A 54,707-nucleotide genomic window follows, 5' to 3' on the forward strand; every position below is an offset into this window, starting at 1 on the left:
GTTTGGCGGGCAGACCCCAACGACATCATCGCCGCAAGAAATCGAGGGTTCCAAATGTTGGATTCAATCCACTAGGTTTTCCTCCCGCGCGAGCCAGGGCGTGAAATCGCTCGCTTCACTGGCCCAGATGTTGCGGAGGTCCACGCGGGTTAGTCGTCCTAGGGCGTCGCCGTTCATTCTGCGGCCTCCATTTCCTTTGCGTCGGTCGGGGTGAGGGCCTCGTGGAGGAGGGCTTCGAGGAGGCGGGCGCGGGTGGTGTCGGCGGTGGTGAGGGCGGCCTCCAGTCGGTCGCAGAGGGCCATGAGGGCATCGACCTTCGCCACAATGCGGTGTTGTTCGGCGAGGGGTGGGAGGGGGATCAGCATGTTCTTCAATGCCGAGCCGCTGACGTTTGCCTGCCCTGTCTGCTTCTTGATGTGCGGGACAATCTGAGTTTCACGAAAATCAGGCGCGTTCATCGCGAGATTGACGTAGATTGGTGACGTATGGTCAGCGCTCAAGCGAATCCGGATCAGGTAGGATGCGAATGTCAGGCAGTCGTCATCCCCCCGATAGAGACCTGTCTTGCCTACAAGTTCGGCGCTGTTCGTCCGGTTATATAGCAGGTCTAGGTTCTTCAGATATAGACTTGGCAACTCGTCCGAAGTCTCAGGGATGCGTTTCTCGTTGGTGCGAACGACTGCGCCGTCCTGAATGTTGCCCATCGTGAGAACGGGTATTCCCGCTTCGGACGGCGCAGCCTTCGCAGATGTTCCGTATTGCGTAAACAGGGCCAGTTCGCCGACCCGAACCCATTGCCATGTTGATGGGATCTGAAATGGCGCATCGTCCTCTTCCACGGGGTTCAGAAGTTTCTCGCGCCTCAGTTCCTTCTTCTTCACCATGTCGTCCCGCTTGGCGCTGATCGCCGATAGGGAAGCCGATACGGGTTCGTCGCTTGGGTCCTGCTCCACCAATTTGCCGCGGACGGCGAGATTGAGGATGGTTTGGCGGAGGGATTTGATCTGGTCGGGGCGAGTTGTGAGGGTGGGGAGCGTGGCGAGGGCGAAGCGGGCGTTGGCCGGGAAATCGGGTGGATCAGTGTCGGGCGCGGTCAGGCGGGCGAGGCTGGCGGCGGTCAGCCGGTCGCGGATGGCCTCGGCAGCCCCGCGCGCCGCCTCCAGTCGGTCCAGCAGCGCCATCAGCTCCTCCACCTTCGCCACGATCCGCCGCTGCTCGGCGAGGGGCGGGAGGGGGAAGTGCAGGTTGGCCAAAACCTCTTTCTTGAGGTTGTTGATGCCGATGCCCCGACTGCCGGCAGAGATGCTTTCCCGGTAAAGGTCGCTGCTCAGAAATACGCCGACAAAGCCGACCAATGAGGGATCAAACAGTCTGACCGCACCGCAAAATCCGCCGAAAGCCTCGTCAAGATCATCAGGAACCATTGCTGCTTTTCCCACGAGGTTCTTCGAACCACTGGAAAGCGCGATCATGTAGTCGCCGCGACGGAGATACTGATCTGGGCTGACCCGGTCTGACTTCACATAGACCGGGTCATCATGGGTAAGCGTGGAGCCAATATTGTTTGCGCGGAGGATTGGCACGAAGCCCGCCGATGCCGTTTCCGACACATCGGCCTTCGAATAAGTCACGCCTCGCACAAGATGGTGCAATTCGCCAAACGGCACCCAAATCCACTTGTCAGGAAGTTCGTGCGGATCTTCTGCCGAGAGGTCAGCTTCCTTTCGGGACTTCCTGATCTCCCCCGCCTTTACCAGCCGCGCCTTTTCCGCAGCGATCCGCTTCAGTAGCTCCGACGCGGGTTCGTCGCTCGCGTCCTGCGGCACCAGCTTCCCGCGCACGGCAAGGTCCAGCACGAAGCGGCGCAGGCGGGGAACGGCATCGGGCGCGTCCGCCACATTTTCGTAAAGGGCAAGCAACCGTTCCGGGTTCATCGGGCCAGCGCCTCGGACAGGATCGCCTTCACCTGGTCGCGGAGGGCCGCCACCTCGGCCTCGGCGTTGGTCAGATCCTCCAGCAGGGTCTCAGGGTCGCCGTGATCCTCGGCCACCGTGTGCGGGTTCTTGATGTCGAGGTTAAAGGCCGCACCATAGATGCCATCGCCTGTTGATCGCGCCTGCCGAGACGCGGCGCCGGCCTTCGCGGCCTCCGCCCGAAGTTTTGCGGCCTCCGCTCTCAGCCTCTTTGCTGCGGCGCGGTCATCTGAGGATGCCCCGTTCACATCCAGCCGCCGCGCCTCGGCGTCTGCATCGCTGGCCCTCGAGCGAAGCCCAGCCTCCCTGCGCGCCTGTTTCTCGGCTTCGTCCCAATGCGGCTGCGCTTGCGTCCGGGCAGTATCGATGATCTCGCGGATCGGCACCTTCCAGGCGCGCTCGGTCTCCACCCGCCCCTCGCGCTGCGGTCCGCCCCACCAGGCGGCGCAACCCTCCAGATGCTCCAGCCGGATGGGCCGGGTCATGGAATAGGCCTTCTGCCCCTCGGGTACCTGATGCTCCCAGAACCAGATGTCCTGCGTTGGCGCGCCCTTCTCGAAGAACAGCAGGTTCGTGCCGATCGAGGCGTAGGGGCGGAAGACCGAGTTCGGCAGGCGCACGATGGTGTGGAGGTTGCACTCCTCCATCAGGTGTTCCTTGAGCCGGGTCTTGACGCCCTCGCCGAAGAGCGAGCCGTCGGGCAGGACCACGGCCGCGCGGCCGCCGGGTTTCAGCAGGCGGATGATCAGGGCAAGGAAGAGGTCGGCGGTCTCGCGGGTGCGGAAATGCTGGGGGAAGTTCGACTCGATCCCGTCCTCCTCGCGCCCGCCGAAGGGCGGGTTGGTGAGGATGACGTCCACCCGCTCGTCCTTGCCCCAGGAGATGTAGGGGCGGGCGAGCGTGTTGTCGTGGCGCAGGAAGGACGGGTCCTCGATCCCGTGCAGCAGCATGTTGGTGACGGCGAGCATGTGGGGGAGTTGCTTTTTCTCCACCGCGCGGAGGCTGGCCTGGAGCGTGGCCTCGTCCTCGGGGCGTTTGACGTAATGCTCGCGCATGTGGCGGATGGCGCAGGTGAGAAAGCCCCCGGTGCCGCAGGCGGGATCGAAGAGGGTTTCGCCGGGCTTGGGGTCAGTCATCTGGACCATGAAGGACGTGACGGCGCGGGGCGTGTAGTATTCGCCCGCGTTGCCGGCGGATTGCAGGTCGTTCAGGATCTGTTCGTAGATGTCGCCGAAGTGCTGGCGCTCGGTCAGGTTGTTGAAGTCGATGCCGTTGATCTTATTCACCACCTGCCGCATCAGCTGGCCGGATTTCATGTAGTTGTAGGCGTCCTCAAAGACGTCACGGACGGTGCGAACGCGGGGACCGGTGACGGGCAGGTCCTTCAGCGTCGGGAAGAGGTCGCCGTTGATGAAGGTCAGCAGGTCTTCGCCGGTGATGCCCTCGGGGTCGGCGGCCCAGGCGCGCCATTGCAGGCGGGCGGGGATGGGCGAGCGGTAGTCGTCCTTGAGGAGTTCGAGTTCCTGGTCCTAGTCGTCGATGATCTTGAGGAAGAACATCCAGCAGAGCTGGCTGATGCGCTGCGCATCGCCATCGACGCCGGTGTCCTGGCGCATGATGTCCTGGATGGATTTGACGAGATTGCGGACGGTCATGGGTCAGGCGGTATCCTTGTAGAGTTCGGATTGCAGGTCGTGGACGGCCTGTTCGAAGCCGGGTTTGCCCCCGAAGGCACGGATCAGTTCGATGGGCGTGCCGATGGTGGAGAAGGGGGCGATGCGGAGGACATTTGCGTCGTCGAGGTTCAGCACGCCCTCGTCGGCGTATTTGGCGAGCAGGGCGTCGAGGACGGCGCGGGCCTGATCACCGTATTTCGTGAAGGCATCGCGCTTCTTGACGTTCTCGGCGCGCTCGCGACGGGTCAGTGGCTTGGCGTCGAAGGCGACGTGGCAGATCAGGTCGAAGGGATCGAGATCGCGGCCCAGTTCCTCGACAATGGGATCGAGCGGCAGGCCCTCTGCCTCCAGTTCTTCGAGGATGGCCTGCTTACGCTCGGCCGCGTTCCAGCGTTTCAGAAACTCGTCGAGGCTGGCGAAGCGTTTGCGCAGGGCGCGCTTGGTGAAGTCGCGCAGGGATTCCGTGACGAGCTTGCCGTTCTCGTCGAGGTATTCCACACGCTCGGCGACGATCGTGGCACCGACGCCATCGACATAGACCTTCTTCTGCGGCCCACCGGTTGGCGGCAGCGGCAGGCCGGGCTGGTCGACGATGGTCTCGTCCTCGCCGGGGTCTTCGGGCAGGGGCGCGCCATCCTCGTCCGTAGGCGGCGCATCGGGCGGGTCGATGTTCTGGCCGTCTTTCGGCTCGTAGATCTGCACAGGCTCGCCGTCGAAGTCCGGGTCGGCGAAGTGGCTGGTCGCACCGCGAAAGTCGATGAGCGTGAAGTAGTATTTTTGCGTATCCTCATGCACGCGGGTGCCGCGGCCGACGATTTGCTTGAACTCTGTCATCGAGCCGACCTCGCGATCGAGCACGATCAGGCGGCAGGTCTGGGCGTCCACACCGGTCGAGAGCAGCCGCGAGGTGGTGACGATGACGGGCCATTTGGATTCCGGGTCGATGAAATTGCCCAGCTGTGCTTGGCCCTCAGCGTCGCTGCCGGTGATGCGCATGACATAGCGAGGGTTTTCGGCAACGAGATCGGCATTCTCGTTGATCAGAGCCTGCCGCATGCGCGCCGCGTGCTCCTGGTCGACACAGAACACGATGGTCTTCTGGTAGCGGTCGCCGCTCTCTTTCAGGAATTGCGTGACCTTCTGCGCGACAAGCTTTGTCCGGTCGTCGATGACCAGCGTCCGGTCGAAATCCTTGGTGTTGTAGATGCGATCCTCGACCTCCTCGCCGTCGCGGTCGACCTGACCCTTTTCGGGGCGGTATCCTTCCACGTCCCGGTCGATATGGACCTTCACCACCTTGTAGGGCGCGAGGAAGCCGTCGCGGATGCCCTGCTTGAGGGAATAGGAGAACACCGGATCGCCGAAATAGGCGATGTTGGAGACATATTTCGTCTCCCTTGGCGTCGCGGTCAGGCCGATCTGGGTGGCCGACGAGAAGTATTCGAGGATCTCGCGCCAGGCCGAGTCCTCGGCGGCGCTGCCCCGGTGGCATTCATCGATCACGATGAGGTCGAAGAAGCCGGGCGAGAACTCGCGGAACAGCTTCTGCCGTTCCTCCGGCCCGGTGATCGCTTGGTAGAGACCGAGATAGACCTCGTATGCGGTGTCGATGCGGCGCTTCTTGTCCAGCGCGACGGTCAGATCCTCGGTGCTGCCGTCCTGACGTTCGATGGTCTTGGCGTTGGTCGAGAGCTTGGCCATCGTTCCGCCAAAGGGACGGAAATCGTTGACCATGGTCTGGTCGATCAGGACGTTGCGGTCGGCGAGGAACAGGATGCGTTTCTTGCGGCCGGCCTTCCAGAGACGCCAGATTATCTGGAACGCCGTGTAGGTCTTTCCGGTGCCCGTCGCCATGACGAGCAGCACACGATCCTGCCCCTTCGCTATGGCCTCGATCGCGGCATTGACCGCGTTGACCTGATAGTAGCGAGGCGTCTTGCCGCTGCCGTCGTCGTAGTAATCCTGAAGGACGATCTGCTCCGCATCGCCGTCGAGACCCTTCCATGCACGAAACCGCGCCCAAAGGTCAGCCGGCGCCGGAAAGGCATCGAGCGACAACGTCGTTTCGCGTGGCGTGCTGGCGCCGGTTCGATCGTGAAATACGAACCCGTCGCCGTTCGAGGAAAAGACGAACGGGATGTTCAGCTTCTCCGCGTAGTCGAGCGCCTGCTGGATGCCGTCGCCGACGCTGTGGGTGTTGTCCTTCGCCTCGATCAGGGCGATGGGGATGTTCGGCTTGTAATAGAGGATGTAGTCAGCCCGTTTCCCCTGACCGCGCGTGACCAGCTTGCCCCGCACGATGATCCGGCCCTTGGTGAAGCTCACTTCCTCCCTGATTTGCAACATCTCGTCCCAGCCGGCATTGCGAAGGGCCGGCGTGATGAACTTGGTGCAGATGTCGCGTTCCGAGAGGCTGCGTTTCTCCATTCCGATCAGGCGCCTCCCGCGTTCGCCCAGGGGTCGATAACCTCGACCCCGCAGCCTTCGAAATCGGCAACGTTCCGGGTCGCCATGGCGGCACCATGCGCGCGAGCGGTCGCAGCGATCTGGCAGTCGGGGAAGCTGATGGGCCGGCCCGCGTTGCGGCGGTCCAGATAGATAGCCGCAAAGGCCACTGCAGCGGCGCTGTCGAAGGGCAGAACACGGCCCGCGAAATCCTCCTCGATCATCGCGTCGATCTCGGCGATCAGGCGGTCGCGTCGCTTGCCGTCGGGCAGGATCGCCGCGCCGCGACGCAACTCGGCCTCGCCTACGGCACTCAGATGCAGCGCCATGCTATCCTGGCCGCCGAACCATGCCAGCACCTCGGGGGCGGGGTTCGGACGCATCAGTTCCGAAATGACGTTGGTGTCGATCAGGATCATTGCCGCGACCTCAGTCGAACCGCGGCGGCTCGGGCATCGGCTCACGCGGTGGCAGGTCCAGGTCCACCCCGCCGAGTGCTGCGAACCTGCGATGGATGGCCTCGCCAAGGTTCGCAGGCCCGGCTGGCTTTCCGATGGCCTGGCGCAAGATTTCCCGCGCCTCCTCCTCCATCGACCGGCCATGCTCAGCCGCGCGGATGCGCAGGCGGCGTTTCAGTCTGTCGTCGAGGTTGCGAATCGTGATGCTGGCCATGAGGTCCTCCATCGGTATGAGTCAAGATTAGGCATTGATTGCAACGCTATCAAGTTTCCTCGCAGGTGGATTCCGGATTCCGGTGGACTCCCAAAAAAGGAGTCCGGTCGCTGGCGAGGTCGCGCGCTTCGCCCGCCAGCATACGAATGTCGCCAGGAAGGAACCGCGCAGTTCCCGTGCCACAGTTGAGTTTAGCGGTTTCAGACATGGACGCTGGATCCTCGTTGCGCTGGCGCTTCCCGCATTAGGAATTCATGCGGAGGAACCACCCGACGCACTTTCGGGCTGCGGCTCTACCCGTCCACCTCCTCGATAAGCCCGCGCATGGAACGGATGAGCACCGCCAGTTCTCTGCGCTCCTCGATAGCTTCAGCCGTGCAGTAACCGTGCTTGCGGGCATGGTCATTCCCGATCGGCGCGCCCGGAGATTTTCCCCCGTGCATCCGGCAGCGGCCGTTCGCCATCGCGGGGGACCGGCACGGGCTCCCGCTCCGCGTCCGCGCCCCGCAGCGCGGGCTCAGGTGCATGGGCAATCTGCTTTGCATGGGGTTGTTCCTCCATTCTGCTATGATCCCCTCCCCCCGGTCTTTCGACCGTGCCGACCACGGCCTGACCGCCGGCATGGACGTGGACATGCTCGACGGTCACCTTCTGCTGGCCCTTCCCGCGATGCTTGTTCAGCCCGTCCAGCAGCATCGCCCATGTTCGGGACAGCTTGTTGGCCTGGTTGAGGTTCTCGCGTCGGCCCTCGAAGGTCTGCTCGCCGATCATGGCGCGGCGGTAGCATTCCATCGCGGCGTTGTGGGCGGCGATTAACTGGGCCGCCATCATGCCCTCCAGCTCGTCCCTCGGCGCAATGCCCGACAGTGCGGCAACGGTTGCCGCCAACTGGCGGTTCTGCTCGTCCTCCCCGGAATGCTTCAGCCACAAGCCACCGATTGCCTGCATCGCCAGCGTATTGTTCCAATGGTCGGACTGCGAGCCGCCGAGGGATTTCAGGGCGCCCTTTCTATCTTCTGGATCGTTCGCGACCACGGTCTTGGCTTCCTGCTCGCTCTTCGCCCTGCGCTTCGTCATGTCGTGTTGCTCCTGTCTTTGATCCCCATCGCCGCGAGGGCATCCGTCGCCTCGGTTTTCCTGCGTTCATGCCAGTCCTCCCAACATCGATGATGCAGCCAGGCATGGCCTACCGCCTCGGTTCTAAAAGGCACGAGAGGCCCGTGGGAACCTTCTGCCTGACCGCACCAGAGGCACTGGTCCGGTGACGAGCGGACGGGATGGCGGTTCAGCCATTCCGTCACGCAACAGGCATGGGCGAGCGCCTCGGCGGCCCGCCGGGACAACCCGCCATCGAATTCGGCTAGGGGGCCTGCCCAGTTCTTCAGTCGCCTTTGGTCTTTCTTGCCTCCGCCGCAAGCCGGGCGATCTCGTCGCGGGTCATTCCGCTGGTCGTCCGAAGAAGCGCCGACACCTCGACCGGCGCTCGCTTGATGATGTCAGCCAGGTCCGAGGGCATGCGCCCGGCCAAAGCCAGCAACTCGTCGGGATCGCACTCGATGATCCGCGCGATGGCTCGGACCTTGTCTTCGGTCGGTGGCGTGAACTCGTCCCGCTCGACCTTCGACAGGTAGGTCGGGCTAACCCCGATCTTCTTCGCCATCTCGCGCAAGCCGATCTCCCTTGCCTCGCGTTCCCGACGCACGAATGCGCCAAACTTCAGACCCTCAGCGGTCATGTGTGCCTCCCCTGTTTAGTTGATAGGTAACACTCGAATCAAACGGCGTCAAGATGCTGCGCATGTTGGGAAGCGGCCCTCTACATCTAGCGCAGCTGCGTGGCGATGCTCAGCGATGCGCGGTCCTGCGAGCCAAGCGCCATGCCAATGCAGGCCATCACGCAGCGACGTCCAGCCACCGGATTTCCTCCAGAACCTGCCGAAATTCCGGCTCCGGCGACACGCACATGGTTCTATAGGTGTTCAGGAACGGCAGCCAGTTTCTCCATGGACCACCGAGACTCAAGGCTGCTGCACAGGCGCGGGGCGCCTCTGCGGGCAATGGGCCATGCTGATCGCGACGAATGCCACCCCGCAACGGCGCCCGGCGCGGATCACGGCAACCGGTGTCCGACGGTCGGTCCTCAGTCATCCTCAAGGTGATCGGCGATGATCTCGACGATGCTTTCCAGCCCGCCTTCCCATTTCCAGTGTTCCTTGCTTTCGTCCATCGTCAACCGGCAGTTGGCGCAGGCCGAGACCAGCGTGTTTGTGCCGGTCGCGGTCACCTGGTCGATCTTGATCTTGAACGCCTTGTGGCGCAGGTCCGCGGCGCGGCTCATCGCCTGCACACCGCCGCCGCCGCCACAGCACCAGTTCAATTCCGCCGTGGGGGACATTTCGCGGAAATCGGTGGCGAACCCGTCCAGCAGGTAGCGCGCATCCGCCGCCGCGCCGCCGCGCCGCGACACCTGGCAGGGATCGTGATAGGTCATCGGCGTTTCGAAGGGTTTCAGCCTCAGCTTCCCGTCGCGTTTCAGCTTGGCCATGTATTCGGTGATGTGCAGCACCTCGAACGGCAGTTCCCGGCCAAGGATATTGGCCGCGCCCCAACGGAAGACGCCGTAGGCATGGCCACATTCGGGGATCACCACGGTCTTGGCACCGCAGGCTTCTGCGGCCTCGACCAGCCGTTCCACCATGATCTTCGCCACGTCCGGTTTGCCGGCAAGGTAGCCGAAATTCGTCGACTCGTAGCCCTTGGTGGAAAACGTCCAATTGACCCCCGCGTGGTTCAGCACCTTCGCCATGGCCGACAGGGACTGAGGGTATTTCATCGCTTCGATCGACGACACGGTCAGCAGAACATCCGCCTTGTCCTTGTCCATCGGCATTTCGACCTCGTCGTCGTCCTCCAGCCATTCGACCCGGTCGACCAGCTTGTCGGGCGTCAGGCCCAGCGGACTGCCCCGGTCGCGGCTGTTGTCAGCGGCGGCCAGCAGGTCCTCTGGCCCCAGTCCGGCCGCGACCCACGCCTTGCGCGCCTGACCGACGATCGACGCGATGTCGATCGCCATCGGGCAGACCTCGGTGCAGCGGCCGCACATGGTGCAGCTGTCAAAGATCAGCTCTTCCCACTCTGACAGGTCCTTTTCCGTGATCTTGGGCGCCAGCCCCAGCCAGCTCAGCGGCCAGCGCTGGCTGCGATACGCCTTGGCGATGGGAAACAGCTTGTACGCCGGGGTATGGCGCGGATCGCCAGAGGCGCGGTAGAACAGACAGGCATCGGCGCATTGGCCGCAATGCACGCAGGCCTCTGTATAGCTGACGACGGCTTCCTCGGTCTGGGCGAGAAACGTGCGCGTCGCGGCTTGAACATCAATCGACATGCGTCTGCTCCCTTATCTTACCTTGATCTGCACGAGTTCTTCGCCGTTCGGATCGACCACATGCACCGCGCAGGCTATGCAGGGGTCGAAGCTGTGCACCGTGCGCTGGATTTCCAGCGGTTGTTTCGGGTCATGCAGCGTGTGGCGATCCATCAGCGCGGCTTCGTAGGGGCCGGGCTGGCCCTGCGGGTCGCGCGGACCGGCGTTCCAGGTCGAGGGCACCACGGCCTGGTAATTGTCGATCTTGCGATCCTTGATCACCACCCAGTGGGCCAGGCCGCCGCGCGGTGCCTCGGTAAAGCCCACCCCGCGCGCCTCGGCGGGCCAGGTCGACGGATCCCACTTGTCCTCGTTGTGCACCGACAGGTCGCCGGCGCGGATATTGGCAATCAGGTTGTCCAGCCAGATCGACATCTGGTCCACCACGATCTTCGATTCCAGCGTCCGCGAGGCCGTGCGCCCCATGGTCGAGAACATCGCGGTCAGCGGCAGATCAAGCTGCGACAGCGCGCTGTTGGCCAGGTCGACCGTCGGTTCGTGCCCCTTGGCATAAAGCATCAGCACCCGCGCCAGCGGCCCGACCTCCATCGCCTTGCCGCGCCAGCGGGGCGATTTCAGCCAGGAATAGCTGTTTTCGACGTCCAGTTGGGTAAACGGCGGCTTTGGTCCGGTGTAGTGCAGGTTGGTCTGCCCGTCATAGGGGTGCAGGCCGGACTCCTTGCCGGTGGAATAGTCGTAATAGCTGTGCGCGACGAATTCCTGCACGTCTTCGGGGTTGTTCAGGTCCACCGGGTGAATGGTGCTCAGATCGCGATTCAGGATCACACCCGATGGGATCAGCCAGCTTGACGGATCATCCGTCCCGGACTCTGGAAAATCGCCGAAAGTCATGAAGTTGCCAACGCCCTCGCCGCGTGCGAACCAGTCCTTGTAGAACGACGCGATCGCCAGGGTATCGGGGATATAGACCTGGTCGACGAAGGCGCGCATCTTGTTGATGACGTCGCGCACCATGCTCAGCCCCTGCATGTTGACCGCCGTGGCCGACAGGCCAGAGCTTGAATCGACGCTGATGGGCGAGGGCGCGCCGCCGACAAGAAAGTTCGGGTGCGGGTTCTTGCCGCCAAAGATCGTATGGATCTGGACCACGTCGCGCTGCCATTCCAGCGCTTCCAGATAGTGGGCGACGGCCATCAGATTGGCCTCGGGCGGCAGCTTGTATTCCGGGTGCCCCCAATAGCCGCCGGCAAAGATCCCCAACTGCCCCTGTTCGACGAAATTGCGCACCTTGGTCTGCACGTCGCGGAAATAGCCGGGGCTGGATTTCGGCCAGGAGGAAATCGACTGCGCCAGCGTCGAGGTCGCCGCCGGATCGGCCTTGAGCGCCGAGACCACGTCGACCCAGTCCAGCGCGTGCAGGTGATAGAAATGCATGACGTGGTCATGCACGTATTGCGCCGCGATCATCAGGTTGCGGATCAGCTGCGCATTGGGCGGGATGACATAGCCCAGCGCGTTTTCCACCGACCGGACCGACGCGATGCCGTGCACCAGTGTGCAGACCCCGCAAATGCGCTGGGCAAAGGCCCAGGCGTCGCGCGGATCGCGGTCCTTCAGGATCAATTCGATCCCGCGCACCATCGTGCCCGATGAATAGGCGTTGGTGATGCTGCCATCGGCGGCGGTTTCGGCCTCGATCCGAAGGTGGCCTTCGATGCGGGTGATCGGGTCTACGACGACACGTTCGTTCATGTCAGGCTCCTGTTCAGATCTTGACGCCCCGGCGGCCATAGAAGGCGCCGGTCTGGGTGCGGGTGATGAACACCAGGAAGGCGTGCATCAGCTTCCCGAAGGGGAACCAGATCAGCAGCGCCGCGATGGAAAGCAGGTGGATCGCCAGCAGGGTTTCGTACCGCGCTCCCAGGTGGCTGACGGCCAGCAGCCCGGTCAGTACGGGCAGGAAGGTGATCAGCCAGGTGAAATAGTCATTGAGCGTCGAGATCGTCCGCAGAACCGGGCTGGTGGTGCGCCGCACCAATGCCGCGATCAGCGAGGCCAGCGTGACGAAGGACGCCGCGGTGATGATCGAGGTTGGCAAACCGGGCCAGGACAGGCCGAAAAGCCCTTCGATCACCAGGATATGCTGGGCAAACCCAAAGACGATCACCGCCAGCCCAAGGTGAAAGATATAGCCGTTGATCAGCGAAAACCGCGAGGTCAGGCCAAAATCCTTGGGCACCCACATGTGCCGCACCAATGCGCCCAGCCCGCCTTTCAACGCGCCGGGTGCCCCCGGGCGCGGGGCGGATCTGTCCCGCATGCGGGGCAGCATCAGCAACGCGCCAAGCCGCCACAGCACACCCAGGACGAAAATCGCCATCGCCCAGTTGAGCGCGGGACCGCGCGCGAAATCCAGCAGGCTCATGACCGGGTCTCCTCTTTTCCGGGGGCAGATTGGGTGGCTTTGGCCGCATCGGCGCGCCGCTTGCGGGCGCGCAGGGCGCTGGCGCCCCCGGCCACGAGTCCCGCCAGCGCGGCGCCGCCGATCAGCGTGCGGTCGCCCATGACGGCCGAGGACAGCGGCTGGTAGAACCCGCCGCGATCCCAGAAATCGGGCTCGGAACAGCCCAGGCAGCCATGTCCCGACTGGATCGGGAAACTGGTGCCGCCGTTCCATTTCATCGTGGCGCAGGCGTTGTAGGTCACAGGCCCCTTGCAGCCAAGTTCGTACAGGCACCAGCCATTGCGCGCGCCTTCGTCGTCGAAACTGTGCGCGAACTTGCCCTGGTCGTAGAACGGCCTGCGATAGCAGCGGTCGTGGATCGAGTCGCCGAAAAACGCCTTGGGCCGGTTCAGGTGATCCAGATCCGGCAGCCGCCCGAAGGTGACGAAATAGGCCGCCGTCCCGGCAATCGCCTCGGGGATCGGGGGACAGCCGGGAATGTTGATGACCGGCTTGTCGGTGATGATGTCGGAAATCGGTACCGCGCCGGTGGGGTTGGGCCGGGCATGGGGGATGCCGCCGAATGCCGCGCAACTGCCCACGGAAATGACCGCGGCGGCATCCGCGCAGACCTCCTTCAGCGTTTGCAGGTTGGTCTTGCCGGCGTTGGTCGAATAGACCCCGTCGTCCAGCGTGGACACCGAGCCGTCGACGATCACGAGGTACTTGCCCTTGTTGTCGGCAATCGCCGCTTCCATCGCCTCTTCCGCGGCAAAGCCCGACGCCGCCATCAGCGTTTCGTGGTAGTCGAGCGAGATCAGGTCGAAGATCATGTCCTCGATCGTCGGGCTGTACGACCGCGTCAGGGATTCCGTACAGCCCGTACATTCCTGGAACGACAGCCAGATCACCGACTGGCGTGGCGCATCAGCCAGCGCCTGCGCCATCGCGCGCGACGCAAGCGGCGGCAGGGCCATCGCGCTGGCAAGATAGGCGGTGTATTTCAGCAGGCCCCGTCGCGAGATCCCGCGCGCCGCCAGTCCGTCGCCCACTGTCTTCCGTTCAGCCATTGGTCGCCTCCGCTTCTTGCCGGGTCGTGCCCGGGCCGTTCAGGCTTTTTCTCAGGTTGCTTGCCGCGGTCGCGACGTCTTCGGACGCGGCGACCAGCAGATCGGGGATCCGCGTGATCTCGATGGTTTCGGCCGCGACGCGCCCGTCGGCCATCAGGTGGCGCAGCCACCAGACGCCGGCAAAGCGCGTCTCCCAGACTTCGCTGCGCCCGGCGACCGACAGGTCTGCCGTGACTTCGCCCCGGCCCAGGAAGGCTTCCAGGTCGGCTCGGTCGGCGGCGGTCATCGGCAGGGCGCGCAGGTCGATGGCGGATTGGTCGCCGGTTTGCGCCAGCGCCGTCAGCCGGTCGGCGATTTCCACCACAAGGCTGTCGGCAATGCCGGTGCGGGCCTCTTGCGCCTGGCGCAGGGTGTCATCCATCCAGCCACTCCTTCAGGATTTGCCGGACGATCGCCACCGCTTCGGGCAGGGCCGCGGCCACTGCGTCGGTGGGCGTCAGGCCCAGTGTCGTCACGTCTGGCTGGATCGCGATCAGCGCGCGCTGGTCAGGGGCGCAGCCGGACAGGTGCGCCGCGGACAACAGGTCGGACAGGGCGACTTCATGCGCGGTCTTCTTGGGGCCACCCAATTGGCGGTCCATCGCGACCCCGTCGAAGCGGCGCACGGTGCCGGGGGCGTCGCCCAGTTCCATGGCGTCGATGGCGATGATCCCGATGTCGGTGGCAAAATCCGTGAGCAGTGACAGCCCCATCGTTCCACCATCGCGTACCAGAACGCGGTCTGGGATCCCTTCGGCCTGAAGCCGGGTGACGACATGCACGCCGATGCCGTCGTCCGTCAGCAGAGTGTTGCCGATCCCCAGCACGACAACGCCTCGGATCCTGTCCGGGGCAGCGGCAAAGCCATCGTCGGACACATCCGCCGCAGCTTCCAGTTCAACTTCGGCAGGTCGCAAGATCCCCCCTTTCGGCACCACATTCCGCGGACGCCGCCTTTATCAGGCGCTTCCTTTGCAAAGAGGGCCTTGATCTGAATCAAGGACATAGCGAGGGTGCTCCTTTCCCATTGGTGGGCGGACAGGGAGGAATGAAACCATGTGTCTTGCTGTTCCCATGCAGGTTATCGAGGTCGATGGTTTCAATGCCCGATGCGAAGCCAAGGGCATTTCGCGAAGTGTCAGCCTGTTTCTGATGCAACATGACACCGTGCAGCCCGGCGACTATCTCATGGTCCACGTTGGCAGCGCGATCCAGAAAATCTCGGAAGCCGACGCGAAAAGTGCCTGGGAGCTTTACGACGAGATGTTTCAGGCTGAGGAGGCTGCATCGCAACCGGGCGGCGCGCGGTCCGATGCATGAACTGGCCGTCAGCCAGAGCTTGATCGCCGAGGCGATGCGCACCGCGCTGCATCACGGGGCGGTGCGGGTTACGGCGCTGACCGTCCAGATCGGCCCCTTGTCCGGGGTCGAGGCGCCGTTGCTGGACCGCGCCTTCAGCGTGGCGCGGGCGGGGACGATGCTGGAAACCTCGGTGCTGACGATGGAGATCGCGCCGGTCGTTGTTTGGTGCCCAGCCTGCCAGACGGAAACCACAGTGGCGCCGAACGCGCTTCTTTGCGGTCAATGTGGCGACTGGAAGGTGACGCTGCGGTCGGGCGATGAACTGGTGTTGAAGCAGGTCGAGCTTGACCGCGAAACGACGGACCGCGCGGTCCTGCACTGACCGCGCCAGACAGGAGAGGTGACCATGTGTGACGAATGCGGATGCGCGGCCGGGAACGGCCATGTTCATGTCAGCTGCGCGCAAGGGCTGATCGCGCACAGCCAGCCGGGGCCCGAGTCGGTCGAGGTGCTGACAGCGATCCTGCGCCAGAACGATCACGACGCTGCCCACAACCGTGCCCATTTCGACGAACACAGGGTGTTGGCGGTCAACCTGATGTCGTCGCCCGGATCGGGCAAGACCAGCCTGCTGGAAGCGACGATCGAGGCGCTGGGCGACCGCTATCGTATCGCGGTGATCGAGGGCGACCTGGAGACCGAGAACGACGCGCAGCGGATCCGGGCCAAGGGGGTTCCGGCGATCCAGATCACCACCGGCTCTACCTGTCACCTGGATGCGCGCATGGTGCATGACGCGCTGCACGGGCTGACGCTGGCCGACCTGGATATCCTGTTCATCGAGAATGTCGGCAACCTTGTCTGCCCGGCGGGGTTCGACCTTGGCCAACATGCCAACGTGGCGCTGCTGTCGGTGACCGAAGGCGACGACAAGCCGGCGAAATACCCGGTGCTGTTCCGGGGATCGGACCTTGTGCTGCTGACCAAGGCCGACCTGCTGGAGGTGCTGGACGATTTCGATCCGGCCAAGGCAGAAAAAGCCGTACGCGGGCTGGCCAACCCGGCGCAGGTGGTCACCCTGTCGACCCGGCGGCCGGACAGCCTTGCGCCCTGGCTGGCATGGCTTGATGCGCAGGTGGCGGAACGCCGGGCGCAACCGGCAGCCCCCGAGGCGCATCACCACCACCACCACCATCACCACCACCACGATCACGATCACCACCCCCACGATCACGATCAGACGCCCGCAGAATGACCAGCCCGTTCCCCCGCGACGCACGAACCGCGCGTGATCTGCTGGCGCAGATCCACGCCCTGCCGCTGGATGGCAAGGTGCGGGTGATGAACGTCTGCGGCGGGCACGAACGGTCGATCACCATGGCGGGGCTGCGCGGCGCGCTGCCGCCGAACATCGAGCTGATCCCCGGTCCCGGCTGCCCGGTCTGCGTCTGCCCCGAGGAAGACGTGCACGCGGCGATCCAGCTGGCGCTGCGCCCGGATGTGACGCTGGTCACCTTTGGCGACATGCTGCGCGTGCCCGCCAACGTGCCGAAGACCGAGCCGCGCTCGCTGGAACAGGCCCGCGCCGCCGGGGGCGACGTGCGCCCTGTCGCCTCTCCTGCCGAGGCGCTGACCATCGCTCGCGACAATCCGGGGCGCGAGGTCGTGTTCTTTGCCGCCGGGTTCGAAACCACCACCGCACCGGTGGTGGCGATGCTGGCGGGTGACCTGCCGCCCAACCTGTCGGTTCTGCTGTCGGCCCGGCTGACATGGCCCGCGGTGGCGATGCTGCTGGACAGCGAGGAGGCCGGGTTCGACGCGCTGATCGCGCCGGGCCATGTGGCCACCGTGATGGGGCCCGAGGAATGGGGGTTTGTCGTCGACAAGCACGGCCTGCCGACGGCGATCGCGGGGTTCGAGACCGACTCGATCCTGCGGGCGCTGCTGTCGGTGCTGCGGCAGCGGCTGGAGGGACGGGTGTTCCTTGACAATTGTTATACCGGCGTCGTGCGCCCCGGTGGCAACCCGACCGCGCGCGCGCTGATGGACCGGACCCTGGACGTGGTCGATGCGAACTGGCGCGGGATCGGGGTGATCCCGGCATCGGGTTTCGCGCTGGGCGCCGATCTGGCCGCGCATGAAACCGTGCAGCGCTTCGGTCTTGACCTGAACGCCGCGCGCAAGCGGGCGGGGCAGATGCCGCCGGGCTGCGATTGTGCGCGCGTCGTGCTGGGCAAGGTCTATCCCGATCAATGCGCGCTGTATGGCCGGGCCTGTACGCCCCGCACGCCGATTGGCCCCTGCATGGTGTCGGACGAAGGCGCCTGCCGGATCTGGTGGTCCTCGGGCGTGCGAGAGCCGCGGGCGGATCGGCATGAACCGGCATGACCCCGCGCCAGACCGGATCGTCGCGCGGGCGCTGACCGTCACCGGCCGGGTGCAGGGCGTGGGATTTCGCCCGTTCGTCTTTCGCATCGCGCAGCGCTTCGGGCTGGCGGGCTTTGTGCTGAACCGGTCGGGCCAGGTCGATATCCATGTCGAAGGCCCGCCCGCCGCGCTGGAGGCGTTCGAGGCCGCCCTTCTGGCCGAGGCGCCGCCGCTGGCCCGCCCGGAGCTGTCGGCGCGGGCGGCGACACAGGTCATGGCCTGCGACGGCTTCACCATCCGGCCCAGCGACGCGGCGGCGGCGGCGGATATCCACCTGCCGCCCGATCTGTTCTGCTGCGATGACTGCCTGGCCGAGATGTCGGATCCCGCGCAGCGTCGCTATCGCTATCCCTTCACCAACTGCACGCAATGCGGCCCCCGGTTTTCGATCATCCGCGACATGCCCTATGACCGGGCCAGCACGGCGATGGCAGGGTTCGCGCTTTGCGATGCCTGCCGCGCCGAGTTTGAAAACCCGCTGGATCGGCGGTTCCATGCGCAGCCGCTGGCCTGCCCGGACTGTGGACCGGTGTTGCGCTTTGTGCAGGACGGGCAGCGGCGGGTCGGCAACGAAGAGGCGTTGCAGCACGCGGTGGCTTTGCTGCGGGCCGGCGGGATCCTGGCGGTCAAGGGCGTCGGCGGCTATCATCTGATGTGTGACGCTGGCAACGATGCGGCGGTGCAGCGGCTGCGGGCGCGCAAGCGGCGGCCGGACAAGCCGCTGGCGGTGATGTTCCCGCAATCGGGGCCGGAGGGTCTGGCCGCGCTGGAACCGCACGTCACCCCCGATACCGAGGAACGCGCCACCATCCGCAGCGCCGAGCGCCCCATCGTTCTGGTTCCGCGCCGGATCGACTCGACGCTCAGCCCGCAGCTTGCTCCGGGGTTGGATACGCTGGGGGTGTTCCTGCCCTACAGCCCGCTGCATCATCTGATCCTGTCAGATTTTGGTGCGCCGCTGGTGGCGACCTCGGGAAATATCAGCGGCGAGCCGGTGATCATCGACCCGGACGAGGCCGAAACCGGTCTGGCGGGCGTGGCCGATGCTTTTGTTCACCATGACAGGCCGATCCTGCGCCCGGTCGACGATAGCGTGGTTCGGGTGATCGGCGGAGTTGCCCGGCGGCTGCGGGTCGGGCGCGGGCTGGCGCCGCTGGAACTGGCCCTGCCCGAGAGCGCGGACAAACCGGTGATCGCCACCGGCGGGCATATGAAAGGCGCGGTCGCGCTGGGTTGGCAGGGGCGCGCGGTCCTGTCGCCGCATATCGGCGAACTGGACAGCCCGCGCGCGCTGTCGGTCTTTGCCGACGCACTGACCGATCTGACGACGATCCACCGGGTCGATCCACGGCGCGTTCTGTGCGATGCCAACCCGGCTTATGCCGGCACGCGATGGGCCCGTGCCGGGGCGCTGCCGGTCGCGCCGGTGACCCATCACGTTGCCCATGCCTCTGCCCTTGCGGGGGAACGGCCCGAGGTCGGCGACTGGCTGACCTTTGCGTGGGACGGCGTCGGCCTTGGCCCCGATGGCACGCTTTGGGGGGGCGAGGCTTTGGCAGGCGCACCGGGGCGCTGGCGGCGGGTCGCGAGTTTTCGGCCCTTTCGCCTGCTGGCCCCGGATGTTGCAGCACGCGAACCCTGGCGGTCCGCTGCCGCGCTGATGTGGGACGCGGGCCAGGACTATACCCCTGGACGCGACGGCGCGGCGCTTGCCCGGCAGGCCTGGGGGCGCGGGGTCGGGGTGTTCGAGACATCCTCTGCCGGGCGGCTTTTCGATGCCGCCGCAGCGCTGGTGCTGGGGGTCGAGGCGGTCAGCTACGAAGGGCAGGGGCCGATGTTGCTGGAGGCTGCGGCAGGCCAGCAGGCCGGGGACGGCCCCGCCCTGCCGCTTTGCCACGATGCGCAAGGGATCTTGCGCTGCGACTGGGCGCCATTGCTGCCGATGCTGTGCGACACGACGCGCGGCGTTCAGGACCGCGCCGCATCTTTTCACGCCGCCATGGCCGGCGCGATCGTGGCACAGGCCACGGCCTTGCGCCGGGAGATACCGATCGACGCGATCGGCCTGACCGGCGGGGTCTTCACCAACCGTCGCCTGTGCGAAACGACAGCGGCGCTGCTGCAACAGGCGGGGTTTGCCGTCTGTCAGCATCGCCATGTGCCCGCCGGGGATGGCGGGCTGGCCTTCGGGCAGCTGGTCGAAGGGCTTGCGCGACACCAGCAAGGGACAAGAGGATAAGGCATGGTCAAGGATCGGTACATCACGCTGGCGCATGGCAACGGCGGGCGGTTCATGCGGGAATTGATCGAAGAGGTTTTCGCCCGGCACCTTGGCAACCCGGCGCTGGATGTCGATCTGGACGCGGTCGGCCTGGACCTGCCGCAAGACCGTGTGCCGGTGGTCAGCACCGATGGTTTCGTCGTGCAGCCGCTGGAATTTCCCGGCGGCACCATCGGCAGCATCGCGGTGAACGGCAGCGTCAATGACCTTGCCGTCAGCGGGGCCGTCCCGGCCTACCTGACCCTTGGCGCGATCATCGAGGAGGGGCTGGAACTGGAGGTGCTCGACCGCATCGTCGCCAGCATGGCAGAGGCGGCACGGCAGGCCTGCGTCGCCGTGGTCGCGGGCGATACCAAGGTCGTGCCGCGCGGGCAGGGTGGCGGGCTGTACCTGACGGTCACCGGGGTGGGCCACCGGGCCCGCGATTGCCGCCTGTCGATGTCCGCCATTCGGGACGGCGACGCAGTTCTGGTCAGCGGGCCGGTGGGCGATCATGCTGTGGCGATCCTGCTGGCGCGCGAGGCATTCGACCTGTCGGGCAGCGTGGTGTCGGATTGCGCACCGGTGATCGACCTAACGCTGCCGCTGGCCACGCACCCTTCGGTCCGCTTCATGCGGGATCCGACGCGCGGCGGACTTGCGACCGTGGCGCATGAAATCGCCCGCGCCACTGGCTTCGACCTCGTGCTTGAGCAAACCGCGGTGCCGGTTGCCGACCCGGTGCGCAGCGTCTGCGAAATTCTTGGATACGATCCCTATTATCTGGCTTGTGAAGGCCGGGTGGTGGCGGTTGTCGCGGCCGAGGCCGCGGACGAGGTTCTGGCAATTTGGCGCAACCTGCCTGCCGGGCATGGGGCCTGTCGGATCGGCTCGGTCTCTACCGGCACCGGGCGCACCGGGCGGGTGATCCTGCGGACCGAAATTGGTGGCAGCCGGGTACTGGAAGAACTGGAAGACGACCCGCTGCCCCGCATTTGTTGAGCCATGTCAAGGCGCGCGCGCGGGCGTTTCCCGAACATTGCCCGTGACGGACGCGGCCCGCGCGTTTTTCCGATCTAGCGAATCGCGCGGCGCAATCGGGGCGGAGTTTTCCCGCAGCCGGGATCAAAGGGGACACGATGAGTGACGGCATCGAACCAACGGCGACAGCGACGGACAGCTTCACACGCGTGCTGGACAGCGAGAAAGCCGCCGACCAACGGTTGGCGGATGCCAGGGCCGAGGCCGACGCGATCCTGCGTGACGCCATGGCCACCGAACGCCGGATTGCCACCCGGGCAGATGCGCGGGTTCAGGCTTTGCACCGAACCTTGGCCGACAGGGTCGCGCAGGAAAAGGCCCGGATGCTTGCCGCGTTCGAGGCCGAGAAACCTGCACTTGACGCGCCGCCCGACGCGGATCGTGTGTCAAGGGCGGCAAAGCGCCTGGCACGGCGTCTGATCGGGCTTGATCCGACATGAGGCTGGCCGGTCTCGCATATGCGCAGGCACGCCTTCAGGCACGCCTTGCCGAGCTTCCCTCGGCGCGAGATTGGCAACTGATCGAAACAGGACGGGATTTTGGCCAAACGCTTGAGGCGGCCAGGCAGGGCGCGCTGGGTCGGTATGTGTCGCGGTTGAGCCGTGAAAGCACCGCCGCCGATATCGAACAGGCGCTGCGCTTCGCATGGACGGAACTGGTGGACGAAGTGGCAGGCTGGACGCCTGCACGGTGGCAAGCGTCACTGCGTTGGCTGACGCCACTGCCGCACTTGCGGTTGCCTGACGCGCGGCCCGATCCGTTGCCCGCCGACGATGCGCCAGAAACGCTGGTGTCCAAGGTCTGGCAGGCAGAATTCGAACGACGGCTTCCGACCGCAGATGCCGGTGTTCTGGGGGCGCTTGACCCCCTGTTGCGGCGCTTTCTGTTTGGTCCTGCACCGGCCGAGGGCGCTGAAACGGTTGCGCGCAGACTTGAGGACCTGTTTCGGACCCGTGGTCGCGAACCGGTCGCCATCATCGGCTGGCTTGGCCTGATGGCGCTCGTCCTGGAACGGTTGCGCGGTGCGCTGCTGCGGGCGCTGCTGTTTCCGGCCGAGCCGGCAGAGGGCGCGCCATGATCCTGCGGCCCCGGGCAACCACATGGTTCGAACTGTTGACCAGTCGCGACCATTTCGCGGTGGCCATGCAAGCGCTGGCGCACACCCGCGCTGTCCAGCTTGAGGCGCATCCTTTCGACCAAAGCGCGCCAGTCCTGCCCGTGCTGGACGATTTCTTTGACCGGTTCCACCAACTTGAGGCCAGGTATGGGCCGTATTGGCCCCAGATACGGGGCACGGCCGGGCTGGTGTTGGAAAACCCGATCGCGGCGGTTGCGGAAACGCAGGCGCGGTTGGCGGACTGGGCCATGCGCGCCGATCCGATCGTCGCCGATCTGCGCACGAGCGAGGCGCGTTTGGGGGAATTGGCACTGATCGACCGCTTGGTCGAAGCGGTGCCCGACCATCTGCCGCTGGCCCGGTTGGCACAGGCGCAAGGAAGTGTACTGCGCTACGCGGTCTTCTTCCTGCACACAGGCGACGCGGCCCTGCCGGCCCTGGACGGTGTGCTTGCCGAAAGCTTTCCGGCGGAACAGGGGGCCTTCGTGATCCTGGTGGGTCCGGCAGACGCAATCGAAGCGGCCGCCGAACGCGCGACCGCTCTCGACTGGACGCCGGTGCCCCTGCCCACGTTCCTGTCGGCGGATCGTGACACCCACGTGCAACAGGTGCGCCAGCACATCACGGAAACCGAACGCGACCTTGCAGGCCATCTGGCGCGGCTGGACGCACTGGCGGAAGAGACCGGGCTGGCCGAGCTTTTGCAGCGGGTGGCGGTGCTGAGCTGGTTGCGCGACAACGCCGGAGAGATCTCGGCCTCGCCCAACCTGATGCGCATTACCGGCTGGAACAGCGTCGCCAACAGCGCCGACATTCACCGCGCGCTGGAGGCGGCAGGCGTCGATTATGCGCTGACCCAAAGCGCTGGCAGCGCCGGGGATGCACCGATGGTGCTGAACAACCCCGCGTGGCTGCGAGCGTTCGAATTTTTCCCGCGCCTTCTGGGCATGCCCGCAAACCAGGAGGTCGACCCGTCGGCCGCCACGGCGCTGATCGCACCGCTGCTGTTCGGCTTCATGTTCGGTGATGTCGGGCAGGGGGCGGTGCTGCTGGCCGCCGGACTGTACCTTGGACGGCGTTGGCCGATGCTGGCGCTGTTCGTGCCGGGGGGCGTGATGGCGATGGTGTTCGGCGTCCTGTTCGGATCGGTCTTCAGTCTGGAAGGCGTCATTCCCGCGCTCTGGGTGCATCCGCTGCACGCGCCGATCACGGTTCTGGCCGCTGCGCTGGTGATCGGGGCGGTGCTGCTGACACTGGGCTTCGTGCTGGATTTCACCCAGGCGGCCTGGCACGGGCAGGGCAGCCGATGGCTTGCGCAGCACGGCGGGTTGATGGCGGCCTTTCTCGGGCTGCTGGGCGCGTGGTTCGAACCGCGTCTGGCCTGGAGCGTGGTGCTGGGCCTTGGCCTGACGGCTGTCGGCGCGCGCAAGGACGGGGCCTGGACCCCCGCTGCCGCCGCTGTCGCCGTGGCAGAGTTTGTCGAGGCGATCATGCGTCTGCTGGTGTCGACCGTGTCCTTTGCCCGGGTGGGCGCCTTTGCGCTGGCGCATGCGGGCCTGTCTGCCGCCATCGTCGGGATTGCCGAGGCGCTTGGCCCGGTCGGGTTCTGGATCGCGTTGCTGCTGGGCAATCTTCTGATCCTCGGGCTGGAAGGGCTGGTGACCGGCATCCAGACCACCCGCCTGATCCTGTTCGAATTCTTCATCCGCTTTTTCCATGCCACCGGGCGCGAGTTCCGCCCGTTGCAACCACCTGGCCAACTTGTCGACGGAGGGTCCACATCATGAAACGTCTTACCGCCCCGCTATTCGGGCTGATCGCGCTTGCTCTGCCCCTGGCGGCTGCGCTGACCTATCTTTGGGTCGGTCCTGCTTTCGCGCAAGAGCCGCACGAGGCCACGGTCGCCGCCAGCGCCACCCATGCCAATATGGCGATGCTGGGAGCTGCGATTTCCGCTGGGCTGGCGTCGCTGGGGGCCGCCTATGCGGTCGCTGTGGTCGGCAGTTCCGCGGTGGGTGCGCTGACCGAAAAGCCGGAGTTGCTGGGCCGGCTGCTGATCCTTGTCGGGCTTGCCGAAGGGATCGCGATTTACGGGCTGATCGTCGCCGTGCTGATCCTGAACACGGTGTGACGCGTCATGTTCGACATGGTTTTCATTGGCGACAGGGTGACGGCAGCGGGGTTCCGGCTTGCCGGGATACCCAGCTTTTCGCCGGCGCCGGACGAACTGGCCGCCACTGTCAGCGCCGAACGCGCGCGGTGCCGCATCCTTGCCCTGACGGCCGAGATGTTCGCGGCCCTGCCGGGTCCGTTGGCCGAACAACTGCAGGACGCGCATGTGCCGCTTCTGGCGGTCATTCCCGACGCGCGTGACAGAATTCCCGTGCCCGACATGGACCTTGCAGTGCGCCGGGCGCTGGGGATCGAGGTGTAGCATGGACACGACACCCGAAGACCGCGCCGCCGCATTGGTGCAGCGGATCGAGGCCGCCACCGGCGCCGAGGCTGACCGCCTGCGTGCCGAGGCAACGGCGCAGGCGGCGACACAGATCGCCGCTGCCCATGAGCGCGCGCGCCAATGTGTCCGCGACAAGATCGCCAGTTTGCGCCGCCAGCAGGCCGAACTTTTGCGGTTCGAGGCCGCGCGGCTGGACACCGCCCGCCGTCACTTGAAACAGCATGGGGCCGGGGCGATCGTCGCGGCCGGACTGCCCGCGTTGGAACAGGCGCTGGCATCGCTTTGGAACAGTGAAGAGGGGCGGCGGGCCTGGGCCGGTCATTTGGTCGAAACCGCCGTCGCGCGACTTTTTCCTGGCGACTGGACGGTTCAGCATCCCGCAGGTCTTGCCGAAGCCGAGCGTCGGGACATTGCACAAACAATTGAGGTGCGGACCGGCTTTGCCCCCGCATTCGCCGTCGATCCGGCCCTGTCCGCCGGACTGCAGATTCGGCGTGGCGGGGTGTGCCTTGACGCCAGTATCCCGGCGCTGATCGGACAACCGCAGGACGCCGGGGCGGCGCTTCTGGCGGAACTGGCGCGTGGCCCGGAGGACAACACATGAGCCGCGCGATCATTACATCCATCGCAGGCCCGGTGGTTCAGGCCCGGCGCGAGGGCGCCTTTACGTTGGGTGAGGCCGTGACCGTCGGCCCGCACTATATTCCCGGAGAAATCGTGCGCCTTTCGGGCGCGACAATCACAGCGCAGGTCTATGATGACACCACCGGCCTGTCGCCCGGCGGCACCGTGACCGGCAGCGGGGCACCGTTGTCGGTGGAACTGGGGCCGCACCTGCTGGGCAATATCTTTGATGGGTTGCTGCGGCCCCTGCGGCCCATCCCCGAAGATCAGGCGTATCGGGTCACGCCGCTGGTCGCCGCTGGCGATGCCGTCCGTGCCGGGCAAAGGCTCGCAACAGTGGAAGGCCCCAGCAAGGCGCAGGCGCTGACCCTGCCGCCAGACATTGCCGCAGGAACGGTCACGGCGATCCGGGAAGGCGCGGTAACTGCGCGCGAAACGGTCGTCACCCTGACCCTGCCTGACGGCACGTCCCGAGGGATCGGCCTGATGCAGGCATGGCCCGTCCGCCGCCCGCGTCCCGTCCAACGCCGCCTTCCGCCCGACATGATCATGGTCACCGGGCAGCGCATCATCGACAGTCTTTTTCCGGTGGCGCGGGGCGGGCGGGCGGCGATCCCCGGCGGCTTTGGCACCGGCAAGACCGTGCTTCAGGAAACGCTGGCGAAATGGTGCGACGCCGATGTCATCATCTATGTCGGCTGCGGCGAGCGTGGCAACGAGATGGCCGAGGTGCTGCACGAATTCCCCGAACTCGACGATCCGCGCACCGGCCGCCCGTTGATGGAACGCACGGTGATCGTAGCCAATACGTCGAACATGCCGGTCGCGGCGCGCGAGGCGTCGATCTATACCGGTGTCACCGTGGGCGAATATTTCCGCGATCAGGGGTTTCACGTCGCCTTGATGGCCGACTCGACCTCTCGCTGGGCCGAGGCGCTGCGCGAAGTTTCGGGAAGGCTGGGCGAATTGCCGTCGGAATCCGGCTATCCCGCTTACCTGTCGTCGCGCATGTCGGAATTCTACGAACGCTCTGCCCGGGTCGAAACGCTGGGCGGCGAGGAAGGGTCGCTGACCATCATCGGCGCGGTCAGCCCGCCCGCGGGGGATTTCTCGGAACCGGTGACCAGCCATACCAAACGCTATGTCCGGTCGTTCTGGGGGCTGGACCGGGGCCGGGCACAGGCGCGGTTCTACCCGGCGATCCATCCGCTGCAAAGCTATTCCGAGGATGCCACCGGGCTGACCGGCTGGTGGACGGATCACGGCAACCCGAACTGGCGGCAGCAGCGGGAACGGGTGCTGGACCTGCTGGAAGCACAGGCCGAACTGGAACGCATGGCGCGGATCGTCGGTAAGGATGCGATGGCCCCGGCGCAGCAGCTGACGCTGCTCTGTGCCGATCTGGTCGACGATGCGTTCCTGCGGCAATCGGCGTTTTCGATCACCGACCGGTCCTGTTCGCCGGACAAACAGACCGCGATGCTTAACGTCATGATGCGGTTTTTCGACGTGGCCAAAACGGCGGTGTCGCGTGGTGTCGCGGTGCAGGCCATGGCCGAGGCGCCGTTCTTCCGCCGCCTGTCGCGCATGGGCGAGGAAATCGACGGCGCTGACCCTGCGGCCTTTGCCGCGCTGGTTGAACAGATGGAACAGGCGCTGGCCACACTGGAACGGGAGGCAAGCGATGCCGATTGAGGTACTGTGCCGCGATGCGGTGACAGGGGTCGAAGGGCCGCTGGTGTTTCTGGACCGTGTGGTGCAGGCCGGCGTCGGCGAGGCGCTGGAAATCGAGGGCGCGGATGGCGCCCGCCGTCTGGGCCGCATCGTCGCCATCGACGAGGAAAAGATCGTCGTCGAACTTCTGGAAAGCACCGCCGGGCTGGGGATCACCGATGCGGTCGTGCGGTTCCGGGGCGAACCGGTGATGATGGCGCTGGGGCCGGGGCTGCTGGGGCGGGTGTTTGACGGTGTCGGCCGGCCCCGCGATGGCGGCACGCCGGTGCCCGCGCTGGTGCGCCGCCGCGTCGACACCGGCACGATTAACCCCGCCACGCGCGGTCTGCCGCAGGATTTCATCGAAACCGGCGTGTCCTCGATCGACATCCTCAACAGCCTTGTGCGCGGGCAAAAACTGCCGATTTTTTCCGCCGGGGGGCTGCCGCACGACCGGCTGGCCGCAGCCATTGCCCAGAATGCCCGGCTGCGGGGGGACCGCGACGAAGGCTTTGCCGTGGTTTTTGCCGGGATCGGGGTATCGCATGACGCAGCCGAAAGCTTTCGTGCCGCGATGGAACAGTCGGGCGCGCTGGAACACACCGCGATGTTCCTGAACCTTGCGTCCGAACCGTCGGCGCAGCGGCTGCTGACCCCGCGTTTTGCCCTGACGGCGGCGGAATACCTGGCCTTTGACGAAGGGCGGCATGTGCTGGTTGTGCTGACCGACATGACCAACTATTGCGAAGCGCTGCGCGAAGTGTCGGCCAGCCGGGGCGAAATCCCGTCGCGCAAGGGCTATCCCGGGTACATGTATTCCGACCTGGCGACGATCTTTGAGCGCGCGGGCTGGATCCGGGGGCGGCCGGGCACGTTGACGCAATTGCCGATCCTGACCATGCCGTCGGATGACATCAGCCACCCGATCCCGGACCTGACCGGCTATATCACCGAAGGCCAGATCGTGCTCGACCGCAAGCTGGAACACCAGGGGGTTTACCCCCCGGTGAACGTGCTGCCGTCGCTGTCGCGGCTGATCGACCAGGGGATCGGCGCGGGCTTTACCCACGAAGATCACCCGGCGCTGGCGCAGCAGCTGTTCGCCACCTACGCCCGCGCGGCGCGGGTGCGGGTCCTGTCCAGCGTTGTCGGGCGCGAAGGGCTGACGCCCACGGACCGGCTGTACCTGGATTTCGGCGACCGGTTCGAAAACGATTTCGTGAATCAGGACGCGATGCGCAGTTTCGAGGAAAGCTTCGATCTGGGCTGGGACATGCTGGCGATGTTGCCCGCCGTGGAACTGTCGCGCCTGTCGGATGCCCAGATCGCCCGCCACGTCACGCCGCGCACGGACGAGGGTGGCGATGGCTGAGATCGTCCCGACCCGCGGTGCCGCCCTGGCACTGGCCGAGGAAAAGCGGTTCCTGGAAACCGGCTACGAATTGCTGGACGAAAAGCGGATGCTGCTGGCCACGACACTGCTGGGCGAGCTGGCCGACTGGCGCGCGGCGCGTGCCGACTATCGCGTGGCGATGGCGGCGGCCGTTGCCGCGCTCAAGGCAGCGGTGGCGCGGCATGGGCTGGACAGTCTGGGCCGGTATCCGTCCCCGGTTCACCCGTCGCTGGGTCTTGCGCTTTTTACGCGCAATTTTCTGGGGCTCGACCTGCTTGCACTGTCGGGGGCGCCACAGGCCGCCGTCGCGGCACAGGATGCGCTGGATGCCTCCCTTCAGGCCGAAGACTGTCGCCAGGCGTTTGCGGCGCTGGTGCCGCTGGTGGCGCGGATCGCGCTGCACAGCCAGAACATTCGGCGGCTGATTGCGGAATATCGCGTGACCGAACGCCGGGCAAGGGCGTTGCAGAACGTGATCCTGCCGGAAACCGTTACGGCGCTCGCGCTGACCACTGACTACCTGGACCAGAGCGACCAGGAAGAGGCGGTGCGCATCCGAAATGCGCGCCGGTGATGTAGGGTCAGGTTTGCGTGGCCCATACCTCGGGGTTGACCATGTGTTGCGGCGTGCCATCGGCAAAGGCATTGACCAGCGCATAGATGTCGCGGAACTGACGGTCGAGTTCCTCTGCGGTGACAAATCCCACATGCGGTGTTGGGATCACCCGGGGGTGCGACAGCAAGGGGTCGTTGGGATCGGTCACAGGCTCGTAGTCGAAAACATCCAGCGCGGCGCGGCCGATGCGCCCGGCCTGGAGCGCGGCCAGCAGTGCGCCGGGCTCGATCAGTCCCGCGCGTGAGGTATTGACCAACACACTGTCAGGCCGCATCGCCATCAGGTCGGCGCGGGTGATTTCCCCGCGTGTTTCAGACATCAGCCGCTTGTGGATCGAAACCACGTCGGAGTTGGCAAAAAAGGCTTCTCGGCTGTCTGCCACCCGGTCGCCTGCGGCGCGGGCCCGGTCGCGGGCGTCCGCGCTTCCCCAATAGTGCACCTGCATACCAAAGGTGCGAGCAAACCCGGCCACTGCGCCGGAAATCTTGCCGTGCCCGTACAGGCCCAGAACCTTGCCACCGACATTGCGCCCCAGCGGCGCGCCGCCCTGCCATTGGCCTGCGCGGGTTGCGGCAATCTGGTCCGGCAGGTAGCGCAGCGCGGCTATGATCAGGCCAAAGGTCAGTTCGGCGGTCGACATCGACGGGCCGTCCTTGGCCATGTGCGAACAGAACAGCACGCCCGCAGCGCCCAAGGCATCGGCATCCACATGTGTGTGCTGTCCGCGCATGGCGATCATGCGGACCCCTTGCAGCTGCGCGGCAAGCGCTGGCGTGATTGCGGTGCGGTCACGGAACAGCACCACCGCTTCGGCCCCGGTCAGACGTTGGGCCAAGGTTGCGTCGTCCGGGGCGCGGTCGGTCCAGACGGTCACGTCATGTCCGTCCAGTAGCGCGAAGCTGGGCAAGCCACGCAGCACGTCGTACCAATCGTCGAGAATGTGAACTTTCACAGCGCTTTCCTCCTGCTTGGCGGGATGTTCGGGCGCGCTCCGGCTACCGGGGCGGACCGGCCAAGTACCGGCGCGCCGCCGCCTGTCTGGGGCAAAGACTAGCATCCGTCTGCACAATGTCGAACGAACATTGCGCGCCGGGCCGGGCGCCTGCGCGATGTCACGGCAGACCGAGCGCAGGGGCGAAATCGAGTCCAGTTCGGGACAGCATGACTGGGTTCGGTGCTGGCGGCGCGCACCGGGGGCTTGCGGAACTGGACGGGTTCACCTTTGTCCCTCAACGCCGGTCCCCATTTCATCCGTCTGGCGATGCTTGCAAACATCCGCGCCGCCGCCTGTTTTCGGCGATCGTCGGGGAACTGCGGCAACGGACATCATCGTGTTCCAGTGGCCTTGCGACCACCTGTCAAAGCCCTGCTGATCCGCGCATGTTCAACGCTGCGTCGTCACGACTGACACAAAGAACCCAAGCGTGCCCGCAAGACCGCAGGGGGCTTGTCGATCCGGGAAACAAGTCGCGCCGCGCTCATCCGACCCCGCAGGGACAGGTTTGCCTGCGACACCACGAGTTGACGGCAACCTGTTCAGGCTGACACGGCAGGTGATCGGTTCCCTGTGTCCTGGGGGAGTATTCCGGGTCTGTCCAGGCCTTCGGCGCGTTGAAAACCGCGGGTCCCCTTGTCATGGGGAAGAAGGTCCTGCTGTGTGCCGGTAACTGACAGGGGGCGTCCCGCCGTGTCGTTGTTGCCGCTTCCGCGGGGGGCCGGAACGAAAACTGCCCCGCGGGCGATGCCTGCAGGGCAGATTTATCGTGGGCATCACGTACCCCGATCCGGCGTAAGGGGTCAGCCGGTGTGCTTGATGACGAATTTGTAGACGTTGCCGTCCTGTTCGCTCGACATCAGCTCGTTGCCGGTGGTGTTGCAGAAGGCTTCGAAATCCTTCACCGCACCGGGGTCGGTGGCAAGGATTTCCAGCGTGGCACCAGTTGGCAACGCTTTCAGCGCTTTCTTTGCTTTCAGGATCGGCATCGGGCAGTTCATGCCCTTCGCGTCCAGAACTTCATCTGCCATGGTCGTCTCCGTCTTCAGATGTAAAGGTTGATATCGCTCTTGGCGGCGACATCGACCCAGGATGCCGCACCGCCCAGTTCCGGGCCGTCGATCATGTCTTCGCGCTTGTATTCGAACAGGTCCATCGTCATCTGGCAGGCGATCATCTTGACGTCTGCGTCAATTGCCAGTTCCCGCAGTTCCTCGATCGACGCGACGCCCTTTTTCTTGAGCATGTTCTTCATCATGTTGGTGGTCAACGCGGTCATGCCCGGCATTGCCGCAATGATGTTCGGCATCGCCATGTGTCCGCCCGCCATCGGCATTTCCATCGAGGCGTTGCCCAGCGGGTTGATCCGCGGGTTCAGGTCCTTCTTGAGCAGCTGCAGCCCGTAGAAGGTGAAGAACATCGTGGTCTCGATCCCCATTGCCGCCGCGGTCGTCGCGAGGATGAACGGGGGATAGGCCCAGTCCAGCGTGCCTTTTGTGACGATGATCGTCATCGCCTTGGCGTTTGAATCGTCCAGCATTCCATTTCCTCCCTTGGCCACAGGGCCGCTGTTTTCAGGCGCGCCCGGCATGGGCGCGCCGGCAATCGTCTATATCACGCGGCGCATCCGGCGAATTCGTCGGCGTCCATCTTGGCCTCGTACGGGGCCGCGACCGAGGTGCCGGGCACAAGGATGGCCTTGGCGGCTTCGGCATCTTCGGGTTTGACCTTGACCATCCAGCCAGCGCCGTAGGGATCGCTGTTGGCCAGTTTCGGGTCGGACACCAGTTCGTCATTGGTGGCGATGATTTCCGCGTCAAAGCCCAGCTTGGCCGGACCGACCCATTTGCCGGATTCGACTGTGGCGATCGACTTGCCAGACTTGATTGTCTTGCCGACCTTCTTTGCGGTGAAGGCCACGAGTTGACCGGCCATCGCGGTCGCGATCATCGTCATCCCGGCGGTAAAGGTGCCGTCGCCTTCGTCCCGATACCAGATGTTGTTCGGCACATCGTAAAGCAGTTCGTCGGGCAGGGAGCATCCGCGTACAACAGGCATTTCTTAGTTCTCCATTGCTTCAGGCGCCGCCACGTCCGCCTGACGGATCGGGCGCGACGAGCAGCAGAAATCCCCCAGTCCCTCGACGACAAGCTTGCCGCCGATGAACAGGGCCAGGTGCCGGGTGATCATCGTCGCCATGCGCAGCCTCTGGGCCGACTCAGGCGCGACGGGATCCCCTGCCACCAGGTTGTGATGATACACCAGTTCGCGGCAGGTTTCCCTACAGGCATTGAAGCTTGGAACACCTTTTGCGCCCTGGCGGTGCAGGGCGAGCAGCCGAAAGCCTTCGACTTCAGCATTTGTGGGCTCTGCGCCCCGCGCTGCGATCCAGGCCGCGACCACGTCTTCGCCCATGGCCAGCAATTCCACCGCCCGCGCGGCGGCGTTGGTCGCCAGTTCCGCATCGGGCAGGGCGTCAAGCGCGTCGCAGGCGGCTTCGACTTCGGCGATGGACAGCGGCGTGCGGCTCATCCCAGACCCTTTTCCTTGATGAAGTCGCGCGCGTCCGAGAAATTCTCGTGTGCGCCGACCTTGCGCGACGACAGGCCCAGCGCCAGCCCCAGCAATTGGGTGAATTGCAGGATCTTCACGTTGGTCTTCTTGCCGAATTCCTTTTCGGCACGAACCTGGTGCATTTCCAGCCCGGTGTGGCAGGTGGGGCATTCGGTGGCGATCACATCGGCGCCTGCGGCTTCCGCCGCGGTCAGGATGTTCAGCACCAGTTTAGTCGAGGTGTCGCTGTCCGACAGCGTATGCGCCCCGCCGCAGCAGGCGGTTTTCAGCGGGAAGGACACGTTTTCCGCACCTGCCGCGGCCAGGATGTCATCCATGAAATGTGGGTTCGAGCTGGATTCGCTGCCCGGCCCCTGGTCCTTTTCAGGGAAGATGTGGCGCGGGCGGGTGTACATGCAGCCATAGTAGTTGGCGACCTTGATCCCCTTCAGCGACTTTTTCACCCGGCGCGAGATTTCCTCGTCCCCCACGGCGCGCTTCAGCCAATCCAGCGCGTGGATGGTTTCGACCTTCCCGGCCTCGTATGTCTTGTGGCCCGCCTTGTTGGACAGGCGGGTGTTGACCTCGACCGACTTGTCGTCATGGGTCAGGTCGTATTCCGCCTTTTTCAGGTTGTGATAGCAGCCGTTGCAGGGGGCCATGACGGTGTCGAACCCCATGTCTTCGGCGATCGACAGGTTGCGGGCGGAAAGATATGTCTGGATCTTGGGGTCGATATTCTTGACCTCCATCGCGCCGCAGCAGTTCCAGTTCTTCAGCTCGACAAGGCCAAGGCCCAGTTCCTTGGCCACGGCCTTGGTCGACTTGTTGTAGGCATAGCCCGTACCTTCCAGCGCGCAGCCGGGGTAATAGGCCACTTTCTTGAGGTCTTTTTCCATCTCAGTGGCCTCCCTTGCCGTCGAGCCCCAGGGCCCGCTTGTGTTCTGCTTCGACTTCCTTGACGTATTCCTCGATCCCGGCGCGGGCGCGGCCCCAGGATTTCGTTTTTGGGCGGAAGACCAGCGCGAAACCCATTTTCATCATGTAGAACAGCGGCATACGCTTGATCATACCCTTGACCATCTCGATCAGGAAAGGCTGGCGGAACACCGCCATGGGGTCGCCAGTGCGCTTGTAGAAATCGCGCATGACAAGGCTGTCCTCGATCTTGCCGGTCTGGATGACCTGTTCGGAGAAGCCTTCATCGAAATGGGTCGAGGGGCTTTTTTCCGTGTGGCCCTTCAGTTCCAGCCAATGCGCGGTGGCCTTCATCACGCCTTCGGGCACCACGTCACGCGGGCAGGCATCGGTGCATTTGTTGCAGCTGACGCATTGCCAGATGATGTCCTTGTCGCGCAGCAGTTCTTCTTCCATGCCCAGGCGGATCAGGTAGATCCAGTAGCGCGGGTTGAAATCGGGATTGACCGCGTTGACCGTGCAGGCGTTGGTGCACGATCCGCACTGCCAGCAGCGGTGGATGTTTTCGCCCCCGGGCAGGGCGGCGATTTCCTCTTGCAGGTTCTCGTTATAGTCACTGACCGATCGGCCTTCGATGAAGGTGGACCAGTGGCCGGAAACATCCACGCCGTCGATTTCCAGGTTTTCCTGCTCGCGCAGGTTTTCTGGCCGGATCAGGGTCTTTTCATGGATGGGCATGTCACGTTGTCTCCTGAAGATCCTCGATGCCGAGAGCACCCAGCGTGTGGGCGGTCCCGTCGACAAGCTTGAGCCGTGTCCGGCCGGTTTCGGTATCCACGGCGTCAAGGCCCAGCATCCGGCGCGTGTGCAGCATCGGATCGGCCGCCGTGGCAAATTCGGCGCGCATGAATTCGCCGCCGCGGTCGTTGATGTAGGCGGCATAGACATGCGCCATCAGCAGGTCGGTAAAGAACGGCAGATCGCGATAAATGCCTTCACCGCGCAGGAACCCGTCCAGTTCCTGGCACAGCGTCGCATAGGTGGCAAAGCTCGACGGCGCGTCGATCCGGGCCTCGGACACGTCATCGGCAAACCAGAGCTCGCGCAGCACCCCGGACCCGGCCTTTGCGTCCCAGATCCACCGCGTCATCAGCGGATACCGTTCCGGCTGGGTGAAATGCAGCACCTCTGCCGCCAGATCGGGCAACCAGCGGTGCGCCCGGTCCAGCGTGAATCCGTCGCTGAACGCGTCTTTCCGGGCGTCCGCGCCAGAAGTGTCGGCGCTGCCGTCCAGCAGGCGCACGAACCGCGCGCGGATGTCCTCGAACCCGACCTCCTGGATCAGGGCGCTGATGCGCCGCCGGGCCGGGGTGACGAATGCGCAAAGATCCAGAAACTCGGTCTCTGTCATCTCTGCCGCCTTGCCGTCGGTCAGTATTTCCTGAAATAGCGACGATTTGAGCCACAGCGCGGTGACGTAGCGGTCCACGCCGCCGGTGGGTTCGGCGCTTTCCACAAGGTGGTCTAGCGCGCGCCGTAGACGCGGCCCCGACAGGTCGAGCACGGGGGCGGCCTTCGCCGGTTCCACCGCTGCTTTGCGACCCAGTCCGAACATTACTCAGCCGCATCCTTTGCGTTGGCCATCGCCATGCCCATCGCCGCCATCGCGGCTGCGTGGCCCTGCGCGATGGAATCGTCGATGGTTTCCGGCCCGCTGGCGGCACCCGCCACGAACACGCCGGGGCGCGAGGTTTCGGCAAGGTTGGCATAGGTCGATTTGCGGTCGATGTAGCCCCAGCGGTTCAATTCGATATCGAAGATCGCCGACAGGGTCATGTTGTCCACGTTCGGGTCCATCCCGACAGCATGGACTACCATGTCGAAGGGGATCGAGATCGGGCGCTTGACCAGCGTGTCTTCACCCTTGACCAGCAGCTTGCCGTCGCGGCCGGTGACTTCGGCGATCCGGGCCTTGACGTACTTGACCTTGTAGTCTTCCTGGCTGCCCCAGTAATATTCGCCCTCGTACAGACCGAAGGTGCGGATATCCATGTAATAGATATAGACGTTGGTCTGCGGCGACATTTCGCGGATTTCCATCGCGATATTGGCCGACACGGTGCAGCAGATCTTGGAACACCATTCGCGCCCGATCTGCCGATCGCGCGACCCGACGCACAGCAGGATCGCCACGCGGTCCGGTATCCGCCCGTCAGATGGGCAACGCACGCCGGCCCCGGACGAGATCATCTGTTCCACCTGCGTGGTGGTGACCACGTCAGGATAGGTGCCAAAGCCCCACTCGGGCTTGTTGATACTGTCGAAATGGGTAAAGCCGGTGGCCAGGATCGTCGATCCCGCCTCGACCGTGCTGCCGTCCGACAGGGTGGCGCGGAACGCGCCGGGACCGCCGGCGAAGTCCTTGACCGTCGCGCCGGTGCGCACTTCGACATTGGGGTTGTCGGCGACGCGGGTCACCATGCCGCCGATGGCATCCTTGGCCCATTCGTGGCTGGGCACCAGTCGCGCGTAACCCGACAGGATCGGCGCGCCGCCCAGGATTTCTTCTTTCTCGACCAGAACAACCTTCTGGCCGGTGCTGGCAAGCGCGTGGGCGGCGGACAGACCGGCGGGGCCCCCGCCGACGATAAGGACAGGCTGGCTCACTTCTCGGCTCCTGCAAGTGTTTTCGGTTTGACGTAGCCCGGGCCCGAGGTGATCGCGCGCTTGGGGTCATACAGCGTTTCGATCCGGCCTTGCTTGACCTCTTCGAGGTAGCCCTCGAATTCGGCCTTGGCCTTTTCCCAGTCGATGCCCATCTTTTCGAGCAGCCCTTCGAAGGGCGAGGCATGCCAGTGCAGCTGCGCCAGCTTGTAGGGATGCGCGCCCATCGCCAGCGCGGCGAACTGGCAGTCGGCCATCACCGGCAGGGCATAAACCTTGTCCACCGCCTTGCCGATCCACTGGTTCTTGTCGAGCGTGGTGATACAGCCGGTGTCATGGCCGATCATCACGTCGGACCGCGCCTCTTCGACGGCGACCTTGATCTTGCGGTCGATGGCGAAGGACCGGGTGAATTCGCGCTCGCCGATGATGTGGCGGAAGCCGAAGCCGCAGCAGTCGTACCAGGTCGAATAGTCGATGACTTGCGTGCCCAGCGATTGCAGCAGGCCGGTGGTCACCGCCACGCGGTTGCCGTCCAGCACGGTGTCGTCATAGATCACGTCCTCCGGCACCATCTTGTAGACGTGGCAGGCCGGGTGCACCGTGGTGCGGATGTTCGACAGGTCGATCTGCTGGCGATCAGCGATGCGGTGGCGCATGACGTGCAACCACTCGGAATAATGCACGATTTCCTCGGGTATCAGCAGCTTGCCATCCACCAGGCGACCCAGTTTGCCAAGGATCGCCTTGACCTCTTGGCGCAGCTCGGCGCTTTCCATCAGGAAAATGCGCATTTCCTTGTAGTTGCCGAAGGACGTGCCGCAATGCACCAGCGGATAGAACGTGCCTTCCGGCAGCCCCAGCGCCTTGGCCGAGACATAGGCCTGGTGGAAGTTGCGCAGGAACACGGCGGCCAGCGACACCACGTTGCCGATGCCCGACCCGTGATAGTTCCACGCGGTGCAGGACGTCTGGTCGGTTTCGTCCAGATAGGATTGACCCATCTCGTTCATGATCCACAGGACCGAGGACGGGTAGCCGGGAATATTCCCGCACTGGCCACAGGACTTGTGATGCCACAGGTTGTTGGTCGGGATCTTCTTGTCCCAGCCATACAGCGTCTTTGCCATGACCGGATCGTTGTGGTCGCCGACGCGGTGGACAAGGATTTCACCTTCGCGTTCCAGCTCCCACATGTGGTCGCGGACATCTTCCTTGCGTTCCTTGCCAGTCAGCAACGCGCGCTTGTCGATCTTCTGTTCAACCCAGTCGGTGGCGCGGCGCGCCTCGTCCGCGGAAAGGCTGCTGGGCTTCCAGTCGGCGCCGAAACCGCTGTACGCGCCGCCTTTGTTTTCCTTGTCCGTTGTCATCGTCGCGTCCTCCCTGGTCGCTCGAATGCCCTGCCGGGCGTGGATCAATCGTCGTCGTCCTCGTCTTCCTGCTCTTCGAGCCAGTCTTCCCACTCTTCGCGTTTCTCATCCATCACGTCGGTGACAACGTCGAAGAGGTTTTCATCCACCGCCTCAAGCTGGTCCAGAACGCCGGTGGCTTCCCAGATCGTATAAAGTTCGACCGAGGTGCGCAGGTTGACTTCCCACGCGGTGTCCAGCGTGTGCATGGTCGGCATCGGGATGGCCTTGCGCAGGATCATCAGCGGGGCGTCGACCTTGACCACGTTCGGACCCCAGTCGGGGAAGGCTTCCTTGGTGATCATGTTCGGCGCCAACTGGTTGCCGGTCGAAACAACCTTCAGAAGGACGCGGCTGAACGGGCGCAGCACCTCCTTGGCGCTCTCCATCTCGTGCTTGATCGCGATTTCGCGCATGATCATCACAAGCCCGCCGGGCGAATTTTCAAAGGGGCAGCGGGCGGCGCAGGTGTAGCACTGGGCGCAGGCCCAGATTTTTTCCTGCATCGCGTCGTAAATGCCTTCAAGGTTCTCGGTCCACAACAGTTGCACGATTTCGCGCGGGCTGTAATCGTAGTAATGGGCCGATGGGCATGTCGCCGTGCAGATGCCGCAGTTCAGGCAACCGTGGATTTCATGATCGTAAAGCTGGTGCCCACGGATATCGTCGAAGATTTCCTCGAGCTTTTCATAAGCCACCACGGGCTTGTCCGATACCGGGTCGGCGATCGGCGATTCAATCTGTCGGTTCATACCCATCTTCACCTCCCCTGAAGCCGGGCACGAAGTGAGATCTTTAGTAGGTCAGCACCTTCGTGTCGTCGTCTTCCATGATATCGGCAATGACCTTCGCACCGCCCACGATGCCTTCGCATTCGGGGATCAGGTCGTCTTCGGTCATGTCGAAAAGATCGAGATTGGGCGAGCAGCAGTAGAACTTTGCCCCCGCTTCATGCGCGTCCTTGATGAAGTCATAGACGGTCTTGGGAGACCCTTCCTTGACCACCAGCTTTTCCGCGACGCCCTTTTTCATCAACCTGCCAGCGGTCGCCGTGCACACGACATCCACTTCGTAATCCATCGCGGCTGCGACAGTGGCCTGAAAGAACGGCGCGCCGAGCTCCTCTCCATTCCGAGGGTCGGTGTTCACCATGATAATTATCAACTTGTCGGCCATGGTCTCCTCCCAAAGAACGCGGCACCCGGGCTGGCTGCGATTCGGTGTCGCATGGCGCCCTGATAGGTTCAGCCTAGGCGCTGAAAATCTCACATGCAAGAAATTTGACGTTAGCGCTTTCGTATATGTAAATTCTGCCTTTCTGGCAGGCACTTACATCAGTCCCGTGTGGCTGACGATGCCCACCATAAGCGGGGTCAGCGCTTCGGCTATGTCGGCTTGGACGGCGCCAAGGTCGGCCAGCGCGCTTGCCGGATCGTCGGGCGTTTCAGCAAATTCCATCACCAGATCCTCGACCATGCCGCGCTTGAAACCGGGATGTCCGACCAGCCCAAGGCAATTGCCACGCAAAGAGAAGATTTCCGGCTCGCCTTCCGGGCCGGTGGCCAGAACCTCTGCTCCTTGGGGCAGCACCGGCTTGTCGCGCAGATAGTGCGACAGCGGGAACCGGTCCGGCATGTGCCCGCCCAAATGACCCGGCGCGGTGGCCTGCACCTGGTTCACGGCAAAGCGCAGCGGCGCTTCTGCCGCGCCCCCGCCGGCGGCAACGCACAGGATCAGCGCACCAAGGCCAAAGCCCACCACCGGAAGCCCGAAGTCGAGAAAGGTTTGCGTCAACCGGAATTCCGGCCCCGCACTGGGCAGCAGGTGCCCGCTGACCAGCCCGTAAGGCCCACCGCCCAAAAGCCACAGCCCGTCGAACCCTTCGGGACCGAAGGGCAGGGTACCGCCATGGGTAAAGGGGCGGTAGTAACGGAAGCGCACATTGCGGCCTTCCAGGTGGTCTTCGATGAAACCCAGGTACTCCGCCTCTGTGTGCTGAATAACGGCGATGGTCTTCACGGCGCGGGCTCCACCGCGGCCATGATGGCATTGGCGAAATCGGTCGCCGAGACGCCCGGTGTCTCGATCTCTTCGGAATCGAGCAGCCGCTCGGCAGCCTCGATGATCGCGTGTTCATTCAGATCGACTCCGCGCAGCGCGACCGCCAGCCGATCCAGCCCGTCGGGCGGCAGGCATGTCATGTCACCCGAGATCATCAGGTCGGCGATCTTGCCTTCGCGGTTCAAAAGGTGAACCCGGATCAGCCCACCCGGCGCCTTCATCATGCTTTCGGTCAGGTGGGTGTCGGCGGCGATCTTGACGCCAAGCGCCACCTGCTTGCGGCCCTGCATTTCTATGAACTCGGGGTCCAGCAAGTCCGACTCGGCGGTCTCGATGGCTTTCCATTCCGCGTCGGTCGGCTGGTCGATCACCGGTTCCAGTCCCAGAACCTCTTGGCAGTGAAAGAAGAACCGGTCCAGCAGCGCGTCGCGCGCGGGCGGGGTTTCCACCTGCTTGACGATCGTGGTCATGAAATCGTCCATCGTCTGGCGCAGCTTGTCGCGGAATTTCTCGGACGGGACGCGCAGGCATTTCGACATGGTTTCGGTATCGAAATCGAACATGAACGACCCGACCATGACCGTCGCGTTGCCGATCGACGCCGCCCCGGTGCCCCCGATCTTGCGGCCGTCGACATGGATGTCGTTGATCGGGCGATAGGTCGCGGCAATGCCGAAGTCGCGATAGGTGCGCACCACCGGCTCGATGAACAGCGGATAAAGTTCGTGCGCATGTTGTGGCGCGCGTTTCCGGGGAAAGACGAAATGGGTGAACAACTGGTTGCGATCCAGGTAAACCGCCCCTCCCCCGACGTGCCGGCGATAGACCGGCAGGTTCTGCGCGATGCAATACGCGGTGTCGACCTCGCGGTCGATTTCCTGGTGCAGACCGACGCAAACATAGGGCGTTTCAGGCGATGCCAGCGACAGCATCGGGTCGGACTCTGCCGTCACCGTTTCCGCCAACCCGTGATAGACCGCCTGGCTGCGCAAGGCGCTGACCAGTCCGAAGTCCAGAACCCTCAGTCGTGTCATTGTGTTCTCCTCCCATATATCTCGTAAGTTGGATACGTCTTGCCGCAAAAGTCAAAGGCGTTGTCGGCCCGGGCTCGCGCGGGTCGTGTATTTTTCCCTGCGCGGCATCGGCGTATGCACGGACCTTGCCGATCCCGGTCAGACCCGGCATGAAGAGGGCAAAGCCCGAAGCTGGCGCGCCGTGATGCCGCCTGATTTTCCTTTGTTCCCAAGTCAGTTACCCCTTGAAAGGAGCGCACGCCATGTCCAGCAAGCCCTATGATCCCGGCACGGAAGGCGCAAAGATGTCGTTCAGGTGGGCGATGTCCTATGGCGACTATCTGCACCTCGAAGATATTCTGGCCCACCAGCACCCGCTGACCGACGCGCATGACGAATTGCTTTTCGTGATCCAGCACCAGACCAGTGAATTGTGGATGAAACAGGTGATCCACGAACTGTCCGCCGCGCGCGCAGCGCTGAAAACCGGCGATATGCCGAAAATGTTCAAGATGCTGGCCCGGGTCAGCCGGATCTTCGAACAGCTCAATTCGCAATGGGACGTGCTGCGCACCATGACCCCGGCGGACTACACCCGGTTTCGTGATGCACTGGGGCCGTCGTCGGGGTTTCAGTCCTACCAGTACCGGCTGATCGAGTACGTTCTGGGCAATCGCAATCCGAACCTGCTGCAACCGCATGAACACCGCCCCGAGATTCACAAGATGCTGTCGGACGAACTGGCGCGGCCCAGCTTCTATGACGAGGTGGTGGCGCTGCTGTTTCGTACGGTTGACGGCGATGATCGTCAGGTTCCGGCCCCGGTGCTTGATGCCCCCCACGCACCCAACCCCGACATCCAGGCACGTTGGAAGATCGTCTACGAAGATGTCGATACCTATTGGCCGCTGTATGAACTGGCGGAGAAACTGGTCGATCTCGAGGATTATTTCCGGCGCTGGCGTTTTAACCATGTCACCACGGTCGAACGCGTGATCGGGTTCAAACGCGGCACCGGCGGCACGTCCGGGGTGCAATACCTGCGCCGGATGCTGAGCGTGGAATTGTTCCCCGAACTCTGGCACCTGCGCGGAGAACTGTAACGCGCGTCGTCTGTCTTTCTGGCCTGTCCTGAACAAACCGTGTTTTTCCCATAGCACAGAAGTGTGCTACATTCTGTCGCAGGCAGCATGGGAGACAAAGATGAAGCGGCGCGCGTTTTTCGGACTGACGGCAGCAGCGATGGCAACAGGGATCGTGGCCCGACCCGCACAGGCCAAGGCGGTACTGGGCGACGATGGCCTGCATGACCAGCCGTTTTTCCTGGACAGCTTCCTGGAACTGGGCAGCGACCTGGAAGAGGCCGCAGCCGCAGGCAAGGGTCTGATCGTTCTGTTCGAACAGCGTGGTTGCCCCTATTGCCGCGAAATGCATCAGGTCAATTTCCAGCGTTCGGAAATCGTTGATCTGATCGAGGCGCACTATCTTGTGGTGCAACTGGACATGTGGGGCGCGCGCATGGTTCTGGATTTCGATAGGGAAGAACTGGAAGAACGCGATCTGGCGCGAAAATGGTACGTCAACTTCACCCCGACCCACGTGATTTTCCCGGCAGAAAACGTCGGAGCCACCGACCCGCGGCAGGCCGAAGCGTTCCGCCTGCCGGGCTATTTCAAGCCGTTCCACCATCATTCAGCGCTGGAATACGTTGCCACCGGCGCGCATCGTGACCAGCCGTTCCAGCGCTTCCTGCAGGACAAGTTCGCCAAGCTGGAAGAGCAGGGGATTGATCCGGACGTGTGGTAGGTGCCCGCGCGGTAGGTGCCCCCGGATCAGAATTTCAGCGCCAGCTTGGCCGTGGCAAGGTGTTCTGTCCGCTGGTCTCCGATCTGGCTTTCGACATTCAGGTCAAGGTTGAACCGGTCGCCCTGAATCAGCTGGACCCCGGCCCCGACCGTCAGGGTCATCGGGTCTCCGGTCAGCGTCTGGGTGATCGGCGCGCCGCCACCCAGGTGCGAGGTGACCTTGATATCGGGGTTCAGATCGAAGGACGCGCCGACAAAAGCGGTGGGTCGCACATACGCGTCATAGCCCATCCGCAAGGTTCGACCCAGCGTCAGCCGCGGTGCGATCACCAGCGTGCTGTGGGTAAAATCATCCACAGACAGCGCCAGCGGTCCGGCGTTGGTTTCCACGAAGCCGGGCGCAAAAGCGTGGGTCAGGTCAAAATCGGCGTCGGCTTTCACGAACCAGTCGGCGTCGTATTCGAACACTTTCGACATCCGTGCCCGCAGGTTCATGCTGTAAAGTTCGTGTTCGGCAAAGCCGATCCGGCGCCCCAGCGCACCCGCGACGCGACTGGTTTCGAACCTGCCATAGCTCAGCCCGCCCGACAGCGACCACAGGGTATTGCCGCTTTGATGCTTGAAGATCGCGCCAAGGTGATAGGAATCTCCGTCGATGTTGTCGACAGCCGAGGTGCTGGAGATATGGCCATAGCCTGCCGACACGCCCACGAACCAATCGGACTGGGCTTTTTTCTGGACTCCCGCGGAAACGCCTCGCACCCGGTTGGTCATGCCGAATTCCCGGGTCTCTGACCCGATCGGCTTGACCCAGACGCATTCGCCTTCTTGCAGCACCGGCAGGCCCGCGCCCGCAACGGTGCAACTGTGCATGGCGTTCTTGAATTGCGCGTGCAGCTTCAATGTCGAAGAGTTGCTGAGCGCCGGATGTCCGGTGCCATAGCTCTCCAGCCCTTTCGACAGCGTCGCGGCATCCGGCGCGTTGGCCAGCGCGGCAAGTTCATCGGCGATGTCGGCGACGTCGTCGGCATCCCATTTCTGTTGCAGCGCGTTGGCCACCTGCACGGCATTGTCGCTCAGCAGGAAAGTGTCGCCAGCGGGCGCGAAATTGACCGATTGCAGGCCGACGGTGACCGCGGTTCCGGTGGTTTGCAGGCTGTAGGTTGCAACCCCGTTGCCCTTGGCCAGCGTCAGGCCGGTGTCGTCAACCGATTTTGCAGACAACACCTGAAGTGCCGCCTGTGACGGAACCAATGCGGTTGGGGCAACCTGGATTTCCCCGCCCAGCGTCGCGGTTCCGTCGATCTGGACCAGGTCTGCGGTTCCCTTGACGAAATCCACGTCTGCCACCAGCGTCCCACCCAGGTACTGGGTGAACGCCCCTTGCAGCCCGGTTGTTGCAACGTCGCCGGTTTGCTTGCCTGCGCCGAACGTTCCGAAGTTCTGGAACTTGCCGGAGGCCCCCAGTTGCACCGTCGCCCCGGCGTTGAACGCGCTTTCGTTTAGGACAGAGATCTTGGGGCCGGGCTGCGTGCTGTGCAGTTCGATGCTTCCCGTGAACGTGCCCATGTTGTCGATAATCCCCGAATGGTCGGCCCAAAGAGCAAGGTCGCCTTGTGTCGTCACAAGGCCGCTGTTGAACACCACAAACGGGTTTTGCCGGCCCTCTTGCGCCGACAGGCGGAGCGCCGCACCGCTGCCCGATCCGCCGATGACCACGGCCCCTTTGGCAACGGTCGGGGCAATGCCGCCGGTGGTGCGATAGGCGTCGTCGATCCGGGCATCGAACGCGTCGGAGTCGCGGCCCGCAGCGACCACCAGACCCGCGACCGTCATGCTTAGCGCGTTGTTCAGCGGAGTGGCTCCGTCCACATGCTGCCCGGCAGAGCGCAGATGGATCGCATCCGCGCCGACGCCCGAGGTGATGACCGCAGCATTCGCGCCAACCGTGACATCGACAGAGCCGCCGGCACCAAATCCATTGGGATTCAGTACGGTTTCCGCGTCGCCCGCATTGGCGATCAGCGCACCGCCGCCGCCACCGATGGACTGGGCAAAGATGCCATGCGCCCCGGCGCCATATGTCCAGACCTTGGTATTCTTCACGCTGACGCTGACGTTGTTGCCGTCGCCGGTCGACACCCCGGCCTGGGGCGCGCTGACTGCGTCGGTGCTGAAGGCGGCCACCCCGCCACCGCCGCCAACGGCCTGGGCCAGGACGCCGTAAGAAGCTCGGCCGAATGTGGTGAGCGTGTTGTCATCGCCTGACAGCGCCACCGTCACAGTGCCCGCATCGCCGCCATAGCCGCGCCGGCCATTGTCGGTGCCCGCGCCGAATGTCACACGGGTCTGCATGTTGTTCACAGCGCCGCCGGTCACGCCGCCGCCGCCGCCGATGGATTGTGCGATGATCGCCGGGCTCAGGTCGCCCTGGGTCCGGATCGTGGCAGCAACCGCGACGCTGGTGTCGCCGGCGTCGCCCTCGGTTCCGGTTCTGGTCCCCAGCGCAACGTTGCCGGCAGTGGTATTGCCCGGCGCGCCGTTGGCCACGACGAAATGCGACGCGTGCCCGCCGCCGCCGCCCAGCGATTGTGCCACAAGGCCCGCCGCGCTGTCGCCATAGGTGGCAATGGCGGCGCTGCTGCTGACCGTGGTGGCCGCGCCCTTGCCGCCCGCGCCGCTGGAAATGCCAAGCGCGGTTTCCAGCGTGTTGGCTTGCTCGGCCACATGCGACTGGCCACCGCCGCCACCGATGGACTGGGCCAGAATGCCGGTTGCACCATAAGATGCGGTGGTGATCCCGGCGCTGTTGATCACGCTGACTGGCGCGCCGTTGTCACCCGTGCCGCCGCTGCCATTGATCGGATCGCGGCCAAGCGCATGATAAATCGCTCCGAATGTGCCTTCTGAGGGCTGGGTGTCAGGGGTGCTTTCAGTGGTGTGGCTTTCGACCCTGGATTTGTAGTCGCCAATCCCGCCGGGGAAGGACAAGTCCAGGTTGATGCCGGTCGCGGCCTCGGCACCGGCCTTCAGCAGCGGCTTCAACTCGGTGAAATTGGTGGCCGTTCCCCCCGCGCCACCGCCGCCACCGATGGATTGTGCAACAATGCCGCCCGCGAAGAGGTTCAGCGTGGTGATCGCGCCGGTGTTGGTCACAAGGACGGGCTGGCCCGCACCGCCGTTTCCCCCCTTGCCGCCGATGGTGAACTGCGTCTTGCGCTTGTTGTCGTCAGGGTTGGTGGATTTGGTCGGGCCGCTGCTGCTTGGGGCCGGTTTTGGGGATTTTGCCAGGGAAATGCCGATGGCATTGCCGCCGGAACCGCCGCCGCCGCCGATGGATTGTGCCTTGATCCCGGTGCCTGCGTGGCCCGCCGTCAGCACCGCGCCGGTGTTGGTCACGGTGACCGTGCCACTGGTGCCGCCGTTTCCGCCGTTTCCGCCAATCGCGATGGTGCTGGACAGCGGCCCCTTGCTCGACCCTGTCGATTGTGCCGACCGGGAATAGGAACCGGCCACGGCCACGCCCCCCGTACCGCCACCCCCGCCGATGGATTGTGCCAGAATCCCGTCGGCAAAGCTGCCGTTGACGGCGATGGCGCTGGCGGCGCTTATGTTTACGGCATCGGCTGCTCCGCCGGATCCGCCGCCGCCTCCAAGTGCGGTTTCCAGCGAAGACGGGTCCGATTTGCTCAGCAGGATGGACCCCGCGACAGCCATGCCGCCCGATCCGCCGCCACCGCCGATGGACTGCGCCAACAGGCCGTGGCTGTGATCGCCCGTCGTGGTGACCGCGCTGCCGCTGCCAGTGGCAAGGACGACTGCGCCGGTCACGTTGCCGCCGGTACCGCCTTTGCCGCCGATGGACACGCCAATGGCACCGGTGTTGTTTTCCGACGACGACAGCGACCCCGAGATCGCCAGGCCGCCGTTGCCACCACCGCCACCGATGGATTGCGCCACAAGCGCGCTGGAAAAATCGCCCGAGGTGCTGATCTTGCTGTCCGCGCCAATGGTTGTGTCCGTCGCTGCCGCGTTGCCGCCGTCGCCGCCCTGGCCGCCAATGGCGACATCCAGCGACATCGCCCCCTTGGTCCCGACGGTCAGCGATCCCGCGATCGCCGCACCGCCATTGCCGCCGCCGCCGCCAATCGACTGGCTGATCGCACCCGCCGCATGGGCCCCAAGGGTCTGGACAGTGTTGCCGTCGCCCAGCGTCAGCGCAACCGCACCGCCTGCGCCGCCCTTGCCACCCGCGCCGCCCAATGCCACCGCCATCCCGGTCGAGGTGCCGCCGGAGAAGCTCAGCGTGCCCGCGATGGACGTGCCGCCATTGCCGCCGCCGCCGCCGATGGACTGCGCCAGCAGCGCGTCGGAATGGTCGCCTTTTGTGCCGTAGCTGGCGTTGGCGGTGGTCTGCACGCTGACCGCGTTGCCATTGCCGCCGCCTGCTGCCTTGCCGCCCATCGACAACGACACCGCACCGGCCCCCGCGCCGCCTACTGCGGCGGATATCGCCATGGCCATGCCGCCGTTGCCGCCACCGCCGCCCACCGATTGCGCCGCGACCGCGCTGGAGTGGCTGCCTTGGGTCGATGCGTCGCCCACGGTCAGGTCGACCGTGCCGCCGTTGCCGCCTTCGCTGCCATTTCCGCCCAGTGCCATGGCGACAGAAATCTTTGCCCCGACCGCGGCCGATACGGCATAGCCGCCAGAGCCGCCGCCGCCGCCCACCGACTGGGCCTGGATGGCCGCAGAGTGATCGCCCGAAGTGACATAGGTTCCGGCCAGTGTGCCGATCACCTTGTCACCGCTTCCGCCCTTGCCGCCGTTGCCCCCAATGGCCGCGCTGACCTCGACCCCGACACCAATGGCAGAGCCGCCGTGACCGCCGCCGCCGCCGACCGAGCGCAACTGCGCAGCGGTCGCGAAATCGCCACGGGTTGTGACCTGTGTGTCATTTGCGGAGATGCTTACCGCGCCACCGTTTCCGCCGCCGCCGCCGGACCCGCCGACGGCCACGACACCCGTCGAGATGCCGCCGGTACCACCGCCTCCGCCGACCGACTGGAACACCAGCCCGGTCGCATGATCGCCCGAGGTCGCCACGTCGAACCGGGTCATCTTGGCCGAGAGCTCGCCGCCGTTGCCACCGCCGCCGCCTTTGCCGCCGACCGCGGTCATGCCTTGGTCATGGCCGCCGTTTCCGCCGCCGCCGCCGATGGTTTCTGCCAGAACACCAAGGGCAAAATCGCCGCGCGTGGTGATGTTCGACCTGTCGGTGATCAAGCCGATGGCCCCACCGTCGCCGCCGGATTCGCCGTCGCCGCCGATGCTTTTCAGGCCGGCGGCGTCGCCCGCGCTGCCGCCGCCGCCACCGATGGATTGCAGATTGACCGCCGTCGACCCTTCGCCCGAGGTTTGCACCGTGCCGTAGAGTTGCAGGTGGGTCACGCCGCCGTCTGCGCCCGCGCCGCCATCCGCTCCGATGCCGATCAGCGCCTTGCCGCTGCCGCCGCGCCCGCCGCTACCGCCGATGGATTGTGCCAGGATGCCAAAACTGTCGTCGCCGGTGGTTTCAATATCGCCGACGACCGAGCCTTGGACATAGCCGCCGTGCCCGCCGCCCGCACCGGTGCCGCCCCCGCCCACGAAGATCGAGCCAGAGCGCCCCCCCGTGCCGCCATTCGCGCCGATGGATTGCAGCAAGATCGCGTCGGACCGGTCGCCATGGGTGGTCACGCCGAAGCTCGGGCCATAGCCGCCAACAACATAGCCGCCAAAGCTCAGCTTCACGTCGCCGCCGATCCCGCCGGGGCCGCCACTGCCACCATGGGAAAATGTGCCGCCACTGCCGCCATCCGCGCCGCGACCGCCTTCGGACAGCACTTGGATGCCATAGGACAGGTCGCCCTTCGTCTTGGCCTGATTGAAGAATTGCAGCGAAACATCGCCGCCGCTGCCGCCCGCGCCGGCTCTGCCGCCGGAATGCTCGACACCCGACGATCCGCCTTTGCCGCCTGCGCCGCCTTGGGAATACAGTTGCACCGCGTTGCTGTTGCTGCCGGTGGTCTGAACCTGTCCCGAGACTTCGGTGGTGATTTCGCCGCCGTCGCCGCCGCGGCCTCCATCGCCACCCGATCCTTTCAGCCCGCTGTGATCCTTGCCGTGGTGCGCCTCGCCGCCGACGGTCTTGAAAAAGAGGCCGGGGGCGTTGTTGCCATCGGTCGACACGTCGCCGATTTCGAGCAGCGTCAGGCTGCCGGACGCGACGCCGGCTTCGTCCTCTCCTGGTGCGATCGGGGTCTGGTTGACAAGGCTGACCCCGCCGATCCCGTCACCTTCGCCGGTGACGTTTCCGACCGAAAGGGTGATGTTGAAGATCGGGATTTCTGCCTGAGCGCGATAGCCCCTTGGATTGAACAGGCTTTCGATCCGGAACGCCGCCAGTTCTCCCGGGGTTGTGTTCACGGGGGTGGTTCCCTTCGCGCTGGCGTAGGGATAGTTTTCGATGTTGTCGTAAGTATAGGTCAGGATCTGGCGTGACCCGCGCGGAATGACATTTGGTTCTGGTGCGCTCAGCTGGAACTGGTTGTCGGTGATTTCGGTTGCGACCGCGTCTGTCGTGACCGTTCGTGTCAGCACGTCATAGTATTCCTGCGCGGCCAGCGGGCTGGCGCCGGCCAGCGCAACATGGGTTGCAAGAACGGTTTTGCGAAACGGATTGCTCGTCATCACATCAACTCTCCCGAAGGGCGCAGGTCCCTTTTGTCCCTTGTGACGGTATGTTTCGCCACGCCGGACAAACGACAGGTTGCAAAGGAATCAGCCGGAAATGCGACCGGATTGGTGTTTTTCCGGTGTGCGGAATTCCCTTTTTGGGTGGATTTCGGGCGGCCGCGCCCCACTCCGCGCCGGGCAAGCCGTACCGGCGGATGCGCGGTGTCGTTGCGATCAAAGCATCGGCGCGTGTGTTGGCCCTTTCCCTGCGTCCCAAGCTGCGGACAATCTCAACGCGCGGGCGGATGGCATCGGTGCTACCGGACGCCAGGCCATGTGACGCCCTGCGGTGTTGTCGGGTGCCACGCGGATCGAAGGCGGCATCTGCCACGTCAGCGCCCCTGCCGTGCTTGGATGAGGCCCCGATGCTCTTTGGCGGCGTCAAGGCGTTGGGCTGTGGCCGGTTCGGCGGGGGTGTTTGAAACCGCGGACCGGCGCTATAGTTTGCGTCCCATGCACCGCGATCTGTTCACCCATTTCCCGCCACGCCCCGCCCGCGTGCACGAAGCCTGCGGCCCCGCTGCCATGGGCTTTGCGGCACTGTGCATGGCGCGTTCGGATGGTGCTGTGCTTTGGGTGCGCGAAAGCTGGCGGCACGAATCGATCAATCCCGTGGCCCTTGCCGTGTATGCCGATCCGGCGCGGCTGCTGCTGGCGCAGGTGAAGGACCAGACCGAAGGGTTGGCCGTGATGGAAGAGGCGCTGCGCGACGGTTCGGTGCCGCTGGTGGTGATCGAACTGGGGCAGGACCTGTCGCTGACCGCCGGGCGCCGGTTGCAGCTGGCGGCCAAGGCGGGGGGCGGCACCGGTCTGTGCCTGATCCCCGAGGGCATGGGCAGCAACGCGGCCGAAACCCGCTGGCGCTGCACCCCGGTTTTCGATGCGGGGGCAGAGGCGGACTCGACTCTGCAGCGCTGGGATCTTATTAAGAACAAATCGGGAACATTGGGTGCCTGGCATGTTCGATGGGATAGGGCGGCGCGTCGTGTCGATGTGGTTTCCCCGGCTGGCGACTGACCGGGTTCTGCGGGCCTGCCCGATTCCCGGGCCGTTTGCGCTGACCCTTACGCAAGGCACGGCCAACCGGATTTACTGCCTGAACCACGAGGCCGGGAAACAGGGGCTGCACCGTGGCATGCCCGTGGCCGATGCCCGCGCCTTTTGTCCCGCCTTGCAAAGCCGCCCGGCGGACCCGGCGGGGGATACCCGGTTCCTGCGGGTGCTGCGGCGCTGGGCCACGCGCTATTGCCCCTGGGTCGGGCTGGAAGGGGACGATGGGCTGGTGCTGGACATCACCGGCTCTGCCCACCTGTTCGGGGGCGAGGCGCAGATGCTGACCGACATGCGCCAGCGGCTGTCGCGGGCTGGGCTGTCGGCGCGGATCGGGTTGGGCGATACGCGCGGCGCGGCCTGGGCGCTGGCGCGGTTCGGCGAAGGGCTGGCCGCGCCGGGGCAGGGGGCCGAGGCGTTGGGCAGCCTGCCGGTGGCGGCGCTGCGGCTGGACCACGATACCGTCACCGGGTTGTTGCGGCTGGGGCTGCGCACCGTGGCCGATCTGGACGCCACCGCGCGGGCGCCGCTGGCGCGGCGGTTTGGCCCGGGTCTGCTGATGCGGTTGGACCAGGCGCTGGGCCGCCAGCCCGAACAGATCTCGCCCGAGCCGGACCCGCCGCATTACGGCGTGCGCATGACCCTGCCGGACCCGATCGGCCTGCAGGCCGACGTGATGGCGGGTGCCGCGCGGCTGCTGGATCAGCTCTGCGCCCGGCTCAAGGCGCAAGAGGCGGGCGCGCGGGTGCTGTGCCTGACCCTGCGGCGGGTCGACCAGGCCGCACAGCATGTGGAACTGCGGCTGGCGCGCCCGCTGCGCGACCCGGCGCGCATCCTGCCGCTGTTCGAACGCGGGGTGGCGGATGTGGACGCGGGGTTCGGCATCGACCAGCTGCGGCTGGAGGCGGTTCAGGTCGAACCGCTGCCGGTGCAGCAGCTCAGCCATGTGACCTCGGGCCGCCGCGACCAGCTGGAGGACCTGATTTCGCGCCTTGGCACCCGGATCGGGCTGGACAACATCCAGCGCTTCCTGCCCGCTGACAGCCATATCCCCGAACGCGGCTTCGTCATCGCCCCCGCCGCCTATTCCGAACCAGAGGGCAGTTGGGTCGCGCTGCGCCCGCGCCCGCTGCGGCTGTTCCCGCCCGAACCCATCGCCGGGACCGGGCCGCGCCCGCCGGGGCGGTTCCGCTGGCGCCGTATGGCGCTGACCACGGCGCGGGCCACCGGGCCGGAACGGATCACCCCGGAATGGTGGCTGGAGGATGACGCCTGGCGATCCGGCGTGCGCGATTACTGGCTGGTGGAAACCCGGCAGGGGCGGCGGCTGTGGCTGTTCTTCACCCCGCAGGCGCCGGGCTGGTTCGTGCAGGGGGAATTCGCATGACCCTGCCCGCACCGCCCGATCCGCTGCCCAGCCCGCCGGGAACCGGCTATGCCGAACTGTGCGTGACCAGCAATTTCACTTTCCTGACCGGGGCGTCGCATCCCGAGGAACTGATGGTGCGGGCCGCCGAACTGGGGCTGAGTGCCATCGCCATCACCGACCGCAATTCGCTGGCCGGGGTGGTCCGGGCCTATTCCGCGCTGAAGGAATTGCAGCGCGAGGCCGACGAGGCCGTCACCATCCGGTCGCAACAGCGCATCGACCCCAGTTCGCGGCAGGCGATGGGGCACGCGGCGGGGGCGCCACGCCCCGACACCGGCACGCTGCCCCGGCTGATCGTCGGCTGTCGGCTGGTGCTGCGCGATTGCCCGGTGGACTTCGTGGCGCTGCCGCGCGACCGGGCGGCCTATCAGCGGCTGTCGCGGCTGCTGACCCTGGGCAAGCGGCGGGCGGAAAAGGGCGATTGCCTGCTGGACCTGGCCGACCTTCTGGAGCACGGCACCGGGATGATCCTGATCGCTCTGCCGCAGGGCGGGCTGGGCGCGGCCGCCGCGCCGATTCAGCGGGTCCAGCGACGTTTTCCCGGCCATGTCTTCCTAGGGGCCGCGCCGCGTTACGACGGATCCGACCAGGCCTATCTGCGGGCCTGCGCGCGGCTGGCACACCGGACCTCGGCCCCGATGGTGGCGGTCGGGGATGTGCTGATGCACCGCGCCAGCCGCAAGCAACTGGCCGATGTGCTGACCTGCATGCGCCACCATATCACCATCGACCAGATCGGCACCCGCGCCCTGCCCAATGCCGAACGGCGGCTGAAGGGGCACGCCGACATGGCGCGGCTGTTCCGCGATCACCCGGCCGCCCTGCGCCGCACGCTGGAAATCGCCGCGCGCTGTTCCTTTGACCTGGGCGAACTCAGCTATGAATACCCCGACGAGGCATCGGGGGACGAACCGCCACAGGCCCGGCTGGAACGGCTGGCGCGCGACGGGCTAGCGCGGCGCTATCCCGATGGGCCGCCGGACCGGGTGCTGGGGCTGATGGACAAGGAATTGCGGCTGGTGGGCGAACTGGGTTTTGCCGCCTATTTCCTGACGGTGCATGACATCGTCGCCTATGCCCGGTCGGTCGGCATCCTGTGCCAGGGGCGGGGGTCGGCGGCCAATTCGGTGCTGTGCTACCTGCTGGGCATCACCGATGTCGCCCCCGACCAGATCGCCATGGTGTTCGAACGCTTCGTGTCGAAACACCGGGGCGAGCCGCCGGATATCGACGTGGATTTCGAACACGAACGCCGCGAGGAGGTGATCCAGTGGATCTATGCGCGTTACGGCCGCCACCGGGCCGGGCTGTGCGCGACGGTGATCCATTTCCGGTCCCGCGCCGCGATCCGCGAGGTCGGCAAGGTCATGGGCCTGTCCCAGGACGTGACGGCGGGGCTGTCGGGCCAGATCTGGGGCATGTCCGACCGGGGCGCCGACCCGGAAAGGTTGCAGGAACTGGGGCTGGACCTGTCCGACCTGCGGCTTTCGCAGACCGTGCGGCTGATCGGGGAAATCATCGGCTTTCCCCGCCACCTGTCGCAGCATGTCGGCGGGTTCATCATCACCAAGGGGCGGCTGGATGAGCTTTGCCCGATCGAGAACGCCGCGATGGAGGACCGCACCCTGATCGAATGGGACAAGGACGACATCGACGCGCTTGGCATCCTCAAGGTCGATATCCTCAGCCTGGGGATGCTGACCTGCATCCGCAAGGCGTTCGACCTGTTGGCGCGGCACGACGGGCTGCCGATGACCATCGACACCGTCCCGCAAGAGGACAGGACAACCTATGACATGCTGTGCCGCGCCGATGCCATCGGCGTGTTCCAGGTCGAAAGCCGGGCGCAGATGAATTTCTTGCCCCGGATGCGGCCGCAGACCTTCTATGACCTGGTGATCGAGGTCGCCATCGTTCGCCCCGGCCCGATCCAGGGCGGCATGGTGCAGCCCTATGTCCGGCGGCGGCAGGGGCTGGAAGTGCCGGAACCGCTGGGCCCCGAGCTGGAGCAGGTGCTGGGCAAGACGCTGGGCGTGCCGCTGTTCCAGGAACACGCGATGCAGATCGCCGTGGTCGGCGCGGGCTTTACCCCGGAAGAGGCCGACCGCCTGCGCCGGTCGCTGGCCACCTTCCGCAAGATGGGCACCATCGGCAGTTTTCGTGACCGGTTCGTCGGTGGCATGCTGAAGAACGGCTACAAGGAGGACTTCGCCGACCGCTGTTTCAAGCAGATCGAGGGATTTGCCGAATACGGCTTTCCCGAAAGCCACGCGGCGGCCTTCGCGATGCTGGCCTATGTCTCGGCCTGGCTGAAATGCCATCACCCGGCGATCTTTGCCTGCGCGCTGCTGAATTCCCAGCCGATGGGGTTCTATGCCCCGGCGCAGATCGTGCGCGATGCCCGCGAACACCAGGTCGAGGTGCGTCCGATCTGCGTCAATGCCAGCGCCTGGGACAACACGCTGGAACGTCGCGCCGACGGGGCGCTGGCGTTGCGGCTGGGGTTCCGCCAGATCAAGGGCTTCCGGCAGGAGGATGCCGACTGGATCGTCGCGGCGCGGGGCAACGGCTATCGCGACGTGCAGGCGGTCTGGCTGCGCGCGGGCCTGTCGCCCGCCGTGCTGGAACGGCTGGCCGAGGCCGACAGCTTTGCCGACATGGGGCTGACCCGGCGCGACGCGCTGTGGCAGGTGCGGGCTATTCGCGGGCAGGTGCCGCTGCCCCTGTTCAACGATCCGATCGACGGCGAGGTCGTGGCCGAGCCACAGGTCGACCTGCCGCCGATGCACCTGGGCGAAGAGGTGGTCGAGGATTACGTCGCCATGCGCCTGACCCTGCGCGCCCACCCGATGGAACTGCTGCGCCCGTCGCTGCCCGGGCTGACCCCGCATGACAGGTTGCCAGAGGTGCCGCCGCAACGGGTCAGCGTCTGCGGGCTGGTCATCACCCGGCAGCGCCCGGGCACGGCGTCGGGGGTCATCTTCCTGACGCTGGAGGACGAGACCGGCGTGTCGAACGTGGTGGTCTGGCCCAAGGTCTATGACCGGTTCCGGCGCGCGGTCATGGGCGCGCGGCTGCTGCGGGTGACGGGGTTCTTGCAACGCGAAGGCATCGTGGTGCATGTCATCGCCCAGCAGATCGACGACCTGTCGCACTGCCTGTCCGAACTGGGCCACCCGCTGGACGATGCCGTGGGCGAAACCCTTGCCGCCGCCGACGACGCGCCGCGCCGGCAGAACCATCCCCCCCGCGCCCGCCACCCGCGCGAACAGGCCAAGCGGCTGTTTCCCAGCCGGGATTTCCACTAGTGGATTGAATCCAACATTTGGAACCCTCGATTTCTTGCGGCGATGATGTCGTTGGGGTCTGCCCGCCAAACGA

General features: G+C 65.1%; 50 protein-coding genes. 21 read left to right on the top strand and 29 right to left on the bottom strand.

The genetic code is table 11. The features are described from left to right. Positions 1–173: 173 nt before the first annotated feature. The 7 genes from VK792_RS15820 to VK792_RS15850 all read right to left on the bottom strand — a co-directional run bounded on the left by VK792_RS15820 (position 174) and on the right by VK792_RS15850 (position 7,401). A complete protein-coding gene (locus VK792_RS15820) occupies positions 174–1,934 on the bottom strand; it encodes a restriction endonuclease subunit S (protein WP_326298782.1) in 1,761 nt (586 codons plus the stop codon). Beyond that, positions 1,931–3,289: an HsdM family class I SAM-dependent methyltransferase gene (locus VK792_RS15825; protein WP_326298784.1), complete on the bottom strand. Its 1,359-nt coding sequence runs from the start codon at positions 3,287–3,289 to the stop codon at positions 1,931–1,933. Before VK792_RS15825 ends, VK792_RS15820 begins: the two co-directional genes overlap by 4 nt. 213 nt (positions 3,290–3,502) lie before the next feature. Then, positions 3,503–3,628: a hypothetical protein gene (locus tag VK792_RS15830; RefSeq protein WP_326298786.1), complete on the bottom strand. Its 126-nt coding sequence runs from the start codon at positions 3,626–3,628 to the stop codon at positions 3,503–3,505. A gap of 3 nt (positions 3,629–3,631) precedes the next feature. After that, positions 3,632–6,076, bottom strand: coding sequence for an EcoAI/FtnUII family type I restriction enzme subunit R (gene hsdR / locus VK792_RS15835; RefSeq protein WP_326298787.1), 2,445 nt, complete (start codon positions 6,074–6,076; stop codon positions 3,632–3,634). A gap of 5 nt (positions 6,077–6,081) precedes the next feature. After that, a complete protein-coding gene (locus VK792_RS15840) occupies positions 6,082–6,513 on the bottom strand; it encodes a type II toxin-antitoxin system VapC family toxin (RefSeq protein ID WP_326298789.1) in 432 nt (143 codons plus the stop codon). A 10-nt stretch (positions 6,514–6,523) separates the two neighbouring features. Beyond that, the gene (locus VK792_RS15845; RefSeq protein WP_326298791.1) at positions 6,524–6,766 is read right to left on the bottom strand and encodes a FitA-like ribbon-helix-helix domain-containing protein; all 243 of its coding nucleotides are present in this window, start codon (positions 6,764–6,766) and stop codon (positions 6,524–6,526) included. A 293-nt stretch (positions 6,767–7,059) separates the two neighbouring features. After that, on the bottom strand, positions 7,060–7,401 hold the full coding sequence (locus VK792_RS15850; RefSeq protein WP_326298793.1) for an HGGxSTG domain-containing protein: 342 nt from the start codon (positions 7,399–7,401) through the stop codon (positions 7,060–7,062). Here VK792_RS15850 and VK792_RS15855 point away from each other — a divergent pair. Then, positions 7,388–7,582: a hypothetical protein gene (locus tag VK792_RS15855; RefSeq protein ID WP_326298794.1), complete on the top strand. Its 195-nt coding sequence runs from the start codon at positions 7,388–7,390 to the stop codon at positions 7,580–7,582. The two genes, VK792_RS15850 and VK792_RS15855, sit on opposite strands and share 14 nt — an antisense overlap. Positions 7,583–8,147: 565 nt before the next feature. Here VK792_RS15855 and VK792_RS15860 read toward each other — a convergent pair. The 7 genes from VK792_RS15860 to VK792_RS15890 form a co-directional block, all read right to left on the bottom strand. Next, positions 8,148–8,501: a helix-turn-helix domain-containing protein gene (locus VK792_RS15860; protein ID WP_326298796.1), complete on the bottom strand. Its 354-nt coding sequence runs from the start codon at positions 8,499–8,501 to the stop codon at positions 8,148–8,150. A gap of 404 nt (positions 8,502–8,905) precedes the next feature. Further along, complete coding sequence (locus tag VK792_RS15865; RefSeq protein WP_326298798.1) at positions 8,906–10,150, bottom strand: (Fe-S)-binding protein; 1,245 nt, start codon at positions 10,148–10,150, stop codon at positions 8,906–8,908. A 12-nt stretch (positions 10,151–10,162) separates the two neighbouring features. Then, positions 10,163–11,902 (bottom strand): nickel-dependent hydrogenase large subunit, encoded by a 1,740-nt coding sequence (locus VK792_RS15870; protein WP_326298799.1) that lies wholly within the window; start codon positions 11,900–11,902, stop codon positions 10,163–10,165. Between the two features lie 13 nt (positions 11,903–11,915). Beyond that, positions 11,916–12,575, bottom strand: coding sequence for a nitrate reductase (locus VK792_RS15875; RefSeq protein WP_326298801.1), 660 nt, complete (start codon positions 12,573–12,575; stop codon positions 11,916–11,918). Continuing rightward, on the bottom strand, positions 12,572–13,663 hold the full coding sequence (locus VK792_RS15880) for a hydrogenase small subunit (protein ID WP_326298803.1): 1,092 nt from the start codon (positions 13,661–13,663) through the stop codon (positions 12,572–12,574). The genes VK792_RS15875 and VK792_RS15880 overlap by 4 nt, the downstream gene beginning before the upstream one ends. Next, a complete protein-coding gene (locus VK792_RS15885) occupies positions 13,656–14,084 on the bottom strand; it encodes a hydrogenase expression/formation C-terminal domain-containing protein (RefSeq protein ID WP_326298805.1) in 429 nt (142 codons plus the stop codon). Before VK792_RS15885 ends, VK792_RS15880 begins: the two co-directional genes overlap by 8 nt. Then, on the bottom strand, positions 14,077–14,619 hold the full coding sequence (locus tag VK792_RS15890; RefSeq protein ID WP_326298807.1) for a hydrogenase maturation protease: 543 nt from the start codon (positions 14,617–14,619) through the stop codon (positions 14,077–14,079). Before VK792_RS15890 ends, VK792_RS15885 begins: the two co-directional genes overlap by 8 nt. Positions 14,620–14,758: 139 nt before the next feature. Between VK792_RS15890 and VK792_RS15895 the strand changes: the two genes are divergently transcribed. From VK792_RS15895 to VK792_RS15965, 15 genes are all read left to right on the top strand, one after another. After that, a complete protein-coding gene (locus VK792_RS15895; RefSeq protein WP_326298809.1) occupies positions 14,759–15,022 on the top strand; it encodes a HypC/HybG/HupF family hydrogenase formation chaperone in 264 nt (87 codons plus the stop codon). Continuing rightward, positions 15,015–15,386 carry a hydrogenase maturation nickel metallochaperone HypA/HybF gene (locus tag VK792_RS15900; protein WP_326298811.1) on the top strand — a complete coding sequence of 124 codons (372 nt, stop codon included), beginning with the start codon at positions 15,015–15,017 and terminating at the stop codon, positions 15,384–15,386. The genes VK792_RS15895 and VK792_RS15900 overlap by 8 nt, the downstream gene beginning before the upstream one ends. Positions 15,387–15,410: 24 nt before the next feature. Further along, positions 15,411–16,259: a hydrogenase nickel incorporation protein HypB gene (gene hypB, locus VK792_RS15905; protein ID WP_326298813.1), complete on the top strand. Its 849-nt coding sequence runs from the start codon at positions 15,411–15,413 to the stop codon at positions 16,257–16,259. Continuing rightward, positions 16,256–17,392 (top strand): hydrogenase formation protein HypD, encoded by a 1,137-nt coding sequence (gene hypD, locus VK792_RS15910; RefSeq protein WP_326298816.1) that lies wholly within the window; start codon positions 16,256–16,258, stop codon positions 17,390–17,392. The genes hypB and hypD overlap by 4 nt, the downstream gene beginning before the upstream one ends. Further along, entirely contained in the window at positions 17,379–19,670 is a 2,292-nt protein-coding gene (gene hypF, locus VK792_RS15915) for a carbamoyltransferase HypF (RefSeq protein ID WP_326298817.1), read from the top strand. The genes hypD and hypF overlap by 14 nt, the downstream gene beginning before the upstream one ends. Before the next feature lie 3 nt (positions 19,671–19,673). Beyond that, positions 19,674–20,693, top strand: coding sequence for a hydrogenase expression/formation protein HypE (gene hypE / locus VK792_RS15920; RefSeq protein WP_326298820.1), 1,020 nt, complete (start codon positions 19,674–19,676; stop codon positions 20,691–20,693). 137 nt (positions 20,694–20,830) lie between these two features. Further along, entirely contained in the window at positions 20,831–21,172 is a 342-nt protein-coding gene (locus VK792_RS15925; RefSeq protein ID WP_326298822.1) for a hypothetical protein, read from the top strand. Then, the gene (locus VK792_RS15930; RefSeq protein WP_326298824.1) at positions 21,169–21,810 is read left to right on the top strand and encodes a hypothetical protein; all 642 of its coding nucleotides are present in this window, start codon (positions 21,169–21,171) and stop codon (positions 21,808–21,810) included. The genes VK792_RS15925 and VK792_RS15930 overlap by 4 nt, the downstream gene beginning before the upstream one ends. Continuing rightward, entirely contained in the window at positions 21,807–23,636 is a 1,830-nt protein-coding gene (locus tag VK792_RS15935) for a V-type ATPase 116kDa subunit family protein (RefSeq protein WP_326298827.1), read from the top strand. Before VK792_RS15930 ends, VK792_RS15935 begins: the two co-directional genes overlap by 4 nt. Then, positions 23,633–23,980, top strand: a complete 348-nt coding sequence (locus VK792_RS15940; RefSeq protein WP_326298829.1) for an ATP synthase subunit C — start codon at positions 23,633–23,635, stop codon at positions 23,978–23,980. The genes VK792_RS15935 and VK792_RS15940 overlap by 4 nt, the downstream gene beginning before the upstream one ends. A gap of 6 nt (positions 23,981–23,986) precedes the next feature. Then, positions 23,987–24,283, top strand: coding sequence for a V-type ATP synthase subunit F (locus VK792_RS15945; protein WP_326298830.1), 297 nt, complete (start codon positions 23,987–23,989; stop codon positions 24,281–24,283). Position 24,284: 1 nt separating this feature from the next. After that, a complete protein-coding gene (locus VK792_RS15950; protein ID WP_326298833.1) occupies positions 24,285–24,911 on the top strand; it encodes a hypothetical protein in 627 nt (208 codons plus the stop codon). Next, positions 24,908–26,626 (top strand): V-type ATP synthase subunit A, encoded by a 1,719-nt coding sequence (locus VK792_RS15955; RefSeq protein ID WP_326298835.1) that lies wholly within the window; start codon positions 24,908–24,910, stop codon positions 26,624–26,626. Before VK792_RS15950 ends, VK792_RS15955 begins: the two co-directional genes overlap by 4 nt. Beyond that, positions 26,616–28,016 (top strand): V-type ATP synthase subunit B, encoded by a 1,401-nt coding sequence (locus VK792_RS15960; protein ID WP_326298837.1) that lies wholly within the window; start codon positions 26,616–26,618, stop codon positions 28,014–28,016. Before VK792_RS15955 ends, VK792_RS15960 begins: the two co-directional genes overlap by 11 nt. Then, the gene (locus tag VK792_RS15965) at positions 28,009–28,611 is read left to right on the top strand and encodes a V-type ATP synthase subunit D (protein ID WP_326298840.1); all 603 of its coding nucleotides are present in this window, start codon (positions 28,009–28,011) and stop codon (positions 28,609–28,611) included. Before VK792_RS15960 ends, VK792_RS15965 begins: the two co-directional genes overlap by 8 nt. 7 nt (positions 28,612–28,618) lie before the next feature. Here VK792_RS15965 and VK792_RS15970 read toward each other — a convergent pair whose 3' ends face one another. The 14 genes from VK792_RS15970 to VK792_RS16035 form a co-directional block, all read right to left on the bottom strand. Next, on the bottom strand, positions 28,619–29,605 hold the full coding sequence (locus VK792_RS15970; protein ID WP_326298841.1) for an NAD(P)-dependent oxidoreductase: 987 nt from the start codon (positions 29,603–29,605) through the stop codon (positions 28,619–28,621). 845 nt (positions 29,606–30,450) lie between these two features. Continuing rightward, the gene (locus VK792_RS15975; RefSeq protein WP_326298843.1) at positions 30,451–30,678 is read right to left on the bottom strand and encodes a sulfurtransferase TusA family protein; all 228 of its coding nucleotides are present in this window, start codon (positions 30,676–30,678) and stop codon (positions 30,451–30,453) included. A gap of 14 nt (positions 30,679–30,692) precedes the next feature. After that, positions 30,693–31,187, bottom strand: a complete 495-nt coding sequence (gene dsrE2, locus VK792_RS15980; protein ID WP_326298845.1) for a sulfur carrier protein DsrE2 — start codon at positions 31,185–31,187, stop codon at positions 30,693–30,695. A gap of 74 nt (positions 31,188–31,261) precedes the next feature. Then, positions 31,262–31,705, bottom strand: a complete 444-nt coding sequence (locus VK792_RS15985; protein ID WP_326298847.1) for a biotin/lipoyl attachment domain-containing protein — start codon at positions 31,703–31,705, stop codon at positions 31,262–31,264. A gap of 3 nt (positions 31,706–31,708) precedes the next feature. After that, positions 31,709–32,179, bottom strand: coding sequence for a hypothetical protein (locus VK792_RS15990; protein ID WP_326298850.1), 471 nt, complete (start codon positions 32,177–32,179; stop codon positions 31,709–31,711). Then, positions 32,176–33,099, bottom strand: a complete 924-nt coding sequence (locus VK792_RS15995; RefSeq protein ID WP_326298852.1) for a CoB--CoM heterodisulfide reductase iron-sulfur subunit B family protein — start codon at positions 33,097–33,099, stop codon at positions 32,176–32,178. Before VK792_RS15995 ends, VK792_RS15990 begins: the two co-directional genes overlap by 4 nt. A 1-nt stretch (position 33,100) precedes the next feature. Continuing rightward, on the bottom strand, positions 33,101–33,856 hold the full coding sequence (locus VK792_RS16000) for a 4Fe-4S dicluster domain-containing protein (protein WP_326298855.1): 756 nt from the start codon (positions 33,854–33,856) through the stop codon (positions 33,101–33,103). A gap of 1 nt (position 33,857) precedes the next feature. Further along, on the bottom strand, positions 33,858–34,733 hold the full coding sequence (locus tag VK792_RS16005; RefSeq protein WP_326298858.1) for a hypothetical protein: 876 nt from the start codon (positions 34,731–34,733) through the stop codon (positions 33,858–33,860). Then, a complete protein-coding gene (locus tag VK792_RS16010; protein WP_326298861.1) occupies positions 34,733–35,785 on the bottom strand; it encodes an FAD-dependent oxidoreductase in 1,053 nt (350 codons plus the stop codon). The genes VK792_RS16005 and VK792_RS16010 overlap by 1 nt, the downstream gene beginning before the upstream one ends. Next, positions 35,782–37,152 (bottom strand): heterodisulfide reductase-related iron-sulfur binding cluster, encoded by a 1,371-nt coding sequence (locus VK792_RS16015; protein ID WP_326298863.1) that lies wholly within the window; start codon positions 37,150–37,152, stop codon positions 35,782–35,784. The genes VK792_RS16010 and VK792_RS16015 overlap by 4 nt, the downstream gene beginning before the upstream one ends. A 44-nt stretch (positions 37,153–37,196) precedes the next feature. Further along, positions 37,197–37,949, bottom strand: coding sequence for a 4Fe-4S dicluster domain-containing protein (locus VK792_RS16020; protein WP_326298865.1), 753 nt, complete (start codon positions 37,947–37,949; stop codon positions 37,197–37,199). 37 nt (positions 37,950–37,986) lie between these two features. Next, positions 37,987–38,367: a DsrE family protein gene (locus tag VK792_RS16025; protein ID WP_326298867.1), complete on the bottom strand. Its 381-nt coding sequence runs from the start codon at positions 38,365–38,367 to the stop codon at positions 37,987–37,989. Positions 38,368–38,520: 153 nt separating this feature from the next. Beyond that, positions 38,521–39,210, bottom strand: a complete 690-nt coding sequence (locus VK792_RS16030; RefSeq protein ID WP_326298869.1) for a hypothetical protein — start codon at positions 39,208–39,210, stop codon at positions 38,521–38,523. After that, positions 39,207–40,286 (bottom strand): lipoate--protein ligase, encoded by a 1,080-nt coding sequence (locus VK792_RS16035; RefSeq protein ID WP_326298871.1) that lies wholly within the window; start codon positions 40,284–40,286, stop codon positions 39,207–39,209. Before VK792_RS16035 ends, VK792_RS16030 begins: the two co-directional genes overlap by 4 nt. A gap of 242 nt (positions 40,287–40,528) precedes the next feature. Between VK792_RS16035 and VK792_RS16040 the strand changes: the two genes are divergently transcribed. Both VK792_RS16040 and VK792_RS16045 read left to right on the top strand, forming a co-directional pair. Next, positions 40,529–41,368, top strand: coding sequence for a tryptophan 2,3-dioxygenase (locus VK792_RS16040; protein WP_326298873.1), 840 nt, complete (start codon positions 40,529–40,531; stop codon positions 41,366–41,368). Between the two features lie 100 nt (positions 41,369–41,468). Continuing rightward, the gene (locus VK792_RS16045) at positions 41,469–42,071 is read left to right on the top strand and encodes a thioredoxin family protein (RefSeq protein ID WP_326298875.1); all 603 of its coding nucleotides are present in this window, start codon (positions 41,469–41,471) and stop codon (positions 42,069–42,071) included. A gap of 26 nt (positions 42,072–42,097) precedes the next feature. Here VK792_RS16045 and VK792_RS16050 read toward each other — a convergent pair whose 3' ends face one another. Further along, on the bottom strand, positions 42,098–48,802 hold the full coding sequence (locus VK792_RS16050) for an autotransporter outer membrane beta-barrel domain-containing protein (RefSeq protein WP_326298877.1): 6,705 nt from the start codon (positions 48,800–48,802) through the stop codon (positions 42,098–42,100). 498 nt (positions 48,803–49,300) lie between these two features. On the opposite strand from VK792_RS16050, the gene VK792_RS16055 reads away from it, so the two are divergent. From VK792_RS16055 to VK792_RS16065, 3 genes are read left to right on the top strand one after another with little or no spacing between them, the layout of a single operon-like run. After that, the gene (locus VK792_RS16055) at positions 49,301–49,864 is read left to right on the top strand and encodes an ImuA family protein (RefSeq protein WP_326298879.1); all 564 of its coding nucleotides are present in this window, start codon (positions 49,301–49,303) and stop codon (positions 49,862–49,864) included. Then, positions 49,806–51,284 carry a Y-family DNA polymerase gene (locus VK792_RS16060; protein WP_326298881.1) on the top strand — a complete coding sequence of 493 codons (1,479 nt, stop codon included), beginning with the start codon at positions 49,806–49,808 and terminating at the stop codon, positions 51,282–51,284. Before VK792_RS16055 ends, VK792_RS16060 begins: the two co-directional genes overlap by 59 nt. Beyond that, the gene (locus VK792_RS16065; protein WP_326298882.1) at positions 51,281–54,634 is read left to right on the top strand and encodes an error-prone DNA polymerase; all 3,354 of its coding nucleotides are present in this window, start codon (positions 51,281–51,283) and stop codon (positions 54,632–54,634) included. Before VK792_RS16060 ends, VK792_RS16065 begins: the two co-directional genes overlap by 4 nt. The last annotated feature ends 73 nt before the right edge of the window (positions 54,635–54,707 follow it).

Origin of the sequence: Mesobacterium hydrothermale, from assembly GCF_035818635.1 — a bacterium.
In the GTDB taxonomy this organism is placed as follows: domain Bacteria; phylum Pseudomonadota; class Alphaproteobacteria; order Rhodobacterales; family Rhodobacteraceae; genus Mesobacterium_A; species Mesobacterium_A hydrothermale.

What these genes read in the sequence shown, in the direction of transcription:
- VK792_RS15820 (WP_326298782.1), bottom strand. Translation starts at nt 1,934, where the DNA reads ATGAACCCGGAACGGTTGCTTGCCCTTTACGAAAATGTGGCGGACGCG.
- VK792_RS15825 (WP_326298784.1), bottom strand. Translation starts at nt 3,289, where the DNA reads ATGAAATCCGGCCAGCTGATGCGGCAGGTGGTGAATAAGATCAACGGC.
- VK792_RS15830 (WP_326298786.1), bottom strand. Translation starts at nt 3,628, where the DNA reads ATGACCGTCCGCAATCTCGTCAAATCCATCCAGGACATCATGCGCCAG.
- hsdR (WP_326298787.1), bottom strand. Translation starts at nt 6,076, where the DNA reads ATGGAGAAACGCAGCCTCTCGGAACGCGACATCTGCACCAAGTTCATC.
- VK792_RS15840 (WP_326298789.1), bottom strand. Translation starts at nt 6,513, where the DNA reads ATGATCCTGATCGACACCAACGTCATTTCGGAACTGATGCGTCCGAAC.
- VK792_RS15845 (WP_326298791.1), bottom strand. Translation starts at nt 6,766, where the DNA reads ATGGCCAGCATCACGATTCGCAACCTCGACGACAGACTGAAACGCCGC.
- VK792_RS15855 (WP_326298794.1), top strand. Translation starts at nt 7,388, where the DNA reads ATGGACGTGGACATGCTCGACGGTCACCTTCTGCTGGCCCTTCCCGCG.
- VK792_RS15850 (WP_326298793.1), bottom strand. Translation starts at nt 7,401, where the DNA reads ATGTCCACGTCCATGCCGGCGGTCAGGCCGTGGTCGGCACGGTCGAAA.
- VK792_RS15860 (WP_326298796.1), bottom strand. Translation starts at nt 8,501, where the DNA reads ATGACCGCTGAGGGTCTGAAGTTTGGCGCATTCGTGCGTCGGGAACGC.
- VK792_RS15865 (WP_326298798.1), bottom strand. Translation starts at nt 10,150, where the DNA reads ATGTCGATTGATGTTCAAGCCGCGACGCGCACGTTTCTCGCCCAGACC.
- VK792_RS15870 (WP_326298799.1), bottom strand. Translation starts at nt 11,902, where the DNA reads ATGAACGAACGTGTCGTCGTAGACCCGATCACCCGCATCGAAGGCCAC.
- VK792_RS15875 (WP_326298801.1), bottom strand. Translation starts at nt 12,575, where the DNA reads ATGAGCCTGCTGGATTTCGCGCGCGGTCCCGCGCTCAACTGGGCGATG.
- VK792_RS15880 (WP_326298803.1), bottom strand. Translation starts at nt 13,663, where the DNA reads ATGGCTGAACGGAAGACAGTGGGCGACGGACTGGCGGCGCGCGGGATC.
- VK792_RS15885 (WP_326298805.1), bottom strand. Translation starts at nt 14,084, where the DNA reads ATGGATGACACCCTGCGCCAGGCGCAAGAGGCCCGCACCGGCATTGCC.
- VK792_RS15895 (WP_326298809.1), top strand. Translation starts at nt 14,759, where the DNA reads ATGTGTCTTGCTGTTCCCATGCAGGTTATCGAGGTCGATGGTTTCAAT.
- VK792_RS15900 (WP_326298811.1), top strand. Translation starts at nt 15,015, where the DNA reads ATGCATGAACTGGCCGTCAGCCAGAGCTTGATCGCCGAGGCGATGCGC.
- hypB (WP_326298813.1), top strand. Translation starts at nt 15,411, where the DNA reads ATGTGTGACGAATGCGGATGCGCGGCCGGGAACGGCCATGTTCATGTC.
- hypD (WP_326298816.1), top strand. Translation starts at nt 16,256, where the DNA reads ATGACCAGCCCGTTCCCCCGCGACGCACGAACCGCGCGTGATCTGCTG.
- hypF (WP_326298817.1), top strand. Translation starts at nt 17,379, where the DNA reads ATGAACCGGCATGACCCCGCGCCAGACCGGATCGTCGCGCGGGCGCTG.
- hypE (WP_326298820.1), top strand. Translation starts at nt 19,674, where the DNA reads ATGGTCAAGGATCGGTACATCACGCTGGCGCATGGCAACGGCGGGCGG.
- VK792_RS15925 (WP_326298822.1), top strand. Translation starts at nt 20,831, where the DNA reads ATGAGTGACGGCATCGAACCAACGGCGACAGCGACGGACAGCTTCACA.
- VK792_RS15930 (WP_326298824.1), top strand. Translation starts at nt 21,169, where the DNA reads ATGAGGCTGGCCGGTCTCGCATATGCGCAGGCACGCCTTCAGGCACGC.
- VK792_RS15935 (WP_326298827.1), top strand. Translation starts at nt 21,807, where the DNA reads ATGATCCTGCGGCCCCGGGCAACCACATGGTTCGAACTGTTGACCAGT.
- VK792_RS15940 (WP_326298829.1), top strand. Translation starts at nt 23,633, where the DNA reads ATGAAACGTCTTACCGCCCCGCTATTCGGGCTGATCGCGCTTGCTCTG.
- VK792_RS15945 (WP_326298830.1), top strand. Translation starts at nt 23,987, where the DNA reads ATGTTCGACATGGTTTTCATTGGCGACAGGGTGACGGCAGCGGGGTTC.
- VK792_RS15950 (WP_326298833.1), top strand. Translation starts at nt 24,285, where the DNA reads ATGGACACGACACCCGAAGACCGCGCCGCCGCATTGGTGCAGCGGATC.
- VK792_RS15955 (WP_326298835.1), top strand. Translation starts at nt 24,908, where the DNA reads ATGAGCCGCGCGATCATTACATCCATCGCAGGCCCGGTGGTTCAGGCC.
- VK792_RS15960 (WP_326298837.1), top strand. Translation starts at nt 26,616, where the DNA reads ATGCCGATTGAGGTACTGTGCCGCGATGCGGTGACAGGGGTCGAAGGG.
- VK792_RS15965 (WP_326298840.1), top strand. Translation starts at nt 28,009, where the DNA reads ATGGCTGAGATCGTCCCGACCCGCGGTGCCGCCCTGGCACTGGCCGAG.
- VK792_RS15975 (WP_326298843.1), bottom strand. Translation starts at nt 30,678, where the DNA reads ATGGCAGATGAAGTTCTGGACGCGAAGGGCATGAACTGCCCGATGCCG.
- dsrE2 (WP_326298845.1), bottom strand. Translation starts at nt 31,187, where the DNA reads ATGCTGGACGATTCAAACGCCAAGGCGATGACGATCATCGTCACAAAA.
- VK792_RS15985 (WP_326298847.1), bottom strand. Translation starts at nt 31,705, where the DNA reads ATGCCTGTTGTACGCGGATGCTCCCTGCCCGACGAACTGCTTTACGAT.
- VK792_RS15990 (WP_326298850.1), bottom strand. Translation starts at nt 32,179, where the DNA reads ATGAGCCGCACGCCGCTGTCCATCGCCGAAGTCGAAGCCGCCTGCGAC.
- VK792_RS15995 (WP_326298852.1), bottom strand. Translation starts at nt 33,099, where the DNA reads ATGGAAAAAGACCTCAAGAAAGTGGCCTATTACCCCGGCTGCGCGCTG.
- VK792_RS16000 (WP_326298855.1), bottom strand. Translation starts at nt 33,856, where the DNA reads ATGCCCATCCATGAAAAGACCCTGATCCGGCCAGAAAACCTGCGCGAG.
- VK792_RS16005 (WP_326298858.1), bottom strand. Translation starts at nt 34,733, where the DNA reads ATGTTCGGACTGGGTCGCAAAGCAGCGGTGGAACCGGCGAAGGCCGCC.
- VK792_RS16015 (WP_326298863.1), bottom strand. Translation starts at nt 37,152, where the DNA reads ATGACAACGGACAAGGAAAACAAAGGCGGCGCGTACAGCGGTTTCGGC.
- VK792_RS16020 (WP_326298865.1), bottom strand. Translation starts at nt 37,949, where the DNA reads ATGGGTATGAACCGACAGATTGAATCGCCGATCGCCGACCCGGTATCG.
- VK792_RS16025 (WP_326298867.1), bottom strand. Translation starts at nt 38,367, where the DNA reads ATGGCCGACAAGTTGATAATTATCATGGTGAACACCGACCCTCGGAAT.
- VK792_RS16035 (WP_326298871.1), bottom strand. Translation starts at nt 40,286, where the DNA reads ATGACACGACTGAGGGTTCTGGACTTCGGACTGGTCAGCGCCTTGCGC.
- VK792_RS16040 (WP_326298873.1), top strand. Translation starts at nt 40,529, where the DNA reads ATGTCCAGCAAGCCCTATGATCCCGGCACGGAAGGCGCAAAGATGTCG.
- VK792_RS16045 (WP_326298875.1), top strand. Translation starts at nt 41,469, where the DNA reads ATGAAGCGGCGCGCGTTTTTCGGACTGACGGCAGCAGCGATGGCAACA.
- VK792_RS16050 (WP_326298877.1), bottom strand. Translation starts at nt 48,802, where the DNA reads ATGACGAGCAATCCGTTTCGCAAAACCGTTCTTGCAACCCATGTTGCG.
- VK792_RS16055 (WP_326298879.1), top strand. Translation starts at nt 49,301, where the DNA reads ATGCACCGCGATCTGTTCACCCATTTCCCGCCACGCCCCGCCCGCGTG.
- VK792_RS16060 (WP_326298881.1), top strand. Translation starts at nt 49,806, where the DNA reads ATGTTCGATGGGATAGGGCGGCGCGTCGTGTCGATGTGGTTTCCCCGG.
- VK792_RS16065 (WP_326298882.1), top strand. Translation starts at nt 51,281, where the DNA reads ATGACCCTGCCCGCACCGCCCGATCCGCTGCCCAGCCCGCCGGGAACC.